35 protein-coding genes, 1 tRNA gene and 3 pseudogenes are annotated in these 48,195 nt (G+C 65.2%); 29 read left to right on the top strand and 10 right to left on the bottom strand.

Translation table 11 applies throughout. The features are described from left to right. The first annotated feature begins 553 nt into the window (after positions 1-553). From GEV05_14200 to GEV05_14170, 7 genes and pseudogenes are all read left to right on the top strand, one after another. Positions 554-1,195, top strand: a complete 642-nt coding sequence (locus tag GEV05_14200; GenBank protein MPZ44523.1) for a DUF488 family protein — start codon at positions 554-556, stop codon at positions 1,193-1,195. Continuing rightward, the gene (locus tag GEV05_14195; protein ID MPZ44522.1) at positions 1,155-1,592 is read left to right on the top strand and encodes a DUF488 family protein; all 438 of its coding nucleotides are present in this window, start codon (positions 1,155-1,157) and stop codon (positions 1,590-1,592) included. The genes GEV05_14200 and GEV05_14195 overlap by 41 nt, the downstream gene beginning before the upstream one ends. 166 nt (positions 1,593-1,758) lie before the next feature. Continuing rightward, the gene (locus tag GEV05_14190) at positions 1,759-3,162 is read left to right on the top strand and encodes a hypothetical protein (GenBank protein MPZ44521.1); all 1,404 of its coding nucleotides are present in this window, start codon (positions 1,759-1,761) and stop codon (positions 3,160-3,162) included. A 1,307-nt stretch (positions 3,163-4,469) separates the two neighbouring features. Beyond that, positions 4,470-5,337 (top strand): annotated as a pseudogene (locus GEV05_14185) (integrase). Positions 5,338-5,631: 294 nt separating this feature from the next. Then, positions 5,632-6,054 carry a DNA primase gene (locus tag GEV05_14180; protein ID MPZ44520.1) on the top strand — a complete coding sequence of 141 codons (423 nt, stop codon included), beginning with the start codon at positions 5,632-5,634 and terminating at the stop codon, positions 6,052-6,054. After that, on the top strand, positions 6,047-7,078 hold the full coding sequence (locus GEV05_14175) for an AAA family ATPase (GenBank protein ID MPZ44519.1): 1,032 nt from the start codon (positions 6,047-6,049) through the stop codon (positions 7,076-7,078). Before GEV05_14180 ends, GEV05_14175 begins: the two co-directional genes overlap by 8 nt. 699 nt (positions 7,079-7,777) lie before the next feature. Continuing rightward, the gene (locus tag GEV05_14170; protein MPZ44518.1) at positions 7,778-8,794 is read left to right on the top strand and encodes a tyrosine-type recombinase/integrase; all 1,017 of its coding nucleotides are present in this window, start codon (positions 7,778-7,780) and stop codon (positions 8,792-8,794) included. Between the two features lie 144 nt (positions 8,795-8,938). On the opposite strand, the gene GEV05_14165 is transcribed toward GEV05_14170, so the two are convergent. Beyond that, a tRNA-Lys gene (locus tag GEV05_14165) sits at positions 8,939-9,014 on the bottom strand. Between the two features lie 272 nt (positions 9,015-9,286). On the opposite strand from GEV05_14165, the gene GEV05_14160 reads away from it, so the two are divergent. The 5 genes from GEV05_14160 (at position 9,287) to GEV05_14140 (ending at position 14,058) form a co-directional block, all read left to right on the top strand. After that, complete coding sequence (locus tag GEV05_14160; protein ID MPZ44517.1) at positions 9,287-11,560, top strand: NADP-dependent malic enzyme; 2,274 nt, start codon at positions 9,287-9,289, stop codon at positions 11,558-11,560. 21 nt (positions 11,561-11,581) lie between these two features. Then, the gene (locus tag GEV05_14155) at positions 11,582-12,517 is read left to right on the top strand and encodes a sulfurtransferase (GenBank protein MPZ44516.1); all 936 of its coding nucleotides are present in this window, start codon (positions 11,582-11,584) and stop codon (positions 12,515-12,517) included. Positions 12,518-12,587: 70 nt separating this feature from the next. Next, complete coding sequence (locus tag GEV05_14150; GenBank protein ID MPZ44515.1) at positions 12,588-13,193, top strand: nitroreductase; 606 nt, start codon at positions 12,588-12,590, stop codon at positions 13,191-13,193. Between the two features lie 270 nt (positions 13,194-13,463). Beyond that, positions 13,464-13,679, top strand: coding sequence for a hypothetical protein (locus GEV05_14145; GenBank protein MPZ44514.1), 216 nt, complete (start codon positions 13,464-13,466; stop codon positions 13,677-13,679). A 73-nt stretch (positions 13,680-13,752) separates the two neighbouring features. Beyond that, positions 13,753-14,058 (top strand): hypothetical protein, encoded by a 306-nt coding sequence (locus GEV05_14140; GenBank protein ID MPZ44513.1) that lies wholly within the window; start codon positions 13,753-13,755, stop codon positions 14,056-14,058. A gap of 284 nt (positions 14,059-14,342) precedes the next feature. Here the strand turns inward: GEV05_14140 and GEV05_14135 are convergent, their stop codons facing one another. Beyond that, entirely contained in the window at positions 14,343-15,059 is a 717-nt protein-coding gene (locus tag GEV05_14135; protein MPZ44512.1) for a cyclic nucleotide-binding domain-containing protein, read from the bottom strand. A 121-nt stretch (positions 15,060-15,180) separates the two neighbouring features. Here GEV05_14135 and GEV05_14130 point away from each other — a divergent pair, with 121 nt between their 5' ends. Next, positions 15,181-16,509 (top strand): cytochrome P450, encoded by a 1,329-nt coding sequence (locus tag GEV05_14130; protein MPZ44511.1) that lies wholly within the window; start codon positions 15,181-15,183, stop codon positions 16,507-16,509. Then, positions 16,506-19,913 (top strand): hypothetical protein, encoded by a 3,408-nt coding sequence (locus GEV05_14125; protein MPZ44510.1) that lies wholly within the window; start codon positions 16,506-16,508, stop codon positions 19,911-19,913. The genes GEV05_14130 and GEV05_14125 overlap by 4 nt, the downstream gene beginning before the upstream one ends. On the opposite strand, the gene GEV05_14120 is transcribed toward GEV05_14125, so the two are convergent. Further along, a complete protein-coding gene (locus GEV05_14120; GenBank protein MPZ44509.1) occupies positions 19,907-21,346 on the bottom strand; it encodes a hypothetical protein in 1,440 nt (479 codons plus the stop codon). The two genes, GEV05_14125 and GEV05_14120, sit on opposite strands and share 7 nt — an antisense overlap. On the opposite strand from GEV05_14120, the gene GEV05_14115 reads away from it, so the two are divergent. From GEV05_14115 to GEV05_14090, 6 genes are all read left to right on the top strand, one after another. Continuing rightward, positions 21,345-24,473 (top strand): AAA family ATPase, encoded by a 3,129-nt coding sequence (locus GEV05_14115; protein MPZ44508.1) that lies wholly within the window; start codon positions 21,345-21,347, stop codon positions 24,471-24,473. The genes GEV05_14120 and GEV05_14115 overlap by 2 nt on opposite strands. Positions 24,474-24,821: 348 nt before the next feature. Beyond that, positions 24,822-25,160: a hypothetical protein gene (locus GEV05_14110; GenBank protein MPZ44507.1), complete on the top strand. Its 339-nt coding sequence runs from the start codon at positions 24,822-24,824 to the stop codon at positions 25,158-25,160. Positions 25,161-25,239: 79 nt separating this feature from the next. Continuing rightward, positions 25,240-25,482 carry a hypothetical protein gene (locus GEV05_14105; protein MPZ44506.1) on the top strand — a complete coding sequence of 81 codons (243 nt, stop codon included), beginning with the start codon at positions 25,240-25,242 and terminating at the stop codon, positions 25,480-25,482. Between the two features lie 216 nt (positions 25,483-25,698). Continuing rightward, entirely contained in the window at positions 25,699-26,427 is a 729-nt protein-coding gene (locus GEV05_14100; GenBank protein ID MPZ44505.1) for an alpha/beta fold hydrolase, read from the top strand. Next, positions 26,418-27,530 (top strand): aminopeptidase, encoded by a 1,113-nt coding sequence (locus GEV05_14095; GenBank protein MPZ44504.1) that lies wholly within the window; start codon positions 26,418-26,420, stop codon positions 27,528-27,530. The genes GEV05_14100 and GEV05_14095 overlap by 10 nt, the downstream gene beginning before the upstream one ends. A gap of 90 nt (positions 27,531-27,620) precedes the next feature. Next, the gene (locus tag GEV05_14090; GenBank protein MPZ44503.1) at positions 27,621-28,250 is read left to right on the top strand and encodes a YbhB/YbcL family Raf kinase inhibitor-like protein; all 630 of its coding nucleotides are present in this window, start codon (positions 27,621-27,623) and stop codon (positions 28,248-28,250) included. 78 nt (positions 28,251-28,328) lie between these two features. Here the strand turns inward: GEV05_14090 and GEV05_14085 are convergent, their stop codons facing one another. Next, the gene (locus GEV05_14085) at positions 28,329-29,114 is read right to left on the bottom strand and encodes a SpoIIE family protein phosphatase (GenBank protein MPZ44502.1); all 786 of its coding nucleotides are present in this window, start codon (positions 29,112-29,114) and stop codon (positions 28,329-28,331) included. A 295-nt stretch (positions 29,115-29,409) separates the two neighbouring features. On the opposite strand from GEV05_14085, the gene GEV05_14080 reads away from it, so the two are divergent. Further along, entirely contained in the window at positions 29,410-30,504 is a 1,095-nt protein-coding gene (locus GEV05_14080; protein MPZ44501.1) for a hypothetical protein, read from the top strand. 260 nt (positions 30,505-30,764) lie between these two features. Here GEV05_14080 and GEV05_14075 read toward each other — a convergent pair whose 3' ends face one another. The 3 genes and pseudogenes from GEV05_14075 to GEV05_14065 form a co-directional block, all read right to left on the bottom strand. After that, a complete protein-coding gene (locus GEV05_14075; GenBank protein MPZ44500.1) occupies positions 30,765-31,676 on the bottom strand; it encodes a glycosyltransferase in 912 nt (303 codons plus the stop codon). Further along, positions 31,618-32,946 (bottom strand): annotated as a pseudogene (locus GEV05_14070) (sulfatase-like hydrolase/transferase). Before GEV05_14070 ends, GEV05_14075 begins: the two are co-directional and overlap by 59 nt. A gap of 103 nt (positions 32,947-33,049) precedes the next feature. Next, positions 33,050-33,634 (bottom strand): hypothetical protein, encoded by a 585-nt coding sequence (locus GEV05_14065; GenBank protein ID MPZ44499.1) that lies wholly within the window; start codon positions 33,632-33,634, stop codon positions 33,050-33,052. Between GEV05_14065 and dnaE the strand changes: the two genes are divergently transcribed. Continuing rightward, positions 33,633-37,139 carry a DNA polymerase III subunit alpha gene (dnaE, locus tag GEV05_14060; protein ID MPZ44498.1) on the top strand — a complete coding sequence of 1,169 codons (3,507 nt, stop codon included), beginning with the start codon at positions 33,633-33,635 and terminating at the stop codon, positions 37,137-37,139. The two genes, GEV05_14065 and dnaE, sit on opposite strands and share 2 nt — an antisense overlap. A 112-nt stretch (positions 37,140-37,251) precedes the next feature. Here the strand turns inward: dnaE and GEV05_14055 are convergent, their stop codons facing one another. Together GEV05_14055 and GEV05_14050 are read right to left on the bottom strand one after the other, a co-directional pair. After that, a complete protein-coding gene (locus GEV05_14055) occupies positions 37,252-38,049 on the bottom strand; it encodes a helix-turn-helix domain-containing protein (protein ID MPZ44497.1) in 798 nt (265 codons plus the stop codon). A gap of 372 nt (positions 38,050-38,421) precedes the next feature. After that, positions 38,422-38,700, bottom strand: a complete 279-nt coding sequence (locus GEV05_14050) for an acylphosphatase (GenBank protein ID MPZ44496.1) — start codon at positions 38,698-38,700, stop codon at positions 38,422-38,424. 241 nt (positions 38,701-38,941) lie between these two features. On the opposite strand from GEV05_14050, the gene hyfB reads away from it, so the two are divergent. The 7 genes and pseudogenes from hyfB to GEV05_14015 all read left to right on the top strand — a co-directional run bounded on the left by hyfB (position 38,942) and on the right by GEV05_14015 (position 47,756). Continuing rightward, positions 38,942-40,975: a hydrogenase 4 subunit B gene (hyfB, locus tag GEV05_14045; GenBank protein MPZ44495.1), complete on the top strand. Its 2,034-nt coding sequence runs from the start codon at positions 38,942-38,944 to the stop codon at positions 40,973-40,975. Continuing rightward, positions 40,972-41,922 carry a formate hydrogenlyase gene (locus GEV05_14040; protein MPZ44494.1) on the top strand — a complete coding sequence of 317 codons (951 nt, stop codon included), beginning with the start codon at positions 40,972-40,974 and terminating at the stop codon, positions 41,920-41,922. Before hyfB ends, GEV05_14040 begins: the two co-directional genes overlap by 4 nt. A gap of 1 nt (position 41,923) precedes the next feature. Further along, the gene (locus GEV05_14035; protein ID MPZ44493.1) at positions 41,924-42,586 is read left to right on the top strand and encodes a formate hydrogenlyase; all 663 of its coding nucleotides are present in this window, start codon (positions 41,924-41,926) and stop codon (positions 42,584-42,586) included. A 4-nt stretch (positions 42,587-42,590) separates the two neighbouring features. Continuing rightward, the gene (locus GEV05_14030; GenBank protein ID MPZ44492.1) at positions 42,591-44,039 is read left to right on the top strand and encodes a hydrogenase 4 subunit F; all 1,449 of its coding nucleotides are present in this window, start codon (positions 42,591-42,593) and stop codon (positions 44,037-44,039) included. Between the two features lie 16 nt (positions 44,040-44,055). Further along, positions 44,056-45,600: a Ni,Fe-hydrogenase III large subunit gene (locus GEV05_14025; protein MPZ44491.1), complete on the top strand. Its 1,545-nt coding sequence runs from the start codon at positions 44,056-44,058 to the stop codon at positions 45,598-45,600. Positions 45,601-45,627: 27 nt separating this feature from the next. Next, positions 45,628-46,137, top strand: a complete 510-nt coding sequence (nuoB, locus tag GEV05_14020; protein ID MPZ44490.1) for an NADH-quinone oxidoreductase subunit NuoB — start codon at positions 45,628-45,630, stop codon at positions 46,135-46,137. Positions 46,138-46,279: 142 nt separating this feature from the next. Further along, positions 46,280-47,756 (top strand): annotated as a pseudogene (locus GEV05_14015) (mechanosensitive ion channel). Here the strand turns inward: GEV05_14015 and GEV05_14010 are convergent. Then, complete coding sequence (locus tag GEV05_14010; protein ID MPZ44489.1) at positions 47,729-48,172, bottom strand: hypothetical protein; 444 nt, start codon at positions 48,170-48,172, stop codon at positions 47,729-47,731. The pseudogene GEV05_14015 and the gene GEV05_14010 sit on opposite strands and share 28 nt — an antisense overlap. Positions 48,173-48,195: the final 23 nt, after the last annotated feature.

The raw sequence follows: 48,195 nt of genomic DNA, 5'->3' as shown, positions 1-48,195 counted from the left end.
CATCACGTCACAGTACTTCTTGAACCGCGCTTCCAGACTCATTCCCATGGCGCCCCCCCAGAAAGTACTTGAAGAAGTCGCCATAATGCCTTACTTTATAACACAGTGGTACTAGATATTGTTGAGGTACCGGTTGTCAGGAAAATGGAGGATCCGACGCAACCCGAGAACTGGCTAATCGCCGGTCAGACGCGATGGAGGCGGATCGGTGCTTGGCCCCGTGCGCGGCTGCCCGAACTGTATGAGGACTGCAACGGGCTCTGGATCGACCCAATCGCGAGATCGGATCGCGTCTCCCAGGCGCACTTTGTCAGGCATCCCCCTGCCCAATCTCTTTATGTAATTCCTTTGACCGAGCCAGCGATTACGGGTGAGGGTAGACAGCGGCGATTGTCTTTTCACCACGGCGGACGAAGCTATTCTCTCAAGATTACCGATCCTCAAATGCCAGCAGATCCCGGCGATGCCTTACCCGTCGCAGCATGCGTGAGCGTCGCCCCACCGTTCAAAGGTTTTCATTACAAGCTTGTGGCGTCCCTTTTCTGGTGAAGACATGCACACGATTCTTACCATCGGCCACTCGTCCCATCCGATAGCTGAATTTGTTCGCCTCCTTAGCGATCACCAAATCGACGTGGTAGCCGATGTTCGATCTTCGCCCTACAGCAAGCGGAATCCGCAGTTCTCAAGAGAAAGTTTGCAGAAGTCTCTGAAGGATCAGGGCGTCAAGTACTTATTCCTGGGCCGAGAACTCGGCGCTCGTAGAACCGAACGCGAATGCTACGTTCAAGGCAAAGCTGAATACGAACGGATCGCCGAACTGCCAGCTTTCAATGATGGTGTTCGACGGTTGCTGAAAGGAGCATCCGACTATCGGATTGCGCTTATGTGTGCCGAGCAAGATCCACTCACGTGTCATCGCACGGTTCTTGTCTGTCGGCATCTCAAGAAGCATGGATTGGCATTGGGGCACATTCTTCCCGATGGCAATGTCGAGTCACACGAGCAAGTGGAGCATCGGCTTATGCTCGAGGAAGGCGAAAACCCCTCGCAGGCGGACATCTTCGCTGTGGCCGAAAACCTCGATTCCGCGCTGCTGAGGGCGTACACCGCTCGCGGAAACAAGATTGCCTATCTCGAACACGGGACAGCTAATGAAAATTCATACGATCGGCTTTACCAAGAAGAGTGCTGAGGCGTTTTTTACGAAGCTAAAGCGTGCGGAAGTCACTTACGTCATCGACACACGCCTGCACAACACGTCTCAACTATCAGGATTCGCCAAGCAGGATGACCTTCGATATTTCCTGAGTGCATTGAACGTTGCCGACTATGTGCATGAACCGTTCCTTGCGCCAACGGATGAGATGCTCGACGCGTACAAAAAGGGACGCTCCGATTGGAGTGACTACGAGCGGCGTTTTAAGGAGCTCATGCAATCTCGGAAAATTGAAGAAAGGCTTGATAGGGACAGGTTCGACGGCGCGTGTCTGCTTTGCAGCGAGGACAAGCCCCATCATTGCCATCGGAGACTAGTCGCCGAATACCTTCGTGACCGCTGGACTGACGTCGAAATCAATCACATCGTGTGACATGGTGATTCAACGCAAAAAGCTCATCGAAGTCGCCCTCCCGCTCGACGCCATCAACAAGGCGTCGGCGCGCGAGAAATCGATCCGTCACGGTCACCCCTCGACCTTGCATCTGTGGTGGGCCCGGCGGCCGCTGGCGGCGGCGCGGGCGGTGATTTTCTCGCAGATGGTGGACGATCCTTCTGGCTACGTCGACGTGCTGCGCGGAGACCCGAAGCTGCGCCGGAAAGCAGAGACTGTGCTGAAGGCGCGGCTGAAGCTGTGGGAGGAAGCCAAGCAGCTCGCGCGGAAAGCCGAAGGGACGGAACTCTCGGTGCCGGAGCCCGGCCCGGCGCCGACGCTCGACGACGTGCTGGCCGACCACGAGCGCCAGCGCCTCTTTCGCATCATCGAGGACCTGGTGCTGTGGGAGAACACCACAAATGAGATGGTCCTGCAGGCGGCGCGCGACGAAATCTGGCAAAGCTGGCGCCGCACCTGCGCGGAGTATGCCGATCATCCGCGCGCGAAGGAGCTGTTCGACCGTAACAAGCTGCCCGCCTTTCATGACCCATTCGCCGGCGGCGGCGCGCTGCCGCTCGAAGCACAGCGGCTCGGGCTCGAAGCGTACGCGAGCGATCTCAACCCCGTGGCGGTGCTTATCAACAAGGCGATGATCGAGATCCCGCCGAAGTTCGCCGGCAAGCCGCCGGTGAATCCGGATGCGCAACGCGAAAAGGCGCAGATGGACAAGTCCTGGCGTGGGGCGCAAGGACTGGCCGAGGACGTGCGCTACTACGGGAAATGGATGCGCGACGAGGCTGAGAAGTGCATCGGTCATCTGTATCCGAAGATCGAGATCACAGCCGAGATGGCGAAAGACCGGCCCGACCTGAAGCCCTACGTGGACCGGAAGCTCACCGTGATTGCGTGGCTTTGGGCGCGCACGGTGAAGAGCCCCAATCCGGCGTTCGCGCAGGTTGACGTGCCGCTCGCCTCGACGTTCATGCTCTCCACCAAGGCGGGCAAGGAGGCGTACGTCGAGCCGGTGATCGAGGATGGCGGTTATCGATTCACGGTGAAGGTGGGGAAGCCGAGGGATGCGGAAGGGGCGAAGAACGGCACCAAGCTTTCGCGCGGGGCGAACTTCCGCTGCTTGATGTCGGGAACTCCGATCGCGGGCGACTACATCAAGACGGAGGGGAAAGCCGGGGGCATGGGCGCGCGGTTGATGGCGGTCGTGGCCGAGGGTGATCGCGGACGCGTCTATCTCGCGCCGACGGTGGAGCACGAGGCGGTGACGTCTAAGGCGAAACCGGAGTGGAAGCCGGAGGGCGCATTCGTCGAGGACGCACGGGCATTTACACCGTGCATATACGGAATCAAAGAATGGCAGCATCTCTTTAGCGACCGGCAACTGGTAGCACTGACGACGTTCACTGACTTACTCGGTAACGCATGCGAGCGAGTCTGCCGAGACGGGATTTCGGCGGGCTTGGTCGATGACCCTCAACTCCTCCACGAAGGCGGCGTCAGCGCTAGTGCGTATGCGGAGGCGATAAGGTTGTATTTAGGACAACTAAGCGCTTAAGCCCAACCCACGGACCGTGACATCGGCTAGGCGGTAGACGGCACGAGCGGCAGCCTGCCGCGGCCTATTCCAGTCTGTCGAGACGGCCATGTGGGCGCTCAGCTGTGAACCCAGCCGCCATCGGGCCTGCGCCAGACGTGCGTCGTTACTGGCGGGCGCCAGCTGCCAGTGACGACGCGCGCAAGCCTGCACCAGCGCGCGACTTTCAATCCTCTGGCGCAAGTGACAGACCGTAGCAATCCCACGTGATGAGCTCCCGTGAGTGGATGCCCTATCTTCAGCGCCTTCATCCAACTGGCATGACATGGGTGCAGATCAAGCGACAGACTGTCAATGGTCGGAGTCCCTGGCTGTGGGGCACATGCAATGTTGATGCGATTCGATGTGACGAGCGCGCACCTCGATGGGAACTGATTTCCCTGACCCATTGTCACAGCGGCTAGCATGCCTATTGGATGACTTCCAGCAACGTCCAAGGACATACGCCCGTCAACGGTAAGCAGACCACGACGACCAGTTTTCCGCTGGCTGAGTCAGCCCGTCCGGTGCACGTCACGCACCGCCCTTGAAGCCGGCCACATCGCCTGAGAGCCGGCGGCCGCAAGGCTTGGCGATTTGAGTGATCAAATTGAGAGTGATCACGGCTGCCAGCCGGTAGCTTGGATCGCCACTGTTCGATGATGATGGTGATAGCCCGGCATTCGCCAGGTGTCCCATCCACGTGTTGAGTTGGAGCCATTACCTCGGCGCCTTGTGGGTCCGAGGGGATCGCTCATCATGTCGTATCCCCTGATGCCTGGCGCATAGCACGCCGGTTCCGGGTGGCTTGCCATCTTCCATCCTGAGATGGCTGCGCCGCTTGGGCTCGCGTGGATGTGTTCCATTCTCCGAGCCGAGCCTCGCAAGAGGCATCGTCCGGATTCTGAAGCCTCCCTCACGGCTCCCCGGCCGTTTCCTGTGCTCGCGTCGTTTCGAGCGATCCGACCCGCTGTTCTGCTGGGTTCGTCCGTGCCGCGCGTGGCGCAATGCCGCCTGCCAACTGATCTTCGTCACGGATCCCGCGTTCCCCAGGAACGCTCCCCCGGGCCCTGGACCATGGGCCTTCGGTGGTTACCAGTGCCTCCAGGCACGCACACCGAGCCGATCGAACGCGACGTGCAGCGCTGGCAAACAGCAAATCCCTGCACGAAACGGGCAAGGTGTGGCCCGCCGTCCCTTGTGGTCCTCGACCAGGCTCATTGCCGGCGAGGCGGACAACGACACTGATCGAGCACGCGATCACACCGAGAGGAACGAGGACAGGCGCAATGCGAACACTGAACTACGAGCTCAAGCAGCTCTGCCATCGAAATCGCGATGGGAGCTTTGCCACCCAGGCCGACCGGCTGCGCATCCTGCAGCTGGTGGCCGATCAGCTGCTACCAGGCCGGATTCAAGGAACTCCACGCGACGGGTTTGAAGCCCAAGCACGTCGAGGCGCTGACTAACCACTGGCGGGCCAATGTTCTAAACGTCGGAACGATCAAGAACCGGTTGGTACAGCTCCGTTGGTGGGCCGAGAAGATCGGCAAGGCCAACGTCGTGGCCAAGGACAACGCCGCCTACGGGATCGCCGACCGGCAGCTCGTCAGCAATGCGGACAAGTCGCGAGCGCTCAGCGCGGTCGATCTTTCCAGGGTCACCGACCCATACACCGGGATCTCGCTCAGATTGCAGGCCGCCTTCGGGCTGCGTCGAGCCGAGTCGATCAAGATTCAGCCCGCCTGGGCCGACCGGGGCGACAAGCTCGTCCTTCGCCCCAGCTGGTGCAAGGGGGGCCGCGCCCGCGAAGTCCCGATCCGCACGCCCGAGCAGCGCCAGGTCTTGGATGAAGCTCGACAGCTTGCCGGCCGCGCGAGCCTCATTCCGGCAGACATGAAGTTCGTCGATCAGCTCAACCGTTTCAAGCACCAGTGCGCCGCAGCCGGCATTCATCACGTCCACGGCCATCGACATGCATACGCCCAGGCACGCTACCAGGAGCTGACGGGCCGGAAGGCACCCGCCGCCGGTGGACCCGCCTCTCGGTCCCTGACGCCTGCGCAAAAAGCGATCGACCGGGAAGCACGACTCACGATCAGTCGCGAGCTCGGCCATGAGCGCGAGCAGGTCACGGCGATTTATTGCGGTCGTTAGCCGGCGAGGTGCTGCCGATGCACAGCCATCTTGCATGCGCGACAGGCCAAAGATCGAGCCCTCGCGCCAGCGCATGCCAGTCGCCTATTCGCACAAACCCGACCGCCTGGCCCGCAGAGACACGTTCATGGCCGCTACCCATCGCCGAGCCCGCCCTTTTTATCGCCAACCCTCCTCTCCGCGAGGGGGGTTAGGCGAGGACATCGCGTTGCGCGATCGGCATCATGTGTCTGCGCCCGGTGTTGTCGACGCGGTTTACAACCCGGGCATGACGAAGGTCAAGAACGGATCGACATGAGCGCTGCAATTCTTCTCGGCCGCCTCGATGGCGTGCGCCACACCGGCCCAGGTCGCTGGCTGGCGCGTTGCCCTGCGCACGACGATCGGCGCGCATCCCTGTCCATCCGGGAACTCGACGATGGCCGCGTGCTGATTCACTGCTTCGCGGAATGCCGCACCGAGCACGTGCTGGCGCGGGTCGGACTCGAGTTCGGCGACCTCTATCCGACCCGACCCTCGACCGCTCGAGGGGAACGTCTTCGCCGGCCCTTTCCCGCCGCAGACGTGCTGCACGCCGTCTCCTACGAGGCGATGGTCGTCTACCTGTGCGCGCAGACGCTCGATCGGGGCGAGCGCTTGAGCATGCGCGACCGGCATCGCCTGCGCGTCGCCGTCAGGCGGTTGCAGCATGCGGTCGAGGTGGCCTTCGATGCGTGACGTGCTCCTGCCCCTCGAGCGCGGTCAACGCTTCCTCGATCGAAGTGAGCGAGACGCGGGATCATCAACGCCCCAGGACCCGCATTCCAGTCCGGTGGTAGTCGTCGATGTGCACGACTTCCTGGGGCGCACGCTGCCCGAGCGCGAGGCGATCCTGAGTCCATGGCTTCTCACGCAGAGCCTCAACATGATTCATTCCTGGCGCGGGGTCGGAAAGACCCACGCCGCCCTTGGCATCGCCTTCGCTGTGGCGAGCGGCGGAACGTTCCTTACCTGGAGCGCACCGAAGGCGCGCCGGGTGCTCTACATCGACGGAGAGATGCCGGCCACGGCCCTGCAGGAGCGCCTGGCCGCCATCAACGTGTCCGCCGACGTCGAGCCCGCACCCGGCATGCTTCACCTCATTACCCCGGACCTGCAGCACGGACCGATGCCGGATCTCGCCACCTCCGATGGGCAGGCGGCGATCAATGCCGTGATCAGCGACAGCGAACTCATCGTGCTCGACAACCTCTCCTGCCTCGCTCGCAGCGGCGGCCGGGAGAACGACGCCGAGAGCTGGCTGCCGGTCGCCGAGTGGGCGCTGCAGATGCGCTCGGGTGGCCGCAGCGTGCTCTTCATTCACCACTCAGCCAAAGGCGGCCAGCAGCGCGGCACGAGCAAGCGCGAGGATTTGCTCGATACCGTGCTGCGCTTGAAGGAGCCATCGGACTACCGGCACGGTGAGGGCGCTCGCTTCGAGGTGCATTACGAAAAGGCCCGCAACCTCCACGGTGAAGTCACCCGGCCGATCGAAGCCATCCTCACCACGGACGAGGCGGGTCACACCCGCTGGACGTTCCGGCGCGTCGAGGAAACGACCTTCGATCGTGTGGTCGCCCTTGCGAACGACGGACTCAGTCGTTCCGAGATCGCGCTGGAGCTCGAGTGCAATCGCTCGACGGTCTTCCGGCACTGGCGCAAGGCAGAGACCGACGGCTTGATCCGGAAGGTCGACGTTCCGAAGAAACGGGAGGCGCGATGAGCGACATCCTCGATACGTTGCATGGTGCTCGCCCTGGGCGATGCAACGTGCAACCTGGACCCGCCAACAGCGCACCCCACACGGCAACACTGCGTGCAACAACCAGCCTGAAAGCCGCGTCGTTGCGCGTTCTCGCACGCACCCAGGGCTGCACCGTCCCCGCAACAATGCCTCCGAACAGCGTGCACCCCATGGCCATTGCGGCGCGTGCCGGCGTTGCACCGGAGGACACCCTGGCCGCCATGCTCGCGGAGGTGAATGGGCTCCTTGCGAGACTCACGCGATCAGCCTCGCTCCAGAATGCCGAAGTCATCGCAGTCCTCGAATCCTGCGCCGGGCCAATTTCGGAGCTCCTGCGCTGCGTCCAGGCAGTTGCCGCACGCGTGCCGAGGGCAATGCGACCGACCGAAGTTGGGCAACTCCCACACGCCGGCTCGCAGCCTCGTCCGTTGTTGCCCCGAGACGCCGGACGCTCGCAACTGCCATGAAAGACGAAGACGTAAGACTCACCCTGCCGTCCGTGCGCTGCCTCACCAAGGAGCAGGCCGCGGAGTACCTCGGCATTGGCGTCACGCTCCTGCTGCAGATCGGCCCCCGCCCCATCAAGTTTGGCCGCCGCTCGGTCTGGGATCTGGTTGACCTGGACGCCTGGCTTGAGGAATATAAGCGCCGAGGGCGGGCCGGAAAGGAGGTAGTTCAATGGCCCGTGCAAGAGGAATCTACCGCCGGGGAGACTCCCCATACTGGTGGATCGATGTTGTCTTACCGAACGGCAGACGCGTACGCCAAAGCGCTAAGACCGAAAACCGCGAAGAAGTCGAAGCCCTTGTCGCCAAGCTGAAGGGCGAGGTATTCAGGGCAGCTCATCTCGGCATCAAGGCCCGGCGCTCGTGGAAGGAAGCTGTCGTTCGCTATCTCATGTTGAAGGGCAATCTGCGGAGCATCGAAGACGTGCGGAGGATTTGCCGAAAGCTCGACCCGACCCTGGGTCACCTTATGCTCGACCAGATCAACGGCGACGTGATTCACAAGGTGATCGAGGACGGCGTGCGTGCGGGCAGAAAGACCGCGACGATCAATCGATACCTGGCTACGATCCGCAGCCTGCTACGCATGGCGAGGGACGAATGGCAGTGGGTCGACACGATTCCCAAGATACGCTTGCTGAGCGGGGAGGCGGAGCGCGACCGGTGGTTGACGCCTGAAGAAGCAGCAAGGCTCATTGCCGCCTGTGCGCCGCATCTTGCGTCAATGGTCCGTTTTGCTCTCGCGACGGGCTGCCGGGCACGCGAGATCGTGCATCTGGAGTGGAAGCGCGTCGACTTGAAACGTGGTACGGCATGGCTCGACCAGACCAAGAACGGCACGCCGAGAGGCGTTCCGTTGAATCGCGATGCGCTTGCGGTGCTCGAAGGGCAGGTCGGCATTCATCCGCGTTTCTGCTTCACGTACCGCGGTCAACCGATTCGCTATGAACTCACGAATACCGGTTGGCAGAGCGCGTGCGCGAAGGCCGGGCTGACGGATTTGCGCTTTCACGACCTGAGGCACACCTGGGCCTCATGGCATCGGCAGGTCGGTACGAGCTGCGATGAGCTGAAGGACCTGGGTGGTTGGAAGTCGCGCGTCATGGTCGACCGCTACGCGAAGTACGCAACCGAGAATCTCGCGGTTGCCGCAACGCGTATCGAGTCGCGCATATCGCCGGGCGCCTGATCACCGTCCCGGTAAGCAGAAGACGGTGGTGAATTCGGGCAAAAAGTTGCTGTCGGCGGGAGGGAATGTCATCCAATTCCCCACGATTTCCCCACGTTAGGAAATCGACTTGCGACAGCGGCGGTCGTAACTGCTTGAAGTACTTGGTAGGCCCCCGGGGACTTGAACCCCGAACCAACGGATTAAGAGTCCGCTGCTCTACCAATTGAGCTAGGGACCCATTTGGCAGGACGCGTATTGTACGCAAAGCCCTGCATGGGGTAAATCTTCCGTTCCGTGTCCAAACGATACAGCGAGCTGCTTACGCGCGATCCCGAGCCATTGCCAGTGTGCAGCGGCAGCCGATCCGTCGTGCCGCGCTGATTTGCCGCCGACGGCGCATGCGCCGTCACGCTCACGTGCTGGATGTGCGCGTAGAATCGGTTTCCCCTACTTACACACTACCGCTGCGCGCCAACGCAAGCTGCCGCGGCGACTCAGGCGAGGAACGTCATGGACGAGCAGCTTCGTATCAATGCGCTGGAATACCACCGCTATCCCACCCCCGGAAAGATCTCCATCGCGCCGACCAAGGGGCTGGTGAACCAACGCGATCTGGCGCTGGCCTACTCCCCGGGGGTCGCTTATGCCTGCCTCGCCATCGCCGAAGATCCCTCGCAGGCAGCCAGTCTCACGTCGCGTTCCAACCTGGTCGGCGTGATCACCAACGGCACCGCGGTGCTCGGCTTGGGCAACATCGGTCCGCTCGCGGCCAAGCCGGTGATGGAGGGCAAGGCGTGTCTGTTCAAGAAGTTCGCTGGCATCGACGTGTTCGACATCGAGCTGGCGGCGAAGGAGGCGGACGCGGTCGTCGACGTCGTGCTGGCGCTCGAGCCCACGCTGGGCGGCGTCAATCTCGAGGACATCAAGGCGCCGGAATGCTTCTACATCGAGCAGAAGCTGCGGGAGCGGCTCAACATCCCGGTGTTCCACGACGACCAGCACGGCACCGCGATCATCTCGTCGGCCGCGCTCATCAACGCGCTCAAGATTGTCGGCAAGCGCATCGGCGAGGTGAAGCTGGTCGTTTCCGGCGCGGGTGCGGCCTCGATTGCCTGCCTCGACATTTTCGTCAAGCTGGGCCTCGATCCGAAGCGCGTGTTCGTCTGCGACAGCCGCGGCGTCATCTACCGCGGGCGCGAGAAGGACATGGAGCCGAACAAGGCGCGCTATGCGCAGGAGACCTCCGCGCGCACGCTGGGCGACGTCATCGAAGGCGCCGATGTGTTCCTCGGCTGCTCGACCCGCGACGTGCTCAATGGAGAAATGGTCCGGCGCATGGGCGACAAACCGATCATCCTGGCGCTCGCCAATCCCGATCCCGAGATCACGCCCGAGGAGGCGAAAAAGGCACGTCCCGACTGCATCATCGCCACCGGGCGCTCGGACTACCCGAACCAGGTCAACAACGTATTGTGCTTTCCGTTCATCTTCCGCGGCGCGCTCGACGTGGGCGCCACCAAGATCACCGACGAGATGAAGATGGCCTGCGTCATGGCACTCGCCGAGCTGGCCGAGGCGGAACAATCCGATGTGGTGGCGATGGCCTATGGCGAAGCCGAAACCGAGTTCGGGCCGGACTACATCATCCCGCGCCCGTTCGATCCGCGGCTCATCATCCAGATCGCGCCGGCAGTCGCGCGCGCAGCGATGGATAGCGGCGTGGCCACCCGCCCGATCAGGGACTGGGATGCCTATCGGCAACAGCTGATGCAGTTCGTATATCACTCGGGCCTCATCATGCGTCCGGTGTTCGCCGCCGCCAAGCAGGCGCCCAGACGGGTGATCTACGCCGAGGGCGAGGACGAGCGGGTGCTGCGCGCGGTTCAGGTCGTCGTCGACGAGGGGCTCGCCAAGCCGGTGCTGATCGGCCGGCCGGACGTCGTCACCAGCCGCATCAAGCGCTATGGGCTGCGCGTTGCGGCGGGCAAGGATTTCGAGATCGTCAATCCCGAAAGCGACGCGCGTTACCGCGAGGTATGGAGCGAATATCACGAAGTCATGGGCCGCCACGGCGTCACGCCCGACGTGGCGAGAGCGCGCGTGCGCCAGCACACGACCTTGATCGGTGCGATGCTGCTGCGCCGGGACGAAGCGGACGCCATGCTGTGCGGGACCTACGGCACCTACGAAGAGCATCTCAGCCACATCGACGATCTGGTCGGCCGCGCGCAAGGCCGCAGCATCTATGCCGCGATGAACGTGCTGCTGATGCCGAACCGGACGCTGTTCGTCTGCGACACCTACGTCAACGAGGACCCGAGCGCCGAGGAGATCGCCGAGATGACGCTCATGGCGGTGGAAGAAGTGCGCCGCTTCGGCCAGACGCCGAAGGTGGCCCTGCTGTCGCATTCGAACTTCGGCAGCTCGCGCTCCAAGTCCGCACGCAAGATGGCGCAGGCGCGCGAGCTGCTCGAACAACGCGCGCCCGAGCTCGAAGTCGATGGCGAAATGCAGGGCGATGCGGCGCTGTCGGAGGACATCCGTGCCAAGCTCTACCCGGCCGCGCACCTGAAGGGCGAGGCGAACCTGCTCGTCATGCCGAACATCGACGCCGCCAACATCGCCTACAACCTGCTCAAGATCACCGGCGGGAGCGGGATCACGATCGGGCCGATCCTGCTCGGCTGCGCCCGGCCGGTGCACATCGTCACACCGTCGGCCACCGTGCGCCGCATCGTGAACATGACGGCATTGGCCAGCGTCGGGGCGGCGAACCGGCGCTGAGCGTCGCATTCTGCGCGCGTCATGACCGACCTCACCGCGCTACTGGGCCAGTTCGGCGTCGGGCTGGTGTTCGTCAACGTGCTGTTGACCCAGCTCGGCGTGCCGCTGCCGGCGATCCCCACCCTGATCATCGCAGGCGCCCTCGCGGCGGGAGGCCATCTGTCGGTGCTGCAGGCCTTGGCGGTCGCCGTCATCGCCACCTCGATCTCGGACTCCATGTGGTACGGCGCCGGCAGGCGTTACGGCCATCGCGTGCTCGCGCTGCTGTGCCGGATGTCGCTCTCGCCCGCTTCGTGTGTGCGCCAGACCGAGCGCACGTTCCTGCGCTACGGCGTGGGAACGCTGGTCATTGCCAAGTTCGTCCCAGGGCTTGCCACCGTTACCTCGTCGCTGGCGGGCGCCATCCGGCTGCGGCTGATCACGTTCCTCTTCTTCAATGCGATAGGGGCCACATTGTGGGCCGGAGGGGCGCTCCTTGCCGGTTGGCTGTTGTCGGACCAGATCGATGCCGCGATCGATTGGGTGGCGGGCATGGGCGGCTACGCGATCGCCCTGCTGGTCGTGCTGCTCGCGGCCTACATCACAATCAAATGGTTCGAACGCCATCGATTTCTTGCGCAGTTGCGCGCGGCACGCATTGCGGTGAACGAGCTTTATGACATGATCGAGCGCGGCGAGGAGCCGCTGATTCTCGATGTGCGTTCCGCGGCCGCGCTCGGCGTCGATCGCCGGCGTATCCCCCGGGCATTGCTGATCGATCCGGATGCGCCCGATGCGGCGCTGGGCGATTTGCCGCGCGATCGCGACATCATCGTATATTGCAGTTGACCGGACGAGGCGAGCGCGGCGCGTGTCGCCCGCATGCTGGCCGACCGAGGCTTCGTCCGGGTTCGTCCGCTGCTCGGCGGCATCGATGCCTGGGCGGACGCCGGTTTCGCGTTGGAGAAGTTCGAGTGAGGGAGAGCGGAGCGTTGTGCACAAAGCAGCTGATCGGCTGCTTTCCGATTGCCAATAGGAGCCTGACATGATCCTGGAGAAGAACGCTGCCACATCGGTACCGATTCACGAGTTGCTGACCCGGCGCTGGAGCCCGCGCGCCTACGATGCCTCTCGCCCGGTGACGCGAGCGCAGCTGGCGTCGTTGCTGGAGGCGGCCCGTTGGGCGCCCTCGTGCAACGGCGTGGAGCCGTGGCGCTATCTCGTCTGGGACCGCACCCGCGACGAGGCGGGATTCCAGCGCGCGTTCGAGTGCCTGAGCGCATCGAACAAGCTTTGGGTGAAGAACGCGCCGCTCTTGATGCTGTCGGTCGCGAGCCCGGACCCGCTGAGCGGCGGCCGGCCGAACCGCTATACCCAGCACGACACCGGCATGGCGAGCATGTGCCTCGCGCTGCAGGCGGTGGCGCTGGGGTTGATCGCACACCAGATGGCCGGCTACGACGCGGAGAAAGTCCGTGCCGCGTTCGAAATTCCTGCCGACTGCACCCCCATGGCCATGATCGCGGTGGGCTACCAGGCAAGCCCGGATGTGCTCGACGAGGAAACGAAGAAAAAGGAGCTCACGCCGCGCCAACGCAAGCCGCTTGCCGAGCGCTTCTTCGAGAGCGGCTGGGGCAAGCCGGTCAGCATCTGAGGCGCCTGGGGTTCGTTCGCGCTTGGGCTCGTTGTCAACCGCGTGCGTGACACGCCGACCACCGGACGGGGACGGTACGTCGCAAGCGCGCAAGCGCGCAGGCGGCAGGAAGCGCCTGCAGGCGTGGTTCAAGAAGTACCGGTAGCTCATCCCTCGGGATGAAACGTCGGGTCGATGTTGCGGTCATGCGAAGTCGATAAATTTCATTCCGCGTTGATGGGATTCGATGGATCGACGCGGGTGAACAAACTTATCGACAAGGAGATGGCCATGAAGCGCAACATTATCGTTTCAATCGCGGCTGGTCTGATGCTCGCCGCAGCCCTTGCCCAGGCGAACGACGTGCTGGTCGCCGGGGAATTCGTGTCCGAGAACGTGATCGTGGAAACGCGCGGCGCGACTGCCCCGGGCGGCGGCTCGTTCGCGGACGACGGCTGGGTGAAGGACGAGTATCCGTTTCCCGTTCATTACGGACCGATCGACTAATACCGGGGGCATTCCCTCGCACTCGGAAAAGCGGCTGGGCTCAGGAGACGATCCCCGACAATGACCCGACCCGGTGGTCCGAGCGTTCGGAAGGAATATCGCCGAATCTGCAGCCGCGGACGTGCATCGTTCGCGGCTGCTTTTCTTTCGCTGCGGGCACTACAAGCGTGTGGGCCGTGCTCTACGTGCACGAGAAAATGCCCGAGCAGGTTGTCTACGACACGTGCGTACGCTGTTCGAGCGTCAGCAGGACATCGTCCTCGCTCACCGCGAGGTGGCCAACATGACGCTCGCCAACCAGCAGATCGGCGCTTCGCCGATCGCGTGGCATGCGGGGGCGCTGCGGTACTTCAAGGAGAAGGGGATCGCGCCGAAGTAGCAACGCGTGCAGTAGCATGAACCACGCCGAGCAGGTCGTTTCCGCGCCTGTGCAAATGACGACAAAGACACCCTCTCCCCCCGGGCGAAGGGCCGGGATGAGACGCAGGTTACCGCGCCAGTACGAACGATGAGAAAGTCACCCTTCTCCCCCCGGGGTGAGGCCGGGAATTCGCGGACCATGGTCCGCTCCGGGCGAACGGCAGCGGCCTGCATGCCGATGCGCGCCCTGCAAGGGAAGGGTCGGGGATGAGGGAGAGCCTTTCCGCAAACGCGTTCTGTCGCTCAGGTGCTGCGGCGCACCTCCGCGACGATCCGCTCCAACCGTCCGACATCCGGCACGATCAAGGCCCGACCGCGTTTTTCGACGAGCCCCTGCCTCGCCATCGCCGAAAGCTCCTTGGTGACCTGCTCCCGGTTGGTGCTGATGCGGCTCGCAATGTCGACGTGCCTGGGCACGGGATCGATGATCGCCGCTCGGCCCTGCAAGCCTGCTTCCTTGGCAAGCCGCAGGATTTCCGCATGCACGCGGTTCTGAATCCCGAGTGTGCTCAGCTCGAACAGCCGGTCGGAGAGCGACCGGATCGTGGCGGTGAGCAGGCGCACGACGTTCGCCATGACGGAGGGCTCGGTTTCCAGCAGCTTCCAGAAAAGCTGGGGTGAAACCGAGGCGACCACCGATTCTTCCAGCGCTTCGACGTTGGCGGACCGGGGCAGGCCGTCGATGGCCGAGATCTCGCCGAAGCACTTGCCGGCGCCGACGTCGCGAAACGCCACTTCCCGACCCGCGGCCGAATACGCGCTGACGCGCACCTTTCCCGATACGATGAAGTACACGTGCCGGTCTCTCGATTCGCGGGAGATGACCTGCTGGCCGGGGTGGCAGGTTCGCCAGGTGCATTCGTGGGAGATCCGATCGAGCGACGAGTCCGCGATCCCGGCGAACAGCTCGATGTTCCGCAGTGCCTTTTCGGAGCCTCGATTTCTGGCCGTGCTCGCCATTGCTGTCAATCCCGCTACGAAAATGACATTATTGTGCCTGTAGTCCCGCATCCGCCGAACGGCCGATGCCGGGGTCGGCATTCGACGCTACCGTTAGGGCACGTTTGCCAGGGAGGGGCGTATGAGCACCATCATGCAACGGGCGGGCGCCGCGCCTGCGGGATCCGCATCGTCACCCGCTACCGGAAGCATTCCACACTATCCAAAGGACGAGGCACGCAAGAGCGCTCCATGGTTCAAGCGCCTCCTTGCGGCGCCGCCGCCGTGGCTACTGGCCCCGGCGCGCGCGCTGCGCGTGCCCAATTTGCTCGGCATTCGCGTCGTCGCGCGCTATTTGGAGGTCACGGAAGTACTGGCCCGCACGGACGTCTTTGCAGTGCCGTTCGGCGACGAGATCACCGCGCTGGGTGGCGGCAAGCCGTTCCTGCTCGGCATCGACGATTGCGACGCGCACGGCGAGCAGTTGCGTGTGCTGATGCAGATTTTCCGCCGTGAAGATCTGAAGAAGATCGGCAAGTACGCGGCCGAGAAAGCAAGAGCCCAGATCGACCTTGCCATCGCTGAGGCAAGGAAAAACCACGAGCGCCCTCCGTACCGTATTAATGCCATCAAGGAGCTGATCACCGGCGTGCCGCTGGAGATCGTTGCCAGGTATTACGGGATCGACATGCCGGATCGCCAACTCTTCGCCGATGCGGCAATCGACGTGAGCGGGCACCTCTTCGGGGGCAATGCGAAGCCGGAGGCCCGCGGCCCGCGCATCGCGCCCGCGGCGGCGTACTTGCACGACGTGGTCGATGCCTCGATAGGCAAGGCGCATCCGAACGCCGACGGAGACAAGATCGTGGAACGTCTGCTCGCCTATCGAGACCCTGCAAACCAGCAATTGGCGCCCGAGGTCGTGCGCGCCATGTTGATCGGGATGATCGTGGGGTTCGTGCCCACGAATACCATGGCAGGCGGCCATATTCTCGAGGTGCTTCTGTGCAAGGAGCAGGCGATGAACGCGGCATGCCACGCGGCCCGGCTCGGCGACGACGATCTGCTCAACCGCTGTCTGCTGGAGGCCTTGCGCTTCATGCCGATCAATCCGGGCCCATTTCGCACCTGCAAGAAGGCATTCACCATCGCCGCCGATACGCCGCGTGCAAAAACAATACCGCCGAATTCGAAGGTGCTTGCGTCGACGTTCGCCGCGATGTTCGATCCCCGGTCGGTGCGCGAACCGAAGTCCTTCAATCCAGGCCGTCCGGCAGCGGACTATCTGCACTTCGGGCACGGCCTGCACTGGTGCATCGGCGCGTACATCGCGCAAACCCAGCTCACACAGACGTTCAAGGTCCTGCTGCAGCAGGCGAAAGTGGGCCGAGCGGCGAAGGACGGGCGCCTGAAGCGGCGCGGCAATTTTCCGGATCGACTCTACCTCGAATTCCAGGAGCCCTCGCGATGAGCCGCCATGCGTTCGTAACCTTCGTCATCCCGTTCGATGATACGGATGGTCAGCGTGCCTGCGCCGTGAACGAGCTGCTCGACGGCTGTGCCGATTGCAATACACCGGCCGGGAGCGCCTTCAAGCGTACGCTCGACGGCTGCGGATTCATCCACTTCCTGTCGATCACCGCGGTCGGGCCCATTTGCCCGTCGGAAGAGGAAGAACCCGACGATCCGCGGCGGCGCGAGAAGTCGCACCTGCTGATCGAATTCTCGTCCGACCGCGGGACCGAAGAGGTGGTGGAGCTGCTGGCCGGCAAACTGGAGCCGCAGATCACCCAGATACTGCACGCGGTGGAAGTGCATCCCGTGTGCCTGCGCTCGTTTCTGCGCCGGTATGCGGTGCGCATCGATGCGCGCCGGGTACGACCGTGGAACGGTAGACTGGCCTTGGGCCAAGTCCACGCCGGATCGCCCGGCATGACCGTGGAGCGCATCTGCGCCGAGCGCGATCTTGCGCGTGCGATTGGGTATGAGCTCAAAACCCTGCGCAACCAACCGAAATGGGGAAACGCGTCACCGCGGGGGCGGCTCGATCAAGTGCGGGAGTGGCTGTGGACAAGTGGCCTGCACGGACGCGGGTCGAAGTGGGTCTTCGCGGCCGAGCCGGCACCGTTGCTGGCCGCGGAGCCCGATCCCAAGCCCTCGTTCTTCAATCCGAATTTCCGCAAGGCCGTACGCGATGTCGTGCTGACCTTCTTGAAGTACGCCCTGTGGATATCGGGTTTCGTGCTGCTCGTGGATCTCTGGATCGTATTGGGACTCGGGAATATTCGGCTCGCGTTCGTGTGGACCGCTTTCTCGGTTTTCGTGATGGCGGGGTTACTGGCTTACGCGGTCTACCGAGGATACCGGTTGTTGCGCCGGCGCGAGTTGACCGACCCGGTGGAGGATGAAACGCCGAAGGCGGATGCGGTGCGCGAGATCATGCTGCACGAGAACCAGCCTGGCGCGGTGCAGAACCATCTGGCGTCTGTTTCGCGCATCAAGCCCGGCCGGCTTCGCTTTCGTCATTTCCCCCGCTTTCGCCATGTCGTTCTTCGGCTCGCATTCATCGTCGTCGGCGCCGGACGCTTCGTGTGCGCACCGGGGTTCCTGGGCAAGAACGGCGTGATCCACTTCGCGCGCTGGATGCGCATTCCAAGGACCGATCAGCTCCTGTTCTGGTCCAATTATTCCGGCACCTGGCCGTCGTACGTCGGCGACTTCATCGCCGATTCGCCGAGCGGGGTCACGGCGATCTGGAGCAACTGCATTGGCTTTCCGCGCAGCGAATCGCTCTTTTCCAAGGGGGCGGCTACCGACCGCGATCGCCTGGTGCGCTGGGCTCGCCGCCAGCAGCTCCCGACGCGGTTCTGGTACTCCGCCTATCCGGATCTCACGCCTGCGCGCATACGGATCAACGCCGCAATTCGCCAGGGAATCTCCTCGGCACTGACCGACGCGGATGCCCGCGACTGGCTTGCCTTGTTCGGCTCGGCGCCCAAACCGGCCGAGCAATTGGACATTCCGGAGATACCCACACTCGTATTCGGCGGGTTGTCGAACCTGACGCATTGCACTTGCTACTTCGTTGAGTTGCGGGAAGACGATCTGCGCTGGAAGCAGTGGCTCGAACGCGTCGCGGCGCGGACGGCCTATGGCACTCAGGACCCGGGGCAGGAAACGGCCGTCGTCGTCGGGCTCGCGTGCAGCGGGCTGAAGAAGCTCGGACTGCCCGATGAGGCGCTTGCGACCTTCCCAGTTGCGTTCCAGCAGGGGATGTGGCCGGAATGGCGGGCCCGTGCGTTGGGTGATCTGGGACCGAATGCTCCCGCGAACTGGGAATGGGGCACCCCGGAATGGCGAGCCCGTACCCCGCGTCCCGTCGGTGACGGTGCACGGCCGGAATCGGGCGCGGCAGAAAAACCCCAGCCAACCGATGCCATAGTCCTGATCTACGCCCGCGAGCACCAGCAGATCGATCCCTTGGAGAAGGAGCTCTTCATGGATTCTCAGGGTCTGCTGCCGTTCCGGAAGCTCGCGCTGAAGGAACTGCAGACCAAGCGTCGGGTTGAGGCCTCCTCGGCCACGCGACCTGCCGATGCTCCGTCGGCGCCTGCGGCTGCCCCCGCGAATGCACCGACATCTGTGCCGGGTTCCCGGCCCCGGTCACGGTCTGCATCGTGCCCGGTACATCCCATAGCGGCCGCGCGGGGCTGGCAGCCCCCCCAGTCGGGATCGGACGCGGCACAGTCCATAGCGTCGGCGGAGCAACCTGGGCCTCGCATCCTGCCGAGCGAGGGTTTCGGCTTCGCGGATGGCGTATCGCAGCCAATCATCCGTGGCGCGCCGCGGTGGAACCAGCGCTACGACGAAAACCATCTCGTGGAGCCGGGGGAGATAGTCCTGGGTTACCCGGACAATCTCAAAGTCATCTCGCCGACCCCTTGGATCGGCGCGGAGCACGATCTCAACCACTACCTTTCCGACATCGGAACCGATGCTTTTCGCAAGCGCCCCGAGATGTCGCTGTTCGAAGCAACCGGGCGGCGCGACCTGGGACTCAACGGCACTTTTCTGGTCGTGCGCCAGTTGCAGCAGCAGGTGCGCGAGTTCGAGCTCTGGCAGGCGCGGACGATGCGCCGGCTGCGCGTGCAAGGCAGCCACGTCTCTCTCGCCCTCGGCCCACGCAGCGTCAAGGTGCGCGCCGGGACCCGACCGCGCGCCGCGGTTGCAGGCAGCACGCCGCATACGACGAAACGGCCGGTATGGAAGTATGGCGAGCGGGTGCGCATCAAGGAGTTCCTGGCGGCCAAGCTGATGGGACGCTGGAAGGACGGCACTTCGCTACTGCGCTATCCGGTCCGACCCGGGACCCAGGACGACCCTTGGGCGCCGCCTGACAACGATTTTCTGCACGGCGTGGAGGATCCCACCGGCATGGCCTGCCCGTTCGGCGCGCACGTGCGCCGCGCCAACCCGCGCGATACGCGCTTTGCCAAATCCAAGGAAGAGATCGCCACCGTGAATCGACACCGGATCCTGCGCGTCGGGCGTGCCTATGAAAAGGACACCGTCGTGAGCAACGGCCGGACGCAGACGAGCGACCGCGGGCTCCTGTTCATGTGCTTGAACGCAGACATCGAACGGCAGTTCGAATTCATACAGAAAAGCTGGCTGCTGAACCCGAACATGCACGGGCTGGAGAACGAAGTCGATCCCATCCTCGGCACGGGTCCGCGCAAGCTGACGGTGCCTACGGAGACCGGTCCGGTCGAGCTGGAAATCGACCAGGATTTCGTCCACACGCTGGGCGGAGGTTACTTCTTCCTGCCTAGCCGACTGGTGCTGCGCTACATCGCTTCTCTTCCCGTTCAATAGGCTTCAGCATCGAGGCGACCTCGGGTCACGGGCCGGCTTCCAGCGATCGCTTGCCAGTGCTGCAAAGCGGCCGAGAAGGTTTCGTGCCCGATGTCGCATCGCATATGCTGGCCGATCCGGATCGGTTGATTCGAAATCCCGCCGGCGAGCCACAGACCGGTCATTTTCGCAATCAGGTCCAGGTCGACCTGCTTCGAGGAATCGAGGGGCATCTTCATCAGCGCCCTGAATTCCGGGACGGAAAGATCGTCCGGCGGCATCCAGGTGTTGCGTTCTTCGTCCCAGTGTGGATGCACGAACGGGCTCACCCGCACGACGTGTCCGGTCGTGGAGTTTCGGTCGGACTGCGGGAGCGGTTGGCCCAACATGACGTGCGCGTGGAAGCTCGCGACGTCCGGCGGATCGCCAAACACGGCGCCCGCCACTTTGCGCAGCGAAGTGACCAGACCGGTACCGGCGTACGGCCTTGCGAACGGCGATCGTGCGCCATCGGCCGCGTTTGCATGCAGGAACGTTCCCGCGCCCAGACTGAGCACCCGAATGTCTGCGGCACGCTCGGGCTCGTTCGCAAGCGCCTCTACCACGGCGGCCAGAACCGGGTTGTTGTAGCCCGCCAGCGCACCGTCCCAGAACCGCCGTCCGGCGAACTGCGCCGGCTTGTCGTAATACCACTTGGGCGGCGTGGTCGAGGCATGGACCGCCTGCAGCAGCGTCACCGGCGCGGTTTTCGCCGAGCTCTTCGCTCGGCTCGCGCGATTCGAACGGAAAAACGACGCGCGTTCGCGATCGTAGTCATAGGCGCACACCAGCAACTGCACCGTGCCGCCCAGGTATTCCGGCCAGTCGTGGATCGCAATTGTCGAAGGCAGCGGCTCGCCCGGCTGTTGCTTTGCGTCCAGCTTGTCCCGCAACGCGCGCAGCTTGCCGTTGGTCGAATAGATACCCCGCAGGTACTTCAACAACGGTATGCCCGCGGTCCAGCGCGGACTGAACATTTCCTGCACCGTCTCGGACCTGGCGTACAAGCCGGCAATCTCGGCGGGCGTATAGTTGCAGCACAAGGCGGCCATCACGATGCTACCCCCGGAATTGCCGGCAACGTAATGGAAATCCTTGACGATCTCGCGCCCCCGCATGTGCGGCCCATAGATCTTGCCCAGTGCACGCGCCAGGATCCCGGCTCTCGTTCCACCCCCGTCCAGCGCGAGTATTCGTAGGGTCTCCATCGTACCTCCCCCTGGATCGACCGAATCGTCGTTACCGTGCTTCCTGCATACGATCCGGCCACGCGCGGGCGGATCGAGCGCATCGAAATGGCATTGACGCGACGCCGATGGCATACTAGCGTATCGCAGGTGGCTTGCGCAGGGTGGCGGCGCACATAAGCTCCTTGCCCGCCGTCCGGCTGAGGATGGAATTCGGGCCCAGATCATGAAGATGCCGGTGCAGCCGATTTCTCAGGTCGAGCGAGGTGCGGAGCGGCGGCCGCTGTCCATACTCTTCTGCGATCTGGTCGAATCGAGCCAGCTCGCGGCGCGACTCGATCCTGAAGACCTGCGCGAAGTGTATTCCCGCGTGGCCCGGCGGGTGAGCGAGGTCGCGCGCAGCTTCGACGGCTTCGTCGCCGAGTACCCTGGAGATGCGACCCTGGTGTACTTCGGCTACCCGTATGCGCACGAGAACGACGCCGAGTGCGCTATCCGCGCGGCATTGCAGCTGGTCGAAGAGCTGCAGACGCTGGTCCTCGCCGAGGACTACGCCCCGCGAGTGCGCGTCGGCATCGCCACAGGACTCGTTGTCGTCGGAGCGGACGACGGCGCGAACGGCACCGAGCTGCGCCATGCGGCCGGCCAGACGCCGAACATCGCGTCGCGCTTGCAGCACTTGGCGCAGCCGGGTGAGGTGGTCATCGACGACAGCACGCGCAGGTTGACCGGCCGCCTGTTCGACTATGCCAACCTGGGGGTGACCTCCCTGCGGGGCCTGCCTGATATGCAGGTCTGGCGCGTGCTGGGGCCGGCATTCGTCGAGAGCCGATTCGAAGCGCAGCGTGCCGGTCAGCTCGGCCCGCTCGTCGGACGCGCTGCCGAGCAGAGCCGTCTCGCCTATCTGTGGCGCGAGGCTGCCGGCGGGGCAGGCCGGGTAGTGCTGCTGTCGGCGGAGGCTGGCGTAGGCAAGTCGCGCCTGGTCGCCAGTCTGCTCGATTCCCTGGCGGACGAGACGCTCACGCGGATACGTTACTTCTGCTCGCCGCACCTGAAGGACTCTCCGCTGCACCCAGTCATCCAGCAACTGCAGCGCTCGACCCGGATCGAGCGCAAGGATCCGGACGATGTGAAGCTCCAGCGCCTGGGGGAATCCTTGCTGGCGCCGCGCGAGGGTGAGCTCGAACTGTTCGCGAGCCTGCTCGGCATTCCGGGCGCGGGAGCGGCTGCGCCGGAGACTCCGCAGCAACGCAAGGAGCGCACGCTAGACGCCTTGGTTCGTCAACTGGATCTGCTTACGCGAGCGAATCCGCTGCTGCTGGTGTTCGAGGATGCGCACTGGAGCGACGCCACCACCCTGGACCTTCTGCAGCGTGTGGTGGCATTGATTGCAAGCCGTCCAGCGCTGCTGATCGTCACCGCGCGTCCGGAGCTCGAGCTTCAATGGAGCAGTGAACCCCATGTCGCGACCGTCGCGCTCGGTCCGCTGCCTCCGGATCAAAGCGCCGTTCTGATCGAGCAGCTGGCCGGACGGGGCCGCTTGCAGGCGGACGTCATCCAGGATGTCGTCGATCGGACCGATGGCGTACCCCTATACATCGAGGAGTTGACGAAGGCCATCCTCGAAGTGCAGGAGCAAAGCACGCAGCGGCTCATGCAGCGGGTGCTGCGGCATAACCCCGCCATCCCGGTACCGCTGCACGCCTCGTTGCTCACGCGGCTGGACCGGCTCGGCCCGGCGCGGTCGATCGCCGAGCTCGCCGCCGCCTTGGGTCGGGAGTTTTCCTATGAGCTCCTGGCCGCGGTCGCCGACGTGCCCGAAGAGGAATTGCGCACTGCAGTGAATCGGCTCGTTCAGAGCGGACTGCTGATCGAGACGCGCGCCTCGCCGCAGACCAGTTACGTCTTCAAGCACGCGCTGGTGCAGGATGCTGCGTATGAGACCATGCTGCGCGCCAAGCGCGTGAAGCTGCACGAGCGCATCGCCGCGGTCCTGGAAGGCGTCTTCCCCGAGTCGCTCGCCACGCATCCCGAGATCGTAGCTCACCACTGCAGCGAGGCGGGGATGGTGGGCAAGGCTGTCCAATACTGGTTGAGCGCGGGCTATCGCGCCATGGCGCAATGGGCGATGGTGGAAGTGATCGCGCGCCTGGAGCGCGGTCTCGGACTGCTGCCGAAGTTGCCCGATTCGCCCGAACGGCACGCGCTGGAGCTCAAGTTCGAGCTGGCGCGCGGCAAGGCCTTGATCGCCACCCGGGGCTATGCCGAGGCATCCACGGGCGCGGCATTCTCGCGCGCCCACGAATTGTGCACGCTGCTCGGCAGCCCACCCGAAGTGCTCGCGGTGCTGCACGGCGAGTGGACGCACGCGCTGTTGCGGGGGGATATGGCTGCAGCTAGTGCGCGTGCTGCAGCAGTGTTGCGCAATGGCGAGGAACGGGCAGACCCGCTGTGGCTGCTGATGGGGTGCAGGCTTAGCGGGGTGACTTGCTTTCCCGCGGGCGAATTCGAGGCGGGACGGCGCCACCTCGAGCGCGGACTTGCGTTATTCGACCCGGCCCGCCGGCCACTGTACGAAAAGTTCACGGTCGACGATCCCAGGGTCGTGATGCGGGCCTATCTCGCCTACATCGCTCTCGCCCTTGGCGACGCGCACCAGGCGCAGGCGCATTGCGAGGCGGCGCTCGATGAGGCACGCAGTCTGCGCCAACCCTATTCGATCGCCCATGCCCTGATTGCAGCGACCTATGTGGCGCTCTACCTGGGTCGTCCCGAGCGCGCGGAAGCATCCCTCACTCAGCTGGTCGCCTTGGCCGACGAGCAGCGCATCGCATACTACGCTGCGTTCGGCACCCTTTTCAGAGGGCTGTCGCTGCTTACGGCCGGGGACGCGCCGGCGGCCGAAGAATGGCTTCAGCGCGGCATCGAGGCCTACCGCGCGACCAGCAGCACCCTCTACATTCCGAGCTTCCTGCTCTGGCTGGCGCAAGCCCAGCACTGCTTGCGGCGCGAAACGCGCGCCCTCGAGCTCGTCGGGGAGGCGCTCGAGCTGGCCACCCAGACCGGGATGTGCAACGACCTGGCGGACATGTATCGGCTGCGCGGCGAGCTTCAATGCCTGCTCGGCCAACCCGACAAAGGCGTCGAGAGCCTGCATGCGGCGCTCGCCCTGGCCGCACGACAGGACGCGAAATGGGCAGCGCTCAAGGCGGCTACCGCCCTCGCGCGCGAACTGCATTCCAGGGGCGAGCGGGCGCAAGCACGAGAGCTGCTTGCGCGGTCGCATCAGGCGGTGCAGGAAGGCCACGACCTGGCGGCGTATCGCGAAGCCTCGGCGCTTCTGACAGCGCTCTGAGCTCCAAGCGCCGAGCCCGATAGCAGCGGGCGCGCTATTCCTTGCATGCGCTGCAGCGGGCAGCGAAACACCCAGGGTCCTTCGCGGCCGACTCGCGGTTGCGTGCCGCGTTCACGCGACTCATCGACATGGAGCCGGCCACCGCGGGTGTCGCCGCTTGTCCGCCACGCGCGGTGCACATGCCGAGGCTACGCTCGGGTCGGCTGCCGCAGCGCAGGTGTCAAAACACACCGACGCGGCAGTTTGTACCCTCTATCGTTCGCTCGTCCTGGAAAGTTCCCGAGTGGGAGTTAACAGCGACGGACCGGGAAGGACCGAATCCTTCCCAAGACGACACGGGGGACGGCAATGAACACCAAGAGCATTTTCTACTGGACCTGGGGCGAAAGCCCGGCCGCGAGTCACCATGGCTTTCCGATCCACCTGACGGCACGCCAGCGCGAAGTCCTGCTGCTGCTTTGCGCGGGCCTGCCGAACAAGGTCATCGGGCGCCGCCTCGGCTTGTCCGATGCGACCGTCAAGTGCCATGTCGCGAGCGTCCTGCGCAGCCTGAATGTCGCCACCCGCCTCGAGGCGGTCGCGGTGGCCTTTCACCTCGGCTTGGTGCAGCCAAGCATCGGCCAGGACGAGACGCTCGTCCGACGCGCTCCCGCGTCGTTCGAACTCGGCGACGCACTGGCTGTTTAGCGCGCGGGAAGCCGGCTGCGTCGGCGCGGCCGGCCCGTCTCGCTCACCCAGACATAAGCAAGCGACTCGGAGGCTCGTCATGACACGCGACGAAATGATCGAGACATTGATACCGGCAATGGTCAATTCCGGAGAGACACTGGCATCTGCACGGCGCCGGTTGTGGCGGATGACTACCGGCGCGCTAGAGCGGGAAATGCTCCTGCGCGGGCTTGCCGACTACGACGATCCCGTGCCCATCGATGAAGAGGGGTACGACGGCGAGGGCAACGGCGGATACGCTGCGCTCGCATGGTCGCAGGCGCCGCTGTATCAGGATTGAAGCTGCCCGCCTCCGACAGCGTTCAGCAGCAAGCGGCAAGTACGTCGAACGGTTTGCGTGACCGCTGCGGTGCAGAGCGCGGATCGAGGAGAGACTGCTAAACTGAGCCGCTTTCGCACGTCCGCAGGCCTTCCGTAGGCCGCTTGCCGCCGAACCGTGCGCGGCGAAAGCTGCCTAACGGGTTAGCGCCTTCGATCCGCCGGGGATCGAGCCTGTATGCGGAGGCGTCGGATCATGGTGAACGAAACGGACGAAACAGTCGTAGTGCTGCTGTCAGGCTTGTGGACGCCCGCCTGGGTCATGCTTCTGCTGCAGCGGCGGATCGAACGGGCGGGGCTGCGTTGCGTGCGTTTTGGCTACGCTTCGGCGCGAATGGGGCTCGAAGAGAACTCTCGGTGCTTGGCGAGCTTCGTGCGGGCACTCGGTTCGCCGCGCGTGTGTATCGTCGGACATAGCCTTGGCGGTGTCATCGCGCTGCATGCCGCGGCGGCGCACGCGCTCGCCAATGTCCGCCGCATCGTGATGATGGGAAGCCCCTATGGTGACAGCTACGCCGCGCGCAGCCTGGCGCGCTGGTCGTTCGGGCGCTGGATGCTGGGCAGAACCGTTCCGGCGTGGCTTGCAGGCACGAGGCCGTGCCCGCCCCAAGGCGTCGAAGTGGGCGTCATCACCGGTACCCTGGCAGTGGGGCTCGGCACGCTGGTCGCGCCCGACATGCCGCGCCCGCACGATGGGGTCATCCGCGCGCAGGAGACGCGCGTTCCGGGAATGACCGCGCACGTCGAGTTGTCGGTAAGCCATATCGGCATGGCGTTTTCGAAGCGTGTCGGGCGTCTGGTCGTGCGGTTTCTACTGCACGGCCGCTTCGAACCGGCGGGACAGGCACAGCCGGCGCTTGCCGTGGACGAGCGTTGCCCGCTCGGACCTAAGCGGGAATCACGATGACGGGCTCGATCGCGCGCGCGCTGCGCCGCTTCGTCCCATGGCTCGCGCTCGCTCTGCTGGCCGGGTGCGATACGGCGGGCTATTACATGCAGGCGCTCCGCGGCCAGGCGGAGATGTGGCAAGCGACCCGGCCCATCGAGGTCGTCATTGCCGATCCCGATGCACCCAAGGCGCTCAAGGCGCGCCTCGAGTATGCCATGCGGGTGCGGGAATTCGCTTCTTCCCAGCTCGGCCTGCCGGACAACAGCAGCTACCGCGGCTATGCCGATCTGAAGCGGCCTTACGTCGTCTGGAACCTGTTTGCAACCGACGCCTACTCGGTGCGCCCGCGCCAGTGGTGTTTTCCGATCGCAGGCTGCGTCGCTTACAAGGGCTACTTCGCGCGCGCCGAAGCCGAAGCGGCGGCGGCGGAGCTCAAACGCAAGGGCGACGACGTCTTCGTTGGCGGCGTGCCGGCGTATTCCACGCTCGGCTACTTCAACGATCCGGTGCTCAATACCTTCATCCACTATCCTCAGGCGCAGCTCGCCCGGCTGATCTTCCACGAGCTCGCGCACCAGGTGGTCTACGCGCAGGACGACACCGCGTTCAACGAGTCGTTTGCGGTCACGGTGGAGCGCGAAGGCGTGCGCCGCTGGATGCAAGCGCACGGAAGCGCGGCCGAGCTCGCCGCCTTCGACCGCTCGCAGGAGCGGCGGGCGAGCTTCTATGCGATCGTCTCCAAGTACCGCGGCCGGCTCGACCGGCTCTACAACTCGGGGCTGCCGGCGGGCCAGATGGCGCAGAAGAAGGACGAGATATTCGCCGAGCTCGAGACCGAGTACCAGGCGCTCAAGCAATCATGGGGCGGCTTCAAGGGCTACGACCGATGGCTCGGCCCGAACGCGAACAATGCAAGCCTCGCCTCGGTGGCCGTCTACACCCATCTGGTGCCGGCCTTTCAGGCTTTGCTCGAGCGCTCGGGGGGCGACCTGCCGCGCTTCTACGAAGAGGCGCGGCGCCTTGCCGCCATGCCGCCGACGCAACGCCAGGCCATGCTGAATGCGCTCAGGCGGCACGCCGAGCTCACTGCGGCTGACCAGCAAAGCGCCGCCTCGCCCTGAAGCGATGTACAGGCAGTCGACTATAATTTTCGGCGGCGACGATTGAGCCAGGCTTGGCCTGGTCGCAGCGCGCGCACAGGAGACAGGCGAATGAAACTCGTAAGCTCGTGCTTTGGCGACAACCAGGAGATCCCGGTCGAATGCGCGTTCTGCGCGCCCGACGCGAAGACGCACGTCACGCTATCGAAAAATCTCAATCCCGATTTGAGCTGGTCCGACCTGCCGGCAGGAACGCGTTCGCTGGTGCTGATCTGCCACGACCGCGATGTGCCGAGCAAGCCCGACGACGTGAACCAGGAAGGGCGCACCATTGCGGCGGCGCTGCCGCGAGTGGACTTCTATCACTGGATACTGGTCGATCTCGATCCGGCCTCGGGTCCGATCCGCAAGGGCGAGTTCTCCGATGCCGTGCAGCCCAAGGGCAAGGGAGGTCCCGCGGGCCCGCGCGGCACGCGTCAGGGCGTCAACGACTATTCGGCCTGGTTCGCCGGCGACAAGGATATGGAGGGCGACTATTTCGGCTACGACGGCCCGTGTCCGCCCTGGAACGATACGATCGTGCATCACTACGTGTTCACTCTCTACGCGTTGGACGTAGCGAAGTGTCCGCTGCAGGGCAACTTCAAGGGCGCGGATGTGCTCAACGCCATCCAGGGGCACGTGCTGGGCTCGGCCGCGCTGACCGGAAGCTATGCGCTCAATCCGAGCGTGAGGGTGTAGCCCGAGCCTTTGCGCGCAAGCCATCGTCGTCGCTGCGCCGTCGCGCTTCGCCGGCGCTTGCGGCCGCTTGCCGGCGAGTCAGTACCGTTCGTGCAATCCGCCGCGTTCGATGCCCGCGAGCACGATCGAGATGTTGTCGATGCCGCCTTCGTCCATGGCCGCTTCGAACAGCGCTGCCACGGTTCGAACCGGGTCCGGATCGAGACAGCGCGAAATCGCCGCGTCGCTCAGCATGTCGTACAGGCCGTCGCTGCAGATGAGATAGCGGCTGCCTTCGAGCAGGGGCAGCTCGACCAGGTGCGGCGCGATCTCGGCCGTGTCGGGGAAGCCGCCGAGACATTGGCTCAACACGCGCGCGGGCAGTCGGCTGAAGAGCAATCCCATGCCGACCGTCTCGCTGTCATCGACGCTCACTTGCTCCACGGCGCCTCGTTCGATCCGATAGATGCGACTGTCGCCGACATTGAACGCGACCAGGCGCTCGGGGCCGGTCACGATGCCGGCGAGTGTGGTGCCCATGCCGTACCAGGACGGGCAGCGCGCCATCTCTGTGAACAGGAACTGGTTCGTTGCGCGCAGCAGCGCGTCCAGGCCCGCGGCTTCGGGCTCAACGCGGGCGAGGCCCGAGAGCATCGATTCGATCGCCGCCCGGCTCGCGACTTCGCCCGCGGGATGCCCGCCCATGCCGTCGGCCACCAGGCATGCACACGGGGATTCGAGGTTTTGCACCGACAGCCACGGTTGGTCCATCGACTCGCTCAGGATGCGGCCGCCGACGGCGATGCAATCCTCGTTGCTGCTGCGGCGCAGCCCGACATGCGTCAGTGCGGCGACGCGCAGGCACAGGCTTGCGGAATCGATCATCGGATACGCTCGTGTGAGATTGAGCAATGTTACTACCAGGGGCGATGCGTCCTGAGATCACGATCGCGCGTTGGCTTCGGCCGCGTTGCGCTTCGGCTTTCAGTGTTGCATCGCCTCGGACCTTCGTTTGGCGAAGGGCAGGCGCAGGCATGTTCTTCCACAACCCGTCCCGATTCGCGACCAGCGGCGCGCGGCGTCTTGCCGGTGTTGCGGGCAGGGAAGCGGCAACCTGCAGGCATTGACGCCGTAAGGATGAGCACGGATCATTCGCTGCCCTGTCATTGCGGAGCTCCACTTGCGTCGCCTCGCCCACATCGTGCTCATGTCGTGGTTGTATCTCGCCGGCGCGCAGGCGTGGAGCGCAATGACCGAACCGTTCCCGGAACTGCAGGCAGCGCAGCGCGCGGCGTGGGAAACAGTCGGCATCCTGGCGCACGGCATGACGGGCAGCGACCCGCGCCGTTTTCCCGGCATCCATGCCTGGTTGAAGGAATACCGCTCGCTCGGCGGGTCCATCGGCAAGCCGCCGCAGAATGCGCCGCTGCCGAAGCTCGACGCCGAGCGGCATGTCTCGCGCAGCCCCGTGTTCTGGCGAGCCTACTTCGAGCAGGCCCCGGGTGATGCTTTCACGCTGCTGTGGCATGGCGCGCTGCTGCTCGGCGGGGGCGAGGCAAGCCGTGCGGCCTACGTGCTGTTGCTCGCGCGCCAGGCGCGGGATACCGAAAAGCCGATTCTGGAAGCGATCGACGGATTGCTGGATCATTCGCAGCTGGTCGTGCAGCGCGGCGCGCAGCGCGTGGCCGAGGCCGCCAAGCTGCACGATGAGGGCAATCCCGCGGCCGCAGCCGCCCGCTTGCGCGTGCTCGTCGAGGCGTGGCCCGCCAACGCCTTGGCGCACTACGAGCTGGCGCTGACCGCCGCTTCCCGCCAGTACACCGATGCGGGACGCAAGCCGCCGCCGCGCGCCCGCCTGAGCATCCACACGGATCTTCCGCCCTCGGCCGAAGTGGCGTCGGCATACGCCCGGGCGCGCGCGCACGATCCGCTCCTGATTCGTGCGTATCAGGGCAATGAAACGCCCGCCGGCGACGTGCTGCTCGTGCTGGGCAAGACGGTGCGCCCGTTGTGGGACATCATTGCCCGCGACACCCAAGCCGAAACGCGCGACGAGACGCTATGGCAGCTTGCCGACGCCTTGCAGGACGCCGGCATCGTCGAGCTGTCGTTGACTGCCGGTCAGGCGCTCATCGGGCGCGAGGGCGGCTACGACCACGGCGATCGCAAGTTCATCGCAGAAAACCTGAAGAGCCTTGCGCCCGGCGCCGTCGCGCCGGTGTTGAAGCGTCTCGCGCAGACGCCGGCGCAGTTCATCCGCTTCGTCCTGCCATGAGCTTTTCCCTCACCCTCAGCCCCTCTCCCAGGGGGAGAGGGGAGCGTCGTGCGGCCCGCGGATGAGGGCAGGTTCCTGGATCCGCTTCGTCCTGCCGTGAGCCGCCACGGTGCGAGCGTTTCTTGCTCCTCTCTCCCTTCGGGAGAGGGGTCGGGGGGTGAGGCCGGGAATTCGCGAACCATGGTTCACGCCGGCCGAACGGCATCGGCCTGCATGCCGATGCGCGCACTGCAAGTGAGGGAGAGGGAGCACAAGCTCGCTTACCGGGTCATCCATGACCGCGCGCGCACGGTGAGCAGGGCGTAGGGAAAAATCCACCACAAAGCGAAGAACGCGAAGTAGGCGTACAGGATGCCGTACACGAAGCGCGCCGAGCGCTCGCTGTAGAGGTAGTACAGCATGTAGAACGAGGCGCCGATGCCGATTGCGACCAGCACCCGCAGCAGCGAGATCGGGTTGCTGATGACCCGGGTGGCGAGCAGCACGAACGCGAGCCAGGCGACGGGATAGCGCAGATTGGTGACGGTCTTCTCCAGCACGCAGAGCAGCATCGGGATCGCAGGCCGGCTCCAGACGATGCGCGCAAAGCGGATCTCCTCGCGCACGTAGCTGCGATCCCAGCGCAGGTACATCTTGCACAGCTTGCTGTAGGTTTCGGGCACCAGCGTGTGCACCACGGCGCTGCCCTGGTAGACGCTATCGTAGCCCTCGGCCAGGATCGCGTTGGTGAGCGCGCGGTCTTCACCGAAGGTGCAGCGTGCGCCGAGGAAACGCTGGTCGAGCCAGGTATCCAGCACCTTGTGCACGATCTGAGCGCGGTATGCCGCGAGCGCGCCGGGGCAGCAATAGACCGTGCCGTAGGTCGACTGGACGCTGCGCTGGAAGTCGAAGGAAAGGATGTAGCGCACGTGCAGCATCCGCGGCAGCCAGCCGCGGTCGCGGTTGAATGCGGCCACCTTGCCCGCCACTGCGCCGACCTTCGCATCGCGAAAGGGGCCGGCCATGGCGGCCAGCGTGCCGGGCTCGATCACGCTGTCGGAGTCGATGGTCACCAGCACCGAGCCGCGAGCGCGCCGGAATCCCGCGGCCAGCGCGGCGCGCTTGCCTTGATTGCGCTTCGGGATCGACCACGCGCCGCAACGCGGCTTCGCACTCGGCGATCGCATCGGCATACGCGGGATCGGGCGCAAGGTCGATCCGCTCCTCCGGGTCGGCGCGGAGATCGAACAGCATCGGCACCATGCCGACGTAATGCACGTACTTGTAGCGGCCGTGGCGGATCATGTAGGCCGCGGTCGCTGCGCCGGCCGCATGGTATTCGGACAGCACCGTCCGGTCGGGCATGTAGCCATCCGCGATCTCGATCAACGAGTGCCCGGGGTAGCCGGCAAGGCTGCCGCGCGCGTTCAATCCGACCGACTGCGAGAGCGTGGGATAGACGTCGACCAGGCTCACCGGCGCGTCGGTCGCATTCGCCTGCGGGATGCCGGAACCGGCGAGGATCATCGGCACGCCGGCCGATTCCTCGTACATCGTCGACTTGCCCCACAGCCCGCGCGTGCCGAGGTTGTCGCCGTGGTCGGACGAATAGAGGATGCGGGTGTTGGATTCCAGTCCCGCGGCCGCTACCGCGCGCAGGATCTTGCCGACGTTGTCGTCGAGAAAGGTCACCAGGCCGAAGTAGGCTGCGAGCGCGCGCTGCAGCATCGCTTCGTCGAAAGCTTCGTCGTAGCACAGGCAGCGGCGCATCGCATCGATGAACGGGTGAACGGGGCGCTCGTCGCGCGCATACATCGCCGGCCGCGGCAGCGCCCGGCCCGCGTAGAGATCGTAGAACTCCGCCGGTGCGATCAACGGGAAGTGAGGCGACACGAACCCCACGTACAACACCCAGGGTTGGTCGCGGTGGCGAGGCGCCTCGCGCTCGAGCCAGCGGCACGCGGCCGTGGCGATGTCGCGGTCGTAGCGGGTGTACTCGGATTCGCCCGGCCCGGCCTCGGGCCCGAGCTTGCGCGAGCCGGCACGCACCGGAAGCTCGTCGCGTATGAGCCCCAGCAGGTCGCCCACGCCGTTGACGATATGCAGCGGCAGGATCTCCTCGTCGAAGCCGTTGCACCCAGGCTCGGAGGACTGATAGTGAAGCTTGCCGATCGAAACGCAGCGGTGGCCCGCCGCCATCAGGCGCTGACCCCAGCTCGGCGGATCGCCACGATAGGCGATGGCGTTGTCCCAGCAACCGGTCCTGTGCACGTACTGGCCGGTGGCGAGGCTGGCGCGCGCCGGCACGCAGATCGGGCAGTTGGTATAGGCGGCGTCGAACCGGGTGCCGCGGCTTGCCAGAGCATCCAGGTTCGGCGTGCGCACCAGCTCGTGGCCGTAGCAGCCGAGCGTGCGCTTGTTGTGCTCGTCGGAGAGAATGCAGATGAAGTTGGTCGCTTGCATCGTGCTATGCGCTCATACCGCCACCGGCGCCGGGCTCGGTGGCCGCAAAGGTAACATGCCCGAAGCGGCCCCATCGGTCCATCGAACGGCTCGCGCGGGGCGCTCAATCGACTTTCAAGTGGGCAGCCCTGATGACTTTCGCGTATTTGGCGATATCGGCAGCCAGCATGGCGCGGAAGGCCTCGGGCGTCTCGGTGACCGTGTCGTCGGTGCCGAGCTTCGCCATCTTGTCCTTCATGTCGGGTGACTTGAGCGCGGCCTGGACCGTTGCGCGAATCTTGCGCACGATCTCGGGCGGGGTTCCAGCGGGCGCGAACATGCCGTACCAGCTGCCCACCTGGTAGCCCTTCAAGCCGGATTCGTCCAGCGTCGGCCCCTTGGGGAGCACCGGGCTGCGCTTGAGCGTGGTCACCGCGATCGCGCGCAGCCGCCCGGCGGCAAGGTAAGGCAGAACGGTCGGCGTGCTGTCGAACGACAGCGGCACGTGACCGGCGATCAGGTCCGCGACCGACTGTCCCGAGCCCTTGTAGGGAACGTGCTGCATGTCGACTCCGGTCATCAGCTTGAAGAGCTCGCCCGCGAGGTGCGGTGGCGTGCCGTTGCCGGCCGAAGGGAACTTGAGCGACGACGCGCGCGAGCCGGCACGCGGCCGATCGAAAGCCCGCGCCTCGAAGTAGAATAGCGCCATGGCCGATCCGCGTTTCGTTCATCTGCGCCTGCACAGCGAATTCTCCGTCGTCGACGGCATCGTGCGGGTGGACGAGGCCGTCGAAAAGGCCGCGGCGGACGCCATGCCGGCGCTGGGCCTGACCGATCTCGCCAACGTGTTCGGCATGATCAAGTTCTATAGCGCCGCACGCGGCGCGGGCGTCAAGCCCATCCTCGGCTGCGACGCGTGGATCGCCAATCCGCAGGACCGGGAAAAGCCGTCGCGGCTTCTGCTCCTGTGTCAATCGCGTGCGGGTTACCTGCGCCTGTCGGAGCTGCTCTCGCGCGCCTATCGCTTCAACCAGAGCCGCGGGCGTGCCGAGATCGATCCATCCTGGCTCGATGCCGCCTCCACGCAGGGCCTCATCTGTCTCTCGGGGGGGCCGTTCGGCGACATCGGCCGGGCGCTCCTGCACGAAAACGAGGAGCAGGCACGGCGCAACGCGCATCACTGGCGCAGCGTATTCCCCAACCGCTTCTACCTGGAGGTGCAGCGCAGCGGCGATCCGCGCATCGATGCGCTGGCGCGCCGCACGCTCCGGTTTGCGTCGAAAGAGGGCCTGCCCGCGGTTGCAACCCATCCCGTGCAGTTCATGCGCCCCGAGGATTTCCGCGCCCATGAGGCGCGGGTATGCATCGCCCAGGGCTACGTGCTGGGCGACTCGCGCCGGCCGAAAGCGTTCACCCCGCAGCAATACTTCAAGACTCAGGCCGAGATGGCCGAGCTCTTCGCCGATGCGCCCGAGCTGCTGGCCAACAGCGTCGAGATTGCCAAGCGCTGCAATCTCGCGATCGAGCTGGGCAAGAGCCGGCTGCCGCAGTTCCCGACCCCGGAGGGCGTGAGCCTCGAAGCGTACCTGCGCGAGCGCGCGCTCGAAGGCTACACTGCGCGTATGCGCAGCCTCTATCCCGATCCGGCCGAGCACGAGCGGGTGGCTGTGCGCTACCGGGAGCGCCTCGAGTTCGAGCTCGGCATGATCGTGAAGATGGGCTTCCCGGGCTATTTCCTGATCGTCGCCGACTTCATCAACTGGGCCAAGTCCAACGGCATTCCGGTCGGTCCGGGACGCGGCTCGGGCGCGGGGTCGCTGGTCGCCTACAGCCTTGGCATCACCGATCTCGATCCCTTGCGCTACGACCTGCTGTTCGAGCGCTTCCTCAACCCCGAGCGGGTATCGATGCCGGATTTCGACATCGACTTCTGCCAGGAAGGCCGCGACCGCGTCATCGAGTACGTGCGCCAGAAGTACGGCGCCGACAGCGTGTCGCAGATCGCGACCTTCGGCACGATGGCCGCGCGCGCGGTGGTGCGCGACGTGGGGCGGGTACTGGACCTCGGCTACAACTTCTGCGATCAGCTCGCGAAGCTGATCCCGTTCCAGCCGGGGAAGAACATCACGCTCGCGATGGCGCGCGAAATGGAGCCGCAGCTTGCCAGCCGCGAGCGTGGCGAAGAGGAAGTGGCGGACCTGCTGGAGCTGGCGGGGACGCTCGAGGGCCTCACGCGCAACGTCGGCATGCACGCGGGCGGTGTGCTGATCGCGCCCGGAAAGCTCACCGACTTCTGTCCCGTCTACACCGCGCAGGGCTCGGAAGCGGTGGTGTCGCAGCTCGACAAGGACGACGTGGAGCAAATCGGGCTGGTGAAGTTCGACTTCCTCGGGCTCACCACGCTCACCATCCTCGACTGGGCGGTGAAGAACGTGCATGCGCTCGCGGCCGCCGGCATTGGCGTTGCGGAAGACGCCAGCTTCGATCTTGCGGCCGTGGCGCTGGACGACGCGGCAGCCTATCGCCTGCTCTCGAGCGGCAATACCACGGCGGTGTTCCAGCTGGAATCGCGCGGCATGCGCGATCTCATCAAGCGCGCGCGGCCCGACCGCTTCGAAGACATCATCGCCCTGGTCGCACTCTACCGGCCGGGGCCGATGGACCTCATTCCGGATTTCATCGACCGCAAGCACGGGTGGCAGAAGGTCGAGTATCTCGATCCGCGCCTGGAAACGATCCTGGGGCCGACCTATGGTGTCATGGTCTACCAGGAGCAGGTGATGCAGATCGCGCAGGTGATCGGCGGCTACACGCTCGGTGGCGCCGATCTGCTGCGCCGCGCGATGGGCAAGAAGAAGCCGGAGGAGATGGCGCAGCAGCGCGACATCTTCATCGAAGGGGCGGTGAAGAACCGGCTCGACGCGGCGCGCGCGAACCAGTTGTTCGACCTGATGGAGAAGTTCGCCGGCTACGGCTTCAACAAGTCGCATGCCGCAGCCTATGCGCTGGTCGCTTACCACACCGCCTACATGAAAGCACACCACCCGGCGGCGTTCATGGCGGCCAACTTGTCGGCGGTGATGGACGACACCGACAAGGTGCGCACGTTCTACGAAGATGCGCGCGACGGCGGGCTCAGCGTGCTGCCGCCGGACGTGAACGCCTCGGACTATCGCTTCGCCCCGGTCGATGCGCGCACGATCCGCTACGGCCTGGGCGCGGTGAAGGGAACGGGCGAAGCCGCCATCGCCAACATCGTCGAAGCACGCGCGCGCGGCGGCACGTTCAACGGGCTGTTCGATTTCTGTAAGCGCGTCGATCGGCGCATCGTCAACCGCCGCGCGATCGAATCGTTGATCCGTGCGGGCGCGTTCGATGCGCTCGGGGCAGAGCGCTCGGCGCTGGCTGCAACCGTGGGACTGGCGATGGACGAGGCCGAGCGGGCGAGCCTCGCGGCCAACCAGGCGAATCTCTTCGGTGCCGAAGATGCGGCCGCCGAGGAGCTGCCGCTGGTCGGGACCGCGCCCTGGGACGAGCGCCGGCGCCTCAAGGAAGAAAAGACGGCGCTCGGCTTCTACCTTTCGGGTCACCCCTTCAATGCCTACCGGCATGAGATCCGGCATTTCATCAAGAGCTCGCTCGCGACCGTGGCGGCCGGCGCCGGGGGCTGGGATGCGGCGCAGAACACGCAGCTTCTAGCCGGCGTGATCGAATCGCTGCGCAGTCAGAACTCGCAGAGCGGGCGTATGATGATCGTGAACCTGAGCGACGGCGAGGCGAAGCTCGAGCTCACCGTCTACAGCGACGTGCTCGATCGCTGCCGCCGCCTGCTGGTCGAGGATGCGCTGATCGTGGTGGAAGCGAAGGTGCGCACGTTCCGGCGCACCAGCAACGGCAATGGTGACGGTAATGGCGCCGAGAGCGCTTCGGTGCGCGTGATCGCCGAGCAGGTGCTGGACCTCGATGCGGCCCGCAACCGCTTTGCGCGCATGATCCGCATCCGCTTGAACGGCGGCTCCAGTGGGCCGAGGCTGCGCGAGCTGCTTGCGCCTTACCGGCCGGGCCCGTGCGCGGTCGCGATCCAGTACACCAACGCCGATGCGAGCTGCGAGATCCAGCTGCCCGAAGAGTGGCGAGTGAGCGCCGCCGACAATCTGGTCCAGTCGCTCGCCGAGTGGGTGAGCCGCCCGAACGTCGAAATCGTCTACGGCTAGCCGCGCCCCGCTGCCTCGCCGGAAGAGACGGCGAGACGCCAGGAAGCGCCGCGCGAAATTCCTTTCCTTGTCAAGGAGGGGCGGGACGCGACAATGTCGCGGACGGGGTGGTTCAGCGCGCGAGCTGCTTCTCGATCGTGCGGATTTCCCGGCGCAGCACCTCGAGCAGTTCGCGCTGGCGGGTCGCGGTCATGCGCGCGGTAATGGCTGAGAGGCTGATCGCGCCGATCGCCCGTGCGTTGGGATCGAAGATGGGCACGCCGATCGCAGTCACGCCCGAGAGCGTGCGCACGTCGTTCAGCACATAGCCCGTCTTGCGCGCGCGCTTCACCATGCTCAGCAGCTCGGTGGCGGTCAGCCGGCCGTAGGCCGGCAGGCGGCTCGCGATGCGTTCGATGGTCCCTTCGACTTCCTCGTCCGGCAACGCGGTCAGGATCGCGAGGCTGCCCGCGCCCACCCCCAGCGGGCGGCGCACGCCCACATCGACCGTGAAGGTCTTGATGGGATAGGCGCCCTCCCGCCGATCGACGCACAGCGCATCATCACCGCTGCGGATGCTGAGAAACGCGGTGTCGCCGGTTTCGGCGGCGATGCGATCGAGCGCATCGCTGCAGACGTCGCGGATGTTGAAGCGCGGCCCCGCCGTGATGCCGAGCTCGAACACGAGCGGCCCGAGGAAATAGCGGCGCGATTGCGGGTCCTGCGATACCAGGTTCTCGGCCGTCAGGCACTTGAGCATGCGATGCACCGTGGGCCGCTGCAGGCCGGAGCTGTGCGCCACGTCGATCAGGCGCATGCCCTGGCGATTGCGCGCCGCCAGCTCGCGCAACAGGCGCGCGGCGCGCTGGATGCTCTGCGTCCCGGCCGGGGAGCGATTGTTGCGTTGAGGGTGGCTCGCACGTGGGAACATCCGAACATCGTCCTTCATTCGTTCACCATATGGAATAAATGTGATATTGGGGGCCGGATCGGAGCAGCCTCGGTGCCGGCAGCTGCGTCCAGTGTCGCTATAGTCGCACAGGCGGAGCGTCGTTTCCAGGCGTTTTCATATCCTGGACTCGAGATGTGCGTGCCAGGGGTTCGGGAACGCGGGCGAGTCGAGCGTGCGGCTCCGGGCGCGGCCGGTCTAGCGATGATGGATGGCGGCGCTGGATGGCGGGAAAGCCGGCAGCTCCGGTGGTCGCTGCTGCCGCCGCGCTGATCCTGCTGCAGCGCTGATCCTGCTGCAGCGCTGCAGCAGGATGATCCCTGCTTTCGCAGATACGCGCCTCGCCGGCGGCGATCACTCGCTGGGGCGCGTCCCGAAATCCTCGAACTCGCCTTGCGCGGGCTCGACTTCCACGCGCTCGACCTGCGCGTTGCGCGGGCCATGGCGGGACCACGCGATCATCTGCGCAACCGCTTCCGGCGTTCCCTGGATCAGCGCTTCGACCTTGCCGTCGACGCGATTGCGCACCCAGCCGCGGATGCCGAGCTCGCCAGCCTTGCGCGCCATGGCGTAGCGAAATCCGACGCCCTGCACGTGGCCGACGATGACGAGATGGCGGGTGTGATCCTGCATGCGTAGCGGCTCGGCTGCGTAGTCGTTGATTATAGCTATCCAGCCGCCAGCCCTTGGTCATGGTTCTCTTCACCATGACCCAGCCCCTTTGCGGGTTTGCGGTATGCGAAGCGCGTTTGCTATTATCAAATTAAACATTTGCGCCGTGCGCTCCAGGCGGTACGCAGATCACACGCCACACTAGCCGGATCACACCGGTCAACAAAACAAACAGCCCGTCGATCTCCCGAGCCAGCCCTCCATGGATCCAACCGCCTTTCCGTCCGTCGAAATCGCGGTCGGGGTCGCGGTGTTCTGGATGCTGGCGGCTGCGCTCAGCCTGTTCCAGTCCGAGCGCCTGCGCCTGGTCGATCGCGTGTTGTTTCCCGCGGCGGCGCTGGCATCGCTGGTACTCGCTGTCGTCGCCGTGTGCGCGATCGCGCAACCCGCGCAGACGCTCGTTCTGCCGCTCGGCCTGCCCGGTCTGCCGTTTCATTTGCGGCTCGATCCCCTGGGCGGGTTCTTCCTCTTCCTCATCGGCATCGGCTCGGCAGGTATCTCCATCTATGCCGCCGGCTACTTCGAGCGCGAAACGCCGCAGCGCCTGCGGCTGATCGGTCTGCAGTACCACGCCTTCCTCGCCGCCATGGCGCTGGTGGTGCTGGCCGACGATGCCTACCTCTTCATGGTGGCCTGGGAGAGCATGGCGATCGCCTCGTACTTTCTCGTGACCACCGACCATCGCCTGCCCGAGATTCGCAGCGCCGGGTTCCTGTATCTGCTGATCGCCCATATCGGCGCCATTGCCCTGCTGCTTTGCTTCGGCATTCTGCAGGGCGGCGGGGGCTTGGACGCGTACACATTCGATGCGTTGCGCCGCGCCGAGCTGACGCCGTTCTGGGCGACGATCGCCTTCGTGCTCGCCTTCGCCGGGTTCGGCGCGAAGGCGGGCATGATGCCGTTGCATGCCTGGCTGCCGGAGGCACATCCCGCGGCGCCTTCCCCGGTGTCGGCGCTGATGAGCGGAATCATGTTGAAGACCGCGATCTACGGCATGGTGCGCGTGTTCTACGATCTGATCGGCAACGTTACCTGGCAGTGGGGCTTGACGGTCGCGATCACCGGCGCGCTCACGGCGATGTTCGGCGTGCTGTACGCATTGATGCAGCACGACCTGAAGCGACTGCTCGCCTATCACTCGGTGGAGAACATCGGCATCATCCTGATCGGCATCGGGCTGTCCATGGTGTTCATCGCCACGGGCCACCCGGAAGCCGGGGCGCTGGGGCTGATCGCGGGCCTGTACCACACGCTCAATCACGCCATCTTCAAGGGGCTGCTGTTCCTCGGTGCGGGCTCGATCCTGCACGCGACGGGACTGCGCGATCTGAACGACATGGGCGGGCTGATCCGGCGCATGCCGGCCACCGCGACCTATTTTCTCGTGGGCGCGCTTGCGATCTCGGCGCTGCCGCCGCTCAACGGCTTCGTATCCGAGTGGCTGACGTATCAGACGGCGCTGCAGGCGGCGCTGCTCAGCGACGGCGTGCTGCGCAGCCTCGTGCCGCTGCTGGCCGCCATGCTCGCGCTCGCCGGTGCGCTGACCGCGATGTGTTTCGTCAAAGTGTATGGCATCGCCTTTCTCGGCCAGCCGCGCGAGCCGCGGCATGTGTCCGACGCGAGCCACCGGGGCGGCGATGCCGGTTTTCACGAGCGCATCGGCATGGCCTGGCTCGCGCTCTGGTGCGTGGTCCTGGGTATTTTTCCGAGCACCGTGGTGGGGCTGCTCGACCGCGTCGCCGTCTCGGTCATGGGCAGCGGCCTGCCGCGGGCGGCGCTCGATTCCGGCTGGCTATGGCTGGTGCCGGCACGGGCCGAGCAGGCGAGCTATTCGCCGGTGATCTTCCTCATCACGATCCTGGTCGTCTTCGGGCTGACGTTCGCCGGCGTGCGCTGGATCTGGCACGGCCGGCTGCGCCGCTCGGCCGCCTGGGATTGCGGCTTCCCCGAACAGAGCGCGCGCATGCAGGATACGGCCGCCGCGTTCGGGCAGCCGATTCGCTGGATCTTCGGCCCGATCTATCGCATTCGGGGCCGCGTTCCCGCGCCGGACGATCCGCAGCCCCGGTTCGAGCTCCAGGTCGAAGACCGCCTTTGGTACGCGCTCTATCTGCCTGTCGCGCGCATGGTGGAGTATGTCTGCGCGCGCGTCGGCTTGCTGCAGCAGGGACGAATCAGCATCTACCTGCTGTACAGCTTCGTCACCCTGATCGCGTTGTTGCTGTTCGTGCGATGATCGATAGCGCCGGCATCGCATTCCAGATCGTCCAGTCGATCTTCGTGGCGGCAACCGCACCGTTGCTGCTCGGTTGGGTCAACCAGTGTCGCGCCTGGCTGCAGAACCGCTCCGGGCCCGGCGTGCTGCAGCCCTACTACGTGCTGCGGCGCTTGTTCCACAAGGAAGCGGTGCTGGCCGAGAACGCCTCGCCGCTGTTCTGGGCGACGCCCTATATCCTGTTCGGCTGCATGTGGCTTGCGGGCGGGATCGTGCCGGTGCTGGCGACCGACCTGCCGTTCGCGCCGGCCGCGGACATCATCGCGCTGGTCGGGCTGTTCGCGCTCGCACGCGTGTTCGTCTCGCTCGCCGCCCTCGATATCGGCACCGCGTTCGGCGGCCTGGGCGCGCGCCGGGAAATGCTGGTGGGGTTCCTGGCCGAGCCGGCGATGCTGATGACGCTTTTCACCGCGGCGTTCATCAGCGGCTCGACCCAGCTCACGACCATCGTGGAATCGCTGGCGCACCGCGAGTACGCCATCCACCCGAGCCTCGCCTTCGCGGCGGTTGCCTTCCTCATGGTGCTGCTGGCGGAGAACGCACGCATTCCGGTGGACAATCCGGCGACCCATCTCGAGCTCACGATGATTCACGAGGCGATGATTCTCGAGTACTCGGCACGCCACCTGGCGCTGATCGAGTGGGCTTCGGCGATCAAGCTCTACGCCTACATGACCATCGGCATCGCGCTGTTCGTGCCGTGGGGAATCGCGGAAGGCAGCGACTGGGGCGCATTGCCGTTCGCGCTGCTGGCGCTGCTGGTCAAGCTGGCGATAGCCGGGGCGGGACTGGCACTGATCGAGACGGTGTCGGCGAAGTTCCGGGTCTTCCGCGCGCCGGAATTTCTCTCCACGGCATTCCTGCTGGCGGTGCTCGGCATGCTGATCCACTTTCTCGTCAGTCCGTGAGATGTCCGCGTCCCTGAGCCAGCAACTGGTGAACCTGCTCGCGGCGACGCTGCTCCTGATCGCGTTCGCCATGCTCTCGCAGCGGCGCGTGCTCTCGCTCATTCGCCTGTTCGCCTGGCAGGGGCTGGCGCTGGCAGCCTCGACCGCGATCGTTGCTCACGGCATGGACCAGCCGCACCTGTACATCTCGGCCGCCATGACGGCGGTCCTGAAGGTGCTGTTCCTGCCGTGGTTCCTGCACAAGCTGATCGACCGGCTGAACGTGCGCTGGGACGTCGAAACGCTCATCAATATTCCGACCACCATGCTGGTGGGCATCGGGCTCGTGATCTTCGCCTTTGCCCTGGCCACCCCGATCTCCGAGATGGCGAGCACCGTCACCCGCTCCACGCTCGGCATCGCGCTGGCGAGCGTGCTGCTGTCGTTCCTGATGATGATCGTGCGGCGCAAGGCCCTGCCGCAGGTGATCGGATTTCTCGCCATGGAGAACGGTTTGTTGTTCACCGCCACCAGCGCCACCTACGGCATGCCGCTGGTGGTGGAGATGGGCGTCGCGCTCGACGTGCTGGTGGGCGCGTTCGTCTTCGGCATCTTCTTTTTTCATATCCGCGAGACGTTCGACTCGCTCGATATTCGCCACATGGAAAAGCTCAAACAGGACTAGCCGCTTGGAAATCCTATGGGTGCTTGCGATTCCGCTCCTCGGCGCGGCCGTGCTGGCGCTGGGCGGCCACCGCCGCTGGGCGGCGGAGGTCAACAGCGTCTTCAGCCTCGCGACATTCGTCGCCTCGGCGCTGCTGGTGGCGCGGGTCGTCGAGAGCGGGCCGGCAACCGCGTTCAACGAACAGTTCTTCGTCGACCCGTTCAACGTCTTCCTGGTTGCGCTGACCGCGCTGGTCGCGTTCACTACCGCGCTGTTCAGCGGCCCCTACATGCGCATCGAGCAGGCTCATGGGCGCGTGACGGCGGCTCGGTTGCGGTTGTATCACTGCGCCTACCAGCTGTTCACGTTCACGATGCTGGTATCGCTCTTGACCAACAACGTCGGCATTCTATGGGTCGCCATGGAGGGCGCGACGCTCTCCACTGTGCTGCTGGTGAGCCTGTATCGCACGCCCGAGAGTCTGGAGGCGGCCTGGAAGTACTTCATTCTTTGCGGCGTGGGCATCGCGCAGGCGCTGTTCGGCACCATCCTGCTGTACTTCGCCGCCGAGAAGGTGCTCGGAGGAGGCACGATCTCGCTGCTGTGGACGCATCTGTACGAGGTGCGCCATCAGCTCGAGCCGACGGTGCTCTCGCTCGCCTTCGTCTTCCTGCTGGTGGGCTACGGCACCAAGGTGGGCCTCGTTCCCCTGCACAACTGGCTGCCCGACGCCCACGCCGAGGGCCCGACGCCGATTTCGGCGGTGCTGTCGGGGCTGCTGCTCAATGTCGCCTTGTATGCCGTGGTGCGCAGCAAGGTGCTGGTCGACGGGGCGCTTGGCAGCAACTTTTCCGGCGGTCTCATGATGGGCTTCGGCTTGCTCTCGGTGGTGGTCGCGGCGCTGTTCCTCTCGCGCCAGCGCGACATCAAGCGCATGTTCGCCTATTCCTCGATCGAGCATATGGGCATCATCACGTTTGCCTTCGGCATGGGCGGGACCGTGGCGGCGTTCGCCGGCCTGCTGCACATGACGGTGCACTCGCTCACCAAATCGGCGATATTCTTTACCGTCGGCCATGCCACGCAGAAAACGGGCACGCAGAACATGGCCGATATCCGCGGGCTCATCGAGCGCAATCCCACCATCGGCTGGGGCCTGATGCTCGGCACGCTCGCGATCCTGGGCGTGCCGCCGTTCGGCGTGTTCGCCTCCGAGTTCATGATCCTCACGACCGCCATGCACGAACACTCGTGGTCCACGCCGTTCTTGTTGTTCGCGCTTGGCGTGGCGTTCGCCGCCGTGTTCAGCAAAGTGCAGCCGATGGTGTTCGGCGAAACGACCGCGAAGCGCCTGCCGCATCAGCCCGCGTTGCTGCCGGTATTCGTGCATCTCGCCCTGGTGCTGTTGCTGGGGCTCTACATTCCGCCGTACCTGGAGCAGTGGTATCGCCAGGCGGCAGCGTTGATCGGCTAGACCCATGACGGGCACGATGACCGCCGCAAGCGATCTGGCGATCCAGCCCCTTCCCGGGGTGGTGAGCGCCCGGTTCGCGCACGTTTCGGCGGCCCAGCTGCGCGCGGCGTGCGACCGCGCCAAGTCCGACGGTGGCCGTCTCGTGGCGCTGTGGGGTTGTGACGATACCGACCTCGGGCGAGGCTTTGCGCTCAACGTCGCGCTCGCGGTCCGCGAAAGTCTGCTCTGCTTGCGCTTGCCGCTACCGGCCGAGCATCCACATTACTCCAGCATCGCGGATCTGTTTCCGGCTGCGACCCGCATGCAGAGGGCGGCCTACGACCTGCTCGGCCTGCATGCCGACGGCAGTCCCGATTCGCGCAAATGGCTGCGTCACGGTGCGTGGCCGGATGGAACGTTTCCGCTGCGCAAGAGCTTCCCGATCGACGCGGCGCTCGATCCCGCCGACGATCACTATCCGTTCGTTCGCGTCGAGGGCGAGGGCGTGCACGAGATTGCGGTCGGTCCGGTGCATGCCGGAACCATCGAGCCGGGACACTTCCGCTTCTCGATCGTGGGCGAAGCCGTGCTGCGCCTCGAGCAGCGCCTGGGTTACAAGCACAAGGGCATCGAGAAGCGCGCCGAAGGCATGTCGCTCGAGCAATGCGCGCGGCTTGCGGGGCGCGTGAGCGGCGATTCGACCGTGGCCTACGCGTGGGCGTACGCGCAGGCGGCCGAGAGCCTCGCCGGCGTGCAGGTGCCGGCGCGGGCGGTATGGCTGCGTGCCATCGCGCTGGAGATCGAGCGCGTGCACAATCACCTGGGCGACCTCGGCTACCTGGGCAACGACGTCGCGCTCGCGTTCGGTTTCTTCCAGTTCTGGCGCCTGAAGGAGCTGGTGCTGCGCCTGAACGCGGCCCTGTTCGGACATCGCTATCTCATGGACTACGTCGTGCCGGGCGGGGTGGCGCGCGACCTGCCGCTCGAAGGTCCGCAGCAGCTGTTCGAGCTGGCGGCAACGATCGAGTCGGAAGTGAGCGTCCTGCGCGGCATCTACGACGAGCACGCCGGCGCGCAGGATCGCTTCATCGGCGCCGGCCGCGTGGCGCCCGAGCTGGCGCAACGGCTCGGTCTCTGCGGCCTTCCCGGCCGGGCCAGCGGGCTCGCCTGGGACCTGCGCGTCGATCATCCGGTCGCACCCTACGACGAGCTCGAGGTGCGCATGGCGATCCACGACCAAGGCGATGTCGCGGCGCGCGTGTCGGTGCGCTTCGACGAGGTGTTCGAATCGTTGCGCCTTATCCGCGCAATGCTCGGTCGGGCGAGTGCGGGAGCGGTGCACGAACCCGTGCCGGCTGCGCCGGACGGCGGATTCGGCATAGGGCTCGTCGAGGGCTGGCGCGGCGAGGTCCTGGTGGCGCTCGAAACCGGCGCCGGCGGGTGCGTGCGGCGCATGCATCCGCACGATCCGTCGTGGCAGAACTGGCCATTGCTCGAGCGGGCCGTGATCGACAACATCGTCCCCGACTTTCCGCTCATCAACAAATCATTCAATTTAAGCTATAGCGGACACGATTTGTGAGTGAAAGGTGAGCTGCGCAGCCAACACATGTATACCCTGCTGAAACAAATCGCCAAGGTCGGCATCGTCTCCGAAGCCCCGCCCGAAGCCGACGAATCGCTTCGGGTCGTGCGCCAGCGGCTGGACGACGCCGTCCTGAAGCAGTTCGGCCGCTCGCTCGCCATCCGGCACGTCGATCCGGGCTCGTGCAACGGCTGCGAGCTCGAGATCCACATGGCGCAGGCGGCGCACTACAACCTGGAGGGGCTCGGCATCAAGTTCGTCGCAAGCCCGCGCCACGCCGACATGCTCCTGGTCACCGGCCCCGTTTCGCGTCACATGGCGGTCGCATTGCGGCGCACCTACGATGCGATGCCCGATCCCAAGCTGGTGGTCGCGATCGGCGACTGCGGTTCCTGCGGGGGCGGGATCTTCGGCCAGAGCTACGCGAGTTGCGGTGCGGTTTCGAGCGTGATCCCGGTCGATGTCGCAGTGCCGGGATGCCCGCCCACGCCGCTGGCCATCCTGCAGGGCATCCTCACCGCGATTCAGCGCTGAATCGCGCTCGGCGCCGCGCCGCAAGCGACGCGACAGCAGAGCTTTCCCAAGTCGCGCGTACGTCCAGGCCCTGATCTATCCAGGGTAGTGGATGCGTTATGGTCAACCGGTTAATACTGAACTCGCGCGGAGGCAAAGAAAAATGGACTTCAACGCTTTCAATGCGTCGCTGCAAACCTCTCTCGGCACCCACATTCCGCAAATCCTCGGCGCGATCGCGATACTCGTGCTGGGCTGGATCGTCGCGGTCCTGGCGCGCGCCGGCATGCGGCGGGTGCTCCATCTGCTGAGGGTGGACACCCGCATCGCGGAGAGCACCGGCACTCACGTCAGCACCGAGAGCGCGCTCGCCTCGGCCGTGTTCTGGCTGGTCATGGGTCATGCTGGCGACGGTGATCGCGGCGCTGAACGCGCTCGACCTGACGATGCTGTCGAACCCGTTCGCGCTGATGATGAGCGACATCATCGGTTATCTGCCGCATTTGCTGGCGGGTGCGGTGTTGTGCGTCATCGCCTGGCTGGTGGCGACGGTGCTGCGCTCGGTCGCCACCCGGGCGCTGGCCATGACTTCCGTGGACGAACGCCTGAGCGCTGCCGCAGACATGGCGCCCGTGAGTCAACGCGCGGGCAACGTGCTGTTCTGGCTGGTGGTGCTCATGTTCCTGCCCGCCATCCTGAGCGCGTTCCAGTTGCACGGCGTGCTCGGTCCGGTGCAGATCATGTTCGGCGAATTCCTGGCCATGCTGCCGGACCTGTTCGGTGCTGCCTTGATCGCCTTCGTCGGCTATGTCGTGGCTCGAGTGCTGCGAGCGCTGACCACCAATCTGCTGGCGGCGGCCGGACTCGACAACGTCAACCAGCGGGTCGGTCTCGACAGCTCGCTCAAGCTCTCACAGCTGGTCGGAACGATCGTGTTCATCGTCGTGTTCGTGCCTTCGCTGATCGCCGCGCTCGATGCAGCGCGGATCGACGCCATCGCTCGGCCGGCCACGCTGATGCTGCAACGGATGATCGAGGCGATCCCGCACCTCATCGCCGCGACGGCCATCATCCTGGTGGCCTGGTATGTCGCGCGCTTCGTCGCCGGGCTGATCGCGCGGCTGCTGGAAAGCGCCGGGGTGGATGCCTTGCCCGCCAAGCTCGGCGTCGAGCACGCCTTGTCCGGGGCCACCCGCCCGTCGCGTCTGGCGAGCACGCTCGTGATGTTCTTCGCGATGCTGTTCGCTGTGGTCGAGGCCGCCAACCAGCTGGGGTTCACCCAGGTGCGCGAGGTCGTCACCGGCTTCCTGCGTTTCGCTGGCGACGTCGTCCTCGGCGCGGTCATCCTGACGATCGGCTTCTGGCTCGCCAACGTCGCGCATGCCGCCATCAACAAGGCGAGCGGGCCGCACACGACGGGCCTCGCGAACATCGCCCGGATCGCGATCCTCGGACTGGTGATCGCGATGGGTTTGCGCGCGATGGGGATCGCCAACGAGATCGTCCAGCTCGCTTTTGCGTTCACGCTCGGGGCGGTGGCGGTGGCGGTCGCCCTGGCGTTCGGCCTGGGCGGACGCGAAGCCGCCGGCAAGCTCACGCAGCACTGGGTCGATCAGTGGCGCAACCGCACGGCGTCGTAGGACAACCTCTTGTGGAGCGCGGGACTCACCGCAAGGTCGATGGTGTTGAGCAGCACCGTGTACCCGTCTGGTGTTGCCTTCGCCACGATTCCTGTGCCCACCGTGCTGCCGCCGCCGGGCCGGTTATCGACGACGATGATCGTGCCCAGCGCCGTGCTGAGGCTGTCAGCCAACAAGCGCCCAACGATGTCGGTGCCCCCGCCAGGTGCAAATGGCACCACCATTCGGATCGAGCGATTCGGATAACTGCTCTGTGCGGCGGCGAAACAAGGCACCAACGCAAGCACGCCAACCACGGTCGCAGCACGGATGAAACGATGGGTGGGAATCACGCTCGCTCCTCCTCGATTTGCGCGTAAGCTGGATTGTCTCGAGAGGCGGGCATGCCTGCTGGCCGGGGCAAAACAGGCGCACATGCCGTCCGACTCGGTGCTTCGAC

The organism is Betaproteobacteria bacterium, from assembly GCA_009377585.1.
Lineage (GTDB): Bacteria > Pseudomonadota > Gammaproteobacteria > Burkholderiales > WYBJ01 > WYBJ01.
This window is presented reverse-complemented; position numbering and strand designations above follow the sequence as displayed.

What these genes read in the sequence shown, in the direction of transcription:
- GEV05_14200 (MPZ44523.1), top strand. Translation starts at nt 554, where the DNA reads ATGCACACGATTCTTACCATCGGCCACTCGTCCCATCCGATAGCTGAA.
- GEV05_14195 (MPZ44522.1), top strand. Translation starts at nt 1,155, where the DNA reads ATGAAAATTCATACGATCGGCTTTACCAAGAAGAGTGCTGAGGCGTTT.
- GEV05_14190 (MPZ44521.1), top strand. Translation starts at nt 1,759, where the DNA reads ATGGTGGACGATCCTTCTGGCTACGTCGACGTGCTGCGCGGAGACCCG.
- GEV05_14180 (MPZ44520.1), top strand. Translation starts at nt 5,632, where the DNA reads ATGAGCGCTGCAATTCTTCTCGGCCGCCTCGATGGCGTGCGCCACACC.
- GEV05_14175 (MPZ44519.1), top strand. Translation starts at nt 6,047, where the DNA reads ATGCGTGACGTGCTCCTGCCCCTCGAGCGCGGTCAACGCTTCCTCGAT.
- GEV05_14170 (MPZ44518.1), top strand. Translation starts at nt 7,778, where the DNA reads ATGGCCCGTGCAAGAGGAATCTACCGCCGGGGAGACTCCCCATACTGG.
- GEV05_14160 (MPZ44517.1), top strand. Translation starts at nt 9,287, where the DNA reads ATGGACGAGCAGCTTCGTATCAATGCGCTGGAATACCACCGCTATCCC.
- GEV05_14145 (MPZ44514.1), top strand. Translation starts at nt 13,464, where the DNA reads ATGAAGCGCAACATTATCGTTTCAATCGCGGCTGGTCTGATGCTCGCC.
- GEV05_14135 (MPZ44512.1), bottom strand. Translation starts at nt 15,059, where the DNA reads ATGGCGAGCACGGCCAGAAATCGAGGCTCCGAAAAGGCACTGCGGAAC.
- GEV05_14130 (MPZ44511.1), top strand. Translation starts at nt 15,181, where the DNA reads ATGAGCACCATCATGCAACGGGCGGGCGCCGCGCCTGCGGGATCCGCA.
- GEV05_14125 (MPZ44510.1), top strand. Translation starts at nt 16,506, where the DNA reads ATGAGCCGCCATGCGTTCGTAACCTTCGTCATCCCGTTCGATGATACG.
- GEV05_14115 (MPZ44508.1), top strand. Translation starts at nt 21,345, where the DNA reads ATGAAGATGCCGGTGCAGCCGATTTCTCAGGTCGAGCGAGGTGCGGAG.
- GEV05_14120 (MPZ44509.1), bottom strand. Translation starts at nt 21,346, where the DNA reads ATGATCTGGGCCCGAATTCCATCCTCAGCCGGACGGCGGGCAAGGAGC.
- GEV05_14110 (MPZ44507.1), top strand. Translation starts at nt 24,822, where the DNA reads ATGAACACCAAGAGCATTTTCTACTGGACCTGGGGCGAAAGCCCGGCC.
- GEV05_14105 (MPZ44506.1), top strand. Translation starts at nt 25,240, where the DNA reads ATGACACGCGACGAAATGATCGAGACATTGATACCGGCAATGGTCAAT.
- GEV05_14100 (MPZ44505.1), top strand. Translation starts at nt 25,699, where the DNA reads ATGCGGAGGCGTCGGATCATGGTGAACGAAACGGACGAAACAGTCGTA.
- GEV05_14090 (MPZ44503.1), top strand. Translation starts at nt 27,621, where the DNA reads ATGAAACTCGTAAGCTCGTGCTTTGGCGACAACCAGGAGATCCCGGTC.
- GEV05_14085 (MPZ44502.1), bottom strand. Translation starts at nt 29,114, where the DNA reads ATGATCGATTCCGCAAGCCTGTGCCTGCGCGTCGCCGCACTGACGCAT.
- GEV05_14075 (MPZ44500.1), bottom strand. Translation starts at nt 31,676, where the DNA reads ATGCCGATGCGATCGCCGAGTGCGAAGCCGCGTTGCGGCGCGTGGTCG.
- dnaE (MPZ44498.1), top strand. Translation starts at nt 33,633, where the DNA reads ATGGCCGATCCGCGTTTCGTTCATCTGCGCCTGCACAGCGAATTCTCC.
- GEV05_14065 (MPZ44499.1), bottom strand. Translation starts at nt 33,634, where the DNA reads ATGGCGCTATTCTACTTCGAGGCGCGGGCTTTCGATCGGCCGCGTGCC.
- GEV05_14055 (MPZ44497.1), bottom strand. Translation starts at nt 38,049, where the DNA reads ATGTTCCCACGTGCGAGCCACCCTCAACGCAACAATCGCTCCCCGGCC.
- GEV05_14050 (MPZ44496.1), bottom strand. Translation starts at nt 38,700, where the DNA reads ATGCAGGATCACACCCGCCATCTCGTCATCGTCGGCCACGTGCAGGGC.
- hyfB (MPZ44495.1), top strand. Translation starts at nt 38,942, where the DNA reads ATGGATCCAACCGCCTTTCCGTCCGTCGAAATCGCGGTCGGGGTCGCG.
- GEV05_14040 (MPZ44494.1), top strand. Translation starts at nt 40,972, where the DNA reads ATGATCGATAGCGCCGGCATCGCATTCCAGATCGTCCAGTCGATCTTC.
- GEV05_14035 (MPZ44493.1), top strand. Translation starts at nt 41,924, where the DNA reads ATGTCCGCGTCCCTGAGCCAGCAACTGGTGAACCTGCTCGCGGCGACG.
- GEV05_14025 (MPZ44491.1), top strand. Translation starts at nt 44,056, where the DNA reads ATGACCGCCGCAAGCGATCTGGCGATCCAGCCCCTTCCCGGGGTGGTG.
- nuoB (MPZ44490.1), top strand. Translation starts at nt 45,628, where the DNA reads ATGTATACCCTGCTGAAACAAATCGCCAAGGTCGGCATCGTCTCCGAA.
- GEV05_14010 (MPZ44489.1), bottom strand. Translation starts at nt 48,172, where the DNA reads ATGTGCGCCTGTTTTGCCCCGGCCAGCAGGCATGCCCGCCTCTCGAGA.